The following is a 56,497-nucleotide window of genomic DNA, read 5'->3' on the forward strand; positions in this document are numbered from 1 at the left end:
CTAATTCTAGGTTTGGTATCTTGCGAGCGATCTTTTCTGACTCGACCATCACAATCACTTCACGTGATACTTCTGCCATCACCTTGCTTAAGCCAACCAACTCATTAAAGGTTGTGGTGCCTCGATCTAAGTCGACACCATCCGCACCAATAAATAACTGGTCAAAGTCATATGATCGTAGAACAGATTCAGCAACTTGCCCTTGAAACGACTCTGAATGCGCATCCCAAGTGCCACCAGTCATCAACAAAGTCGGCTCACTCTCTAATTCGTTAAGGGCATTAGCGACATTGAGCGAGTTGGTCATCACCACCAATCCATTCATGCCATCAAGCTGTTTAATCAATGCCCCTGTCGTGCTGCCACTATCGATAACAATTCGATTATGTTCACGGATCAATTTGGCAGCAGCTTGAGCCAGTTCATTCTTTCGAATCGAAACATTTTCATTCATTTCATCACTAACCACTTCTTTTGGTAGTGCAATAGCACCACCATAACGGCGCAGTAACTGACCATTTTTTTCTAGCGAGGCAAGATCCTTTCTAATCGTGACTTCCGATGTTTCAAACTGAGCAGATAGCGCTTCAACGCTCACCTCTCCTTTCTCGTTCACTAGATTAGATATTGCGTGTCTTCTTAGCTGAGTGTTTCGTTTCGACATTTAACTAACACTTTAAAGTTTCGAACTGAAAGAAATTATAGTCAAGTCGAAACTTTTAAGTCCATTTATTTCGATCCAAAAAATTAATAAATAGCGATAAAACCTTGTCCTAAGACAAATGTTAAGCAGTGATATTGAAATGATTCGGTGGTAGAATTCGCAACCGAAAAGAAAAAAAATTACAGAATTGACCGTTATTTTTTTGCAACCTAGCGCCTATATCCTAGTTTTGTCACATAAATACGGCACTAAATCCCAATAAGTTGGTCATAAAATGACTAAACTTATGAAAGACTTTCAGTTCTGGAGCTAACAACATAACTGGCTATTTTTATAAGTTGGCAGGCACAAAATGCCTAAAAATAGCTTTGGCTTCAGACCAATAACCGACTTTCAAATTGTAACTATATCGACCGGAGAGTATCTTCCATGAAAAAGACCAAAATCGTATGTACGATTGGCCCTAAAACTGAATCTGTAGAGAAGCTAACTGAACTAGTAAATGCAGGCATGAACGTAATGCGCCTGAACTTCTCTCACGGTGACTATGTAGAGCACGGCACTCGTATCGCGAACTTCCGTAAAGTTATGGAAGAGTCTGGTAAGCAACTAGCTATCCTACTAGATACTAAAGGTCCAGAAATCCGCACTATCAAACTAGAGAACGGCGACGACGTTGATCTAGTAGCGGGTCAAGAGTTCACTTTCACAACTGACACAACTGTTGTAGGTAACAAAGACAAAGTTGCAGTAACGTACGCTGGCTTCGCAGCTGACCTATCTGCTGGTAACACTATCCTTGTTGATGACGGCCTAATCGAAATGGAAGTTATCTCAACAACTGACGCTGAAGTTAAGTGTAAAGTACTTAACAACGGTGCTCTTGGTGAAAACAAAGGTGTTAACCTACCAGGCGTTTCTGTAAACCTACCTGCACTATCTGAAAAAGATAAGAACGACCTTAAATTTGGTTGTGAGCAAGGCGTTGACTTCGTAGCAGCATCTTTCATCCGTAAAGCATCTGACGTTCAAGAAATCCGTGAAGTTCTAACTGCAAACGGCGGCGAGAACATCCACATCATCTCTAAGATCGAAAACCAAGAAGGTGTTGATAACTTCGACGAGATTCTAGATCTGTCTGACGGCATCATGGTTGCTCGTGGTGACCTAGGTGTTGAAATCCCAGCTGAAGAAGTAATCTTCGCTCAGAAGATGATGATCGAGAAGTGTAACCGTGCACGTAAGATGGTTATCACTGCAACGCAAATGCTTGATTCAATGATCAACAACCCACGTCCTACTCGTGCGGAAGCGGGCGACGTTGCTAACGCAGTAATGGACGGTACTGACGCGGTAATGCTTTCTGGTGAAACGGCTAAAGGTAAGTACCCAGTTGAAGCGGTAACTATCATGGCTCAAATCGCGAACCGTACTGATTCAGCGCTTAAAGCTGAGCTAGGTTCTCGTCTAGACAGCCCACGTCTACGTATCACTGAAGCGGTATGTAAAGGTGCAGTAGACACAGCTGAAAAACTAGCTGCTCCACTGATTGTTGTTGCAACTGAAGGCGGTAAGTCTGCACGTTCAGTACGTAAGTACTTCCCAACTGCGAACATTATCGCTCTAACTACTAACACTAAGACTGCTGCACAGCTAGTTCTTACTAAAGGTGTTACACCAGTTGTTGTTGATTCAATCGAAAGCACTGACGCATTCTACGTAGCGGGTAAAGAAATCGCTCTAGAATCTGGCCTTGGTAACAAAGGCGACATCGTAGTAATGGTTTCTGGTGCACTAGTTGCTTCAGGCACAACAAACACTGCGTCTGTACACGTTCTATAATTAATTAGAGTAAATCACTCAATTAAATAAAAAGAGGGCTTATGCCCTCTTTTTTTGTATTTCTTTCTTGCTCAGCTATTCAGTACGCTGTATTATCGACACCAACCAACGGTACTGCATACCATTAAATTTATATCGATTTTATATAGCCCATCTCTGTGCGCAAATGAGGAACGCAACGTGTCAAGTCCAACGTTAACTGACAAAGTATCAAAAATGATCCACCAAGATATTTTGAATGGAGTACTTCTACCAGGTCAAAAGCTTGTTGTTGCCGACTTAAAGCAAAGATACGCGGTTGGCGCATCACCTATCCGCGAAGCCTTAGTGCAACTTTCTTGGACAAAATACGTTAACCTTGAGCCACAAAAAGGATGTTGGGTAGCTCCAGTCTCGATTAGCGAACTCACGGACCTGTACGACAGTTTAAGATTCGTCACATCAGTACTGATTAAGCAAGCCATTGAAGTAGGTGACGAAAGTTGGGAACTAGACGTACTCACCTCATTCCATAAATTGTCACGTATTAAGCTGTCTAAAGATGACTTTGACTGGACTGAGTGGGAAGAGCGTCAGCATCAATTCCATGTTGCCTTACTCGAAGGTGCAGTGTCGAAAAACATGCTGAATTTCTTTAGCGATCTTATCAACCAAGTAAAACGCTACCGTTACTACGCGGTCGTTAATGGCTTAGACAATAGTGCGATTAACTTAGATGAGTACGAGATAATCATGAAGCTAGTGCTGGCAAAGGATGCAGGACAAGCAGCAGAGAAATTTGATGCTCACCTCAATCGAACCAAAGAGCAGATCCAGCAGATAATCGAAGCTGCAGCCTAAAGTCAGCCAACAAAAAATCGAGCTATAAGCTCGATTTTTTAGTTTATACAGTGTTCAACTTAGATTTAGTCTAACTTGTAAATCACATCCACTCGGTCACGAATAACAATACTTGAGTCTTGGTAACTGTTTGACTCTGTTCTCGCATCCATCGCCATAGAACGCATCAAAATTGGCTGACTGCCCGACATGTTGTAGTCGATACGCCACACGCCGTTAATCTCTTTGCCAAACCCTTTGGCAAGAGACTCCGCTTTACTATTGGCATCTTTAATTGCTTCAAGACGCGCTTGCTGTTGGTATGTCGCCTGATCTTTTACCTTCAGTTGAATGTTATCAACCTGATTGATCCCTGAGTTCAGTGCCAAGTCTAAATATCGATTAAGATCAGCGAGTTCATCAACTGTCACCGTAATGCTGCGTGATGCACGATAACCCACTAACTCCGGCTTACCTTTCTTCGGATAGTGATATTGAGGCGTGATGTAAAGGTTAGAGCTAGCGATATCATCGCTTTCCACACCTTCGTCACTTAAAGCCTTCAAAAATGCCGTAACACTGCTGTCTACTGATTGCTTCGCTTGCTCAGCGGTCATGGTTGAATCAACCACTTTCACCGAGAATTGGGCCATGTCAGGCTTAGCGACAACTTCTCCGTACCCTGTCGTGGCAAGATGTGGGAAATCCGGGCTGGTCGCAAAAGAGGCGAAACTGATCACAGACAGCGACAGCGCTGCTGTAACTTTAGAAAACACGTTCATACTTCATCACCATTTTAAATGCAGTTCTTACATCATAGATAGCGATCAGATTTAGACCATAGTCCTGATCAAGTTCTGACAAAGAATTAACCTCGAAAAATCGTTGTTACTCTATTTGGGCAGCAACTCTTTGGTGTGATTGATGATCGCCTGAGTAATTTCACTCAATAACTGAGTCTCAAGATGCCAATGATGCCAATAGATACGAAAGCTCATAAAGAAATCAGGCATCAAATCAACCAACTCACCCGATGCTAGCTCCCTCTCAATCTGCAATTTAGGGATCAAGCAGTAGGCGCAGCCCATCAGAGCAAGATTAACAAAGGCTTCTGAGCTAGCGACATGGTGATGCGTCACTGCATCTGATGAGATATTAAAATGCTTTTTGAGGAAATCTCGATGGAGCTGATCGTACTGATCAAATGAGACGGCAGGCGCATCGAGTAGAGCCTCACGATCAACGCCATTTGGGAAATACCTGGCAGCAAACTCCGGATTAGCAACACACACATAATCCATTCGACCTAAGTAATTCGCTTCACAGCCAACCATAGCCTTAGGCTCCATGCTTAGTGCGCCAATCACTTCGCCATTTTTTAACTTATCTAACGTGCGACCTTCACCGTATACGGCTAAGCTGAGTTCAACCTCTCTCGACTTCATCACTGGTGCTAATGCTGGCAGCAACCAAGTCGCCAAACTATCTGCATTGGTTGCGATCGCAGCTCGCTGAACTTTGCCTACTTTATTGCCATCAAATTCAGGAATAAATTCCGTTTCTAACAATTGTACCTGCTGGTACAAGGCCAGTAGTTTTTGGCCAACGGGTGTCGGTTTGGGCGGCTGTTCTCTGACTAAAACCGGCTGAGCCAAAAACTTCTCTAGCTGCTTCACTCGTTGCGAAACCGCAGATTGGGATACGAACAAGGCTTCCGCTGCTCGTTCGAAATTACCATAACTCACCACAGCTTCTAACGCTTCTATCCAACGATAATCTAAGCCACGCATAACGCCCCCACCAACATTAGAGATACTTATAAAGTATAAATATTATTAAATATACTTATACCATGCACTTGCTTATCTTTGTCGCCATTAACAAATAATCTGGAGACTTAGCCATGAATCTTTGGCTTCTACTACAAGGTTTCGGCCTTGGTGCGAGCATGATCATTCCTATTGGTGCACAAAATGCCTATGTTTTTAATCAAGGCATCAAACGGCAGCATCACTTAACAACCGCAACTATATGCAGTGTGCTCGACATTGTGTTTATTTCATTAGGTATCTTTGGTGGCGGAGCGTTGCTCGCGCAAAATGACACGCTATTATTATTGGTCACCCTAGGGGGGATAGCATTCCTGTCCGTATATGGTTTGCTGTCACTAAAAAGTGCTTTCAGTACACAGAAAGATGAAGATGCAATCCAGCACACACAACGAGGAAAAAGAGCCGTCATCCTTGGTGCGCTGGCTGTTACGGTGCTGAATCCGCATCTTTATCTTGATACCGTGGTGATTCTCGGTTCGATAGGTGGTCAATTCGAAGGTGAAGATCGTATGGCATTTGCGGTGGGAACTATGCTGGCCTCGCTAGTCTGGTTCTTTGCACTTTCGATAGGGGCGGCAAAACTTGGTCCAGCATTGTCACAACCGCGAGTAAAGCAAGGAATTGATATCGCCGTTGCCGTTATGATGTTTGCCATTGCTGCCATGTTGGCAAATGAGCTACTTAACCAAATTATCTAGGTATCACATGGATAAACTCGAAACGATTTACCAATTCAACAAAGGGTTACTGCAAAGCTTGTCCATTGACTATCAAGAATGGCAGCACGAACCTATTCTCGACTTTGTCACTGATGAAAAGGTTGCCAAGGAACTTGGCTGGACGGGCACCCATAGTAAAAGCCTGTTTTTAAAGCTAAAAGGAGCGGGATATGCCCTGCTATTAACCGATAAAGATAGCCGATTAGACAGTAAGGGGATAAAGGCACTAACAGGCAAGCGACCATCGATTGTCGGTAATGATGAGATGACTAAGGCGATCGGCTGTGTTCCGGGCGCAGTGTGTCCATTTGGCTTGCCAAGTCATATTCCCATTATCGTTGACCGTAGCCTATTTAGCTCAAAGGAGCTGCTTTACACCCCAGGGAAACCTGACTTCACGATTGGTTTACCAAGTTCACGTTTAATGGATATCTTGCAGGCGTTAGAAAACCCTATAATTGAGATGTAAAAAAGCGAGGCTCTAGAGCCTCGCTTTTTAATCGTTAGTATCGCTTAGATTAAGCTTCTACTTTGTTCAAGTGAACATCCATTTGTGGGAATGGAATTTCAATACCCGCTTCATCAAGCGCTTCTTTAATTGCTTGAGTTGAGTCGAAATATACATCCCAGTAATCCGCTGTCTTACACCAAGGGCGAACAACAAAGTTCACTGAAGAGTCAGCAAGAGCCAGAACACCGATTTGGATATCAGGATCTTTCAGAATACGCTCATCTTTTTCTAGCGCTTCACGAATTACTTTCTTAGTCTGCTTAAGATCAGCACCGTATGAAACACCAATCACAAGGTCAACACGACGCGTTGCATGTCGCGAGTAGTTGGTGATTGGGCTACCAATAACGCCTGAGTTTGGTACTACTACCATTTTGTTATCAGGTGTTTTCAGTACCGTTTGGAAAATCTGAATTGCTTCTACACTACCAGCTACACCACCGATTTCCACATAGTCACCAGACTTAAATGGACGGAACGCAACGATAAGTACACCAGCAGCAAAGTTAGATAGTGAACCTTGTAGCGCAAGACCAACAGCAAGACCGGCTGCACCGATAACCGCTACGACAGAAGCCGTTTGAACGCCAACACGACCTAATGCTGCAATTAGAACGATAACGAATAGTAGGTAACGAACTAGACCATGCACAAACTCAACAACCGCTTTGTCCATGTCTTTCTTTTCTAATACTTTAGAAACACTGTTCGCTACTGCTTTTACGATAATATTACCGATAAACAGGATCAGAACCGCTGAGATGATATTCACACCGTACTGAACCAGTAAATCAGAATTATTTGTTAGCCATTTTTCTGCGTGGCTTAAACCATCAACTAGGGGAGTTTCAATTCCCGCTGATTCACCTGCCATATTTATATCCTCTAAAATCTATGAACCAAACTGCTTTCAATTACTAATTAACAACGACATCCCTATACATTCACTAAAGTAATGTCAGTTTTTTGGCACGATATCTCACTTTTGACCATTCTCAAAGTCAAGTTTTTGCAAAGAGAGCAAAAACAAAGGATTATCAGAAAACTCTGATATCGGCTTGTTACAGATTACGCAAAGCTTTTACATTTCACCAGACTTTTTCTTCGCACAGCCGTCTTTAAATCGTGATGTATCAGATATAAAAAAGCCCGCTCAAATGAGCGGACTTTTAAACAATCAGTTGAGACGAATTATAGTACGTCTACTGCGTTTAGGTCAGCGAATGCTTTCTCAAGACGAGTAACCATAGAAGCTTGACCAGCACGTAGCCATACGCGTGGATCGTAGTACTTCTTGTTTGGCGCAGCTTCGCCAGTTGGGTTACCGATTTGACCTTGTAGGAAATCGAAGTTGTCAGCAGAGTACTGACGGATACCGTCCCAAGTTGCCCACTGTGTATCAGTATCGATGTTCATTTTGATAACACCGTAGCCGATAGACTCTTGGATTTCTTCTTCAGAAGAACCAGAACCACCGTGGAATACGAAGTTTAGAGCGTTAGGTGCAATACCGAACTTCTCTGCACAGTATGCTTGAGAATCACGTAGGATAGTTGGAGTAAGTACAACGTTACCAGCTTGGTAAACACCGTGTACGTTACCGAAAGAAGCAGCGATTGTGAAACGTGGGCTAACAGCCATTAGTTTCTCGTAAGCGTACGCTACGTCTTCTGGAGAAGTGTAAAGCTCAGATGCGTCCATATCAGAGTTATCAACGCCGTCTTCTTCACCACCAGTACAACCAAGTTCGATCTCGATTGTCATGTTCATTTTAGCCATGCGCTCTAGGTACTTAGCACATGTTTCGATGTTCTCTTCTAGAGACTCTTCAGAAAGGTCTAGCATGTGAGAAGAGAATAGAGGCTTACCAGTTTGAGCGAAGAACTCTTCACCCGCGTCTAGTAGACCGTCGATCCATGGAAGAAGTTTCTTAGCAGCGTGGTCAGTGTGTAGGATAACTGGAACACCGTAAGCTTCAGCTACAGCGTGAACGTATTTAGCACCAGCTACAGCACCAAGGATTTGAGCACCTTGACCTTCAAGTTTAACGCCTTTACCAGCGAAGAAAGCTGCACCGCCGTTAGAGAACTGAACAACAACAGGAGATTTAACTTTCGCTGCTGCTTCTAGTACTGCGTTTACAGAGTCAGTACCAACAACGTTTACTGCTGGAAGTGCAAATTTGTTCTCTTTTGCTACTTCAAATACTTTCTGTACGTCGTCGCCAGAGATAACACCTGGTTTTACGAAATCGAAGATCTTAGACATGGATTTAATCCTATTTATCTGTCGTTTTAAAAATAAAACTTGTTAAGTTTAAATTCTTGCAAACGTTTGCTCACAACTCGCGCTATTCTAGCAAAAAAGTGTGATGTGCAGCAAACAAGAAAGCGGGAGATTAACTCTCCCGCTTTCACTTAATTACTTAGCGCGCTCTTCAAGCATTGCTACTGCAGGAAGTACTTTACCTTCTACGAACTCAAGGAATGCACCACCACCAGTAGAGATGTAAGATACGTCAGCTTTGATACCGAACTTGTCGATAGCTGCTAGCGTGTCACCACCACCTGCTACAGAGAAACCTGCAGATTCAGCGATTGCTTTAGAGATGCCAGCTGTACCCGCTTCGAAGTTCTTGAATTCGAATACGCCTACAGGGCCGTTCCAAAGGATAGTTTTTGCGTTAGCGATGATTTCAGCTAGTGCTGCAGTTGAATCTGGACCTAGGTCGAAGATCATGTCGTCATCAGCAACTTCAGATACGTGCTTGATTTCAGCTTCTGCGTTCTCGTCGAAAGCTTTTGCACATGCAACGTCAGTCGCAACTGGGATTGCACACTCTTTCATTAGCTTCTGAGCCGTTTCAACTAGGTCCGCTTCGTATAGAGACTTACCTACGTTGTGGCCTTCAGCAGCGATGAACGTGTTTGCAATACCACCACCAACAACAAGTTGGTCAGCAACTTTAGATAGAGATTCTAGAACGGTTAGTTTAGTAGAAACTTTAGAACCACCAACGATAGCAACTAGTGGACGCTCTGGGTTATCCATTGCTTTACCTAGTGCTTCAAGTTCAGCAGCTAGTAGAGGACCAGCACACGCAACAGGTGCGTTCATACCAACACCGTGAGTAGACGCTTGAGCACGGTGAGCCGTACCGAATGCATCCATTACGAAGATGTCACATAGTGCAGCGTACTTCTTAGATAGCTCTTCTTCGTTCTTCTTCTCGCCTTTGTTAAAGCGAACGTTTTCAAGAACAACAAGTTCACCTGTGTTTAGCTCTAGGCCATCTAGGTAATCTTTCGCTAGTTTAACTTCGCAATCTAGTGCGTCGTTTAGGTAGTTAACTACAGGTTGTAGAGAGAACTCTTCTGCGTATTCACCTTCAGTTGGACGACCTAGGTGAGAAGTAACCATAACTTTAGCGCCTGCTTCTAGACAGTGCTTGATCGTTGGTAGAGATGCTAGGATACGTGCATCAGAAGTCACTTTGCCTTCTTTTACTGGTACGTTTAGGTCCGCACGGATAAATACACGTTTACCTGCTAGTTCCAGGTCAGTCATCTTGATTACAGACATGATGTGTCCTCTCAAATATTCAATAAGTAAAGTTTTTCAGTAGCCCGGCAACCCTGCCAGACCTATAAATTCTTCAAACTGGTTTTGATATGGAGTCGTTGATTATTTATTTCAAGTATAAAAATAAATATTTCTCCAGCGCTGCGTTACGACTTATTTTGCAGCTTGCATTGCGAGCGCCGTATCCAGCATGCGGTTCGCAAAGCCCCATTCGTTGTCACACCAAACAAGCATTTTAACTAAGTGCCCGTTACTCACTCGTGTCTGTGTACCATCGACAATCGCGCTATGGGGATCATGATTAAAGTCGATAGAAACGAGCGGCGCTTCAGTATAGTCAACAATGCCCTGTAATGTACACTGAGATGCGTTAACAATGGTTTGATTTACGTCATTAACTTTCACATTTGTATTAATTGTGACACTTAAATCCATCGCTGTGACGTTAACAGTAGGCACTCGTACTGAAATTGCCTCAAATTTGTTAGAAAATTTCGGGAAGATTCTTTCAATACCCTTATGCAACTTAGTGTCCACCGGAATGATGGATTGGCTCGCTGCGCGAGTACGTCTTAAGTCGGAATGGTAAGCATCAATGACCTGCTGATCGTTCATTGATGAATGAATGGTAGTAATGGTGCCAGATTCGATTTCAAAAGCATCATCAAGGGCTTTGATAATAGGAACGATACAGTTAGTCGTACACGAACCGTTGGAGACAACCTTGTGTTCGGCTTTTAGCGTGTCGTGGTTCACACCATAGATAATGGTGTTGTCTAAATCACTCGCACCTGGATGCGAAAACAGCACTTTTTTAGCGCCAGCCTTGATATGCTCCTGACCATCAGCTTGAGAGCCAAATACGCCAGTACAATCTAGAACTAAATCGACTTCTAGATCTCGCCATGGCAAAAGCTCGATATCGCTTAAATGCAGAATGCGGATTGAGTCAAACTCCCCCGTCCCTTCATGCGGTGCATCATGGTGAACATAGATATGCTCTTGATCATTGGAAATCTTCTTACCAAAACGCCCATGGCTGGTGTCATATTGAAGTAGATGCGCCATGGCATCCGGCTGAGCCAGCTCATTCACCGCTACAACTTTGATTTTTTGATTCTTTCCACTTTCATATACTGCACGCAGTACATTACGACCGATACGTCCAAATCCATTGATCGCAACTTTTAGCATGATTCCATCGCCCTACATGATTTTCGTGTCACAAATAGTAACCGATAGCCATCCAAAGCGCATTAAATTCGTGATATGCACCGAAGCATTGATTTTATAAAACTTGATCAATATATAAACGATATGTTTTATTGGCAGATAGATAAGTGATTTTCTGTTGGCTGTTTCTTTTCTAGTTTCATCAACCAAAGGAAATGACTATGTCTGGTTACCCAGCTACCCACTTTTGTAAGCAATGCTCACAAGAAACGCCTCATAGCGAAATCTTAGTAAGAAAGACGAGCAGCTACGATACTGATCGTTCGTTGCTTGGAAGAGTTAAGCTGATGGCTCACACCTTTATCAACGGTGGACATTACTACGACATGGATCGATACGTGACGTGTAAAGTATGTGGTCGCAAATAAAAAGATAACTGGGGTAATGAGTTTGAATAAACTTTAAACTCACTGAAGCCAATATAAAAAAACCGAGCCAAATGGCTCGGTTTTCTATTTTTCGTCGACACGAACTAAATTAAGAAAGTAGCTCTTTCGCTGTCTTCACAACATTTTCAGTAGTGAAACCGAACATCTTGAACAGTTCGCCTGCTGGAGCAGATTCACCGAATGTAGTCATACCGATGATCTTGCCGCCAAAGCCAACGTACTTGTACCAGAAGTCAGCGATGCCAGCTTCAACAGCGATACGTGCCGTTACGTCTGATGGCAGTACAGACTCACGGTACTGCGCGTCTTGCTTGTCGAATGCATCTGTTGATGGCATTGAAACAACGCGTACTTGCTTACCTTCAGCTGTTAGCTGTGCTGCTGCTTCTACTGCTAGCTCAACTTCAGAACCTGTCGCGATAAGGATAAGCTCTGGTTTGCCTGCACAATCTTTCAGGATGTAAGCACCTTTAGCGATGTTAGCAACCTGCTCTGCATCACGCTCTTGCTGTGCAAGGTTTTGACGAGAGAAGATTAGCGACGTTGGGCCATCTTTACGCTCGATAGCCAGTTTCCAAGCCACTGCAGATTCAACTTGGTCACATGGGCGCCATGTGCTCATGTTTGGTGTTAGACGTAGAGATGCCATTTGCTCAACTGGTTGGTGAGTTGGACCATCTTCGCCAAGACCGATAGAGTCGTGCGTGTACACTTGGATGTTCTGAACTTTCATCAGAGCAGCCATACGCATTGCGTTACGTGCGTATTCCATGAACATTAGGAAAGTTGCACCGTATGGTACGAAACCACCGTGTAGTGCAATACCGTTCATGATAGCTGTCATACCGAATTCACGTACACCGTAGTGAATGTAGTTACCAGACGCATCTTCAGCAGATACTGACTTAGAACCAGACCACATAGTTAGGTTAGAAGGTGCAAGGTCAGCAGAGCCGCCTAGGAATTCAGGTAGCATAGCACCGAACGCTTCTAGTGCGTTTTGAGACGCTTTACGTGATGCGATGTTTGCAGGGTTTGCTTGAAGATCTGCAATGATTGCGTTTGCTTTCTCTTCCCACTGCGCTGGTAGCTCACCGTTTAGACGACGTTTAAGCTCTGCCGCTTCAGTTGGGTAAGCTGCCGCGTAGGCGTCAAACTTAGCATTCCAAGCCGCTTCTTTTGCTGCGCCTGCTTCTTTCGCATCCCACTCTGCGTATACGTCAGCAGGGATTTCAAATGGACCGTGCTCCCAACCAAGTTGCTTGCGAGTCGCTGCAATTTCTTCAGCGCCTAGTGGTGCACCGTGACAGTCGTGTGAACCAGACTTGTTAGGAGAACCGAAACCGATAATAGTTTTAGTACAAATTAGCGTTGGACGAGGATCCGCTTTCGCCGCAACAATTGCTGCGTTAATAGCTTCAGAATCGTGACCGTCTACTGCTGGAATTACATGCCAACCGTACGCTTTAAAACGCTTAGGCGTATCGTCAGAGAACCAACCTTCAACTTCACCGTCGATAGAGATGCCGTTGTCATCCCAGAAAGCGATTAGCTTACCAAGACCTAGCGTACCCGCTAGAGAACATGCTTCGTGAGAAATACCTTCCATCAGACAGCCATCACCCATGAATGCATAAGTGAAGTGGTCAACAATGTCGTGACCTTCTTTGTTGAACTGTGCTGCTAGAGTCTTCTCAGCTAGCGCCATACCCACAGCGTTAGTGATACCTTGACCTAGAGGACCCGTTGTTGTTTCGATACCTGGTGCGTAACCGTACTCTGGGTGACCTGGAGTCTTAGAGTGAAGCTGACGGAAGTTTTTCAGATCGTCAATCGATAGCTCGTAACCTGCAAGATGCAGTAGAGAGTAAATCAGCATTGAACCATGGCCGTTCGAAAGAACAAAACGGTCGCGGTCAGCCCACTCTGGGTTAGCTGGGTTGTGATTTAGGTGAGAACGCCAAAGAACTTCAGCGATGTCAGCCATACCCATAGGTGCACCTGGGTGACCAGAGTTAGCTTGTTGTACACCATCCATACTTAGAGCACGGATTGCGTTTGCGAGATGTTGACGAGAAGACATGTCAGCTCCTGAATGCATTAAGCGAATCAAATAAGTGTGTGAATAATAATTCTCTCAAAGCACTTGGGGCACTGCAAACGTTTTCCAAGCCAAAAGCTCACAATTTTCTGAGATTTCGCTCCCTTTACCATCAAGTTGTCTATATATAACCGCAGTAAAGCAAACGTTTAGTTATGATTGATGAAAAAAAAGAGCTTGTAATTCGAGCAATCAAAATTAGAATAGACGTCTAGATGTAGATACACCTACAATTACTAATATTATTTAATGGTGATGAGTTAATAAAACTGGTCACTCTCAATCGATAAAGTGGAGCTCACATGGCTAAGCACCTGTTCACTTCTGAGTCAGTATCAGAAGGTCATCCAGATAAAATTGCAGACCAAATTTCTGATGCAGTACTTGATGCGATTCTAGAACAAGACCCAAAGGCACGTGTTGCGTGTGAAACTTACGTAAAAACCGGCATGGTAATGGTTGGTGGTGAAGTAACAACGTCGGCATGGGTTGATATCGAAGAGATCACTCGTGAGACAGTACGTGAAATTGGTTACGTTCACTCAGACATGGGTTTTGATGCTGATTCTTGTGCAGTTCTAAACACTATCGGTAAGCAGTCTCCAGACATCAACCAAGGCGTTGATAAAGCAGACCCTAAAGATCAGGGCGCTGGCGACCAAGGCATCATGTTTGGTTACGCAACCAACGAAACTGAAATTCTAATGCCTGCACCAATTACTTACTCTCACCGTCTTGTAGAAAAGCAAGCTGAAGTACGTAAGAGCGGCAAGTTAGACTTCCTTCGTCCAGATGCGAAATCTCAGGTAACGTTCCAATACGACCAAGGTAAGATTGTTGGTATCGATGCGGTTGTTCTTTCAACTCAGCACTGTGATTCAATCTCAACTCCAGATCTACGTGAAGCGGTAATGGAAGAGATCATCAAGCCAGTACTGCCTTCTGAGTGGATCAACAAAGAGACTAACTTCTTCATCAACCCAACTGGCCGTTTCGTAATCGGTGGCCCAATGGGTGACTGTGGTCTAACTGGTCGTAAAATCATCGTAGATACCTACGGCGGCGCGGCTCGTCACGGTGGCGGTGCATTCTCTGGTAAAGATCCTTCAAAAGTAGACCGCTCTGCAGCATACGCAGCACGTTACGTAGCGAAAAACATCGTAGCGGCTGGCATGGCTGACCGTTGTGAAATCCAACTTTCTTACGCAATCGGTGTAGCAGATCCAACGTCTATCATGGTTGAAACGTTCGGTACTGAAAAAGTAGCTCACGAGATCATCATCGAAGCTGTTCGTCAGAACTTCGACCTACGTCCATACGGTCTACAAGAAATGCTGAACCTACTTCAGCCTATCTATAAGAAGACAGCGGCATACGGTCACTTCGGTCGTGAAGAGTTCCCATGGGAAGCAACAGACAAAGCAGCGATTCTTGCAGAGTTTGCTGGTCTTAAGTAATTAGAATTTAAGACTTAATAGAATTAAAAAGGGCTTTTGGGTAACCAAAGGCCCTTTTTCTTTAGGGATAAATTTATGGCGTAAATTTGTATTTTTTTGCCATGGGGTCAATAGTTAAAAATATGTTAACGAGTAATTTCTGCGATTGAAACCTCGTTAGCGTTAACTGATGCGCCGCTTACATCCCAGACGTCGCCAAGCCGGGCATCGAGTTTCCCACGCTAAATTTGCCAACGAATTTAGTCTACGTAGAGAATCGATCAAGGAGGATGTATGCCTCGTACGGTGAATCCAGACGACTTTAAAGATAAACAGAAAGAAGTCCCAGACTCGGAATACGCTCGCACGATTCCGTGTAATCAACTCAGTATCTCAGCACCATTCCACTGGCTGTCACTTGGCCTGCATGACTTTGTCAGAATGCCCTTAATCAGTGCATTCTACGGATTATGCTTTATGGCGGCAGCAATCGGCATTGTGCTACTCGTTCAATGGCAAGGCACTCACCTGGTGGTAATGCCAAGTCTAGTGGTCTACATGCTCATTGGGCCATTCCTCGCTTTAGGCTTATATGATGCCGCTTGGGAGCGAGAAAAAGGCCATAGCGCCAGCTTAATCCACTCAATGAAAGCCATTAGCCGCAACTCCACTTCCCAGTGGGCATTTGCGGTACTGTTGGCTGTGTGTATGATTTTCTGGATGCGTATTGCCGCGCTACTTCACGCCCTCTACCCTTCGGTACAAGGTGCGCCACTGACAGAATTTATGCCTTTCCTTGTGATAGGCTCGCTGGTTGGCTTAGTTCTAGCCTGTGTGGTGTTTAGTATTTCCGCGTTCTCTATTCCAGTAATGATGGAGCGCCGCGTCGATATGATGACCGCCGTGTTCACCAGTTTTAATGCGGTGAAATCCAACATCCCTGCAATGATTGTTTGGGCGGCGCTGATTTGTGGCGGTATTCTTGTCGGCTTTGCCACCTACGGTATCGGCATGCTGTTTACCATGCCAATCCTTGGCTATGGTACTTGGCACGCTTACCATGAAACCATCAAGAAGAAACATCACCCTTAACAAGCTAAGCCATTTCGATCTATGATGCGCCCCAGCCATTTGAGCTGGGGCTTTTATTTAGGAGTGGTTGTGGATTCAGAACTCAATTATCGTGCACATAAAGTGATTGCTGACTGCATCCAGCAGGCTCAGTTCGCTTTCAAACGCACATTCCCTCAGCCAAAGTTAAACTATAAACTGCGCGGTAAAGCAGCCGGTAAAGCCTACCTGCAGCTAAACGAAATTCGTCTTAACCCAACGCTATTTCAAGAAAACCAACAGGCTTTCCTTACTGACGTTATTCCTCATGAAATCGCCCACCTGATTACCTACCAAGTCTATGGCCGTGTTAGGCCACATGGGAAAGAGTGGCAAGGCGTGATGAAAGCGGTATTTAAGGTGCCAGCAAAAACAACCCACAGCTTCGAGGTGACTTCGGTACAAGGGAAAACCTTTGAATATCTTTGCGCTTGTACGAGCTACCCCCTTTCTATTCGCCGCCATAATAAAGTACTACGAAACCAAGCCAGTTACCGCTGCCAACAGTGCCAACAGACGTTAAGTTTCACTGGTAAACAACTGACTTAATTAAGACAATTCTCAGCAATACTAGCCATAGTTGCGTGTTAGACTGTAATTCATACTACTTCTCTAATACGGAATTCCATGAAAAGAATCCTTTTTTTCAGTCTATTATTTACGCTTTTCAGCCTTACTAGCCATGCTGCTCCACCCTCTTCTTTCTCCAAAGCAAAAAAAGAAGCAGTAAAGATTTACGCCGATCACCCAACCAGTTTTTACTGTGGTTGTGATATTGAATGGCAAGGGCGTAGAGGGACACCTGATTTAGAGTCGTGTGGTTACCAAGTCCGTAAGCAACAAAAGCGCGCTTCCCGAATCGAATGGGAACATGTCGTCCCAGCCTGGCAATTTGGCCACCAGCGTCAATGTTGGCAAACTGGCGGACGCAAAAACTGTACGAAGAACGATAAAACCTTCCGTCTGATGGAAGCGGATCTGCATAACCTGACTCCAGCAATTGGAGAAGTGAATGGCGACCGTTCTAACTACAACTTCAGCCAGTGGAACGGTGTTGATGGCGTTAGCTACGGACGCTGCGAAATGCAGGTTAACTTTAAGCAACGCAAGGTCATGCCACCGGATAGAGCAAAAGGCTCAATTGCGCGTACTTACCTCTACATGAGTCAAGAGTACGGCTTTAAATTGTCCAAACAGCAGAAGCAGTTGATGACAGCTTGGAACAAACAGTTCCCAGTAGATAAATGGGAATGCAAACGTGAAGAGCGCATCTTCAACATCCAAGGTAATCACAACCCATTTGTTTACCAAGCTTGCCAAGCGCTATAGCTCTCTCCATTATGAAATTAAGAGTTTCCAGTAATTAATTGGAAACTCTCTCTGCCCCTTGTTTTTTCGCATAAAAGCATCCATGTTAGAGGTTATCTCAAAACCTCTTGCTGGAAATCGAAACACAATGCGAATCCCACGAATCTATCACCCAGAAGCCATTAATCAGTTAGGCTCTCTTATGCTCAGCGATGATGCCGCAGGCCATATTGGCCGTGTATTGCGCATGAAAGAGGGACAAGAAGTACTGCTGTTTGACGGCAGTGGCGCTGAGTTCCCAGCAGAGATCGCTAGCGTTTCAAAGAAAAACGTTGAAGTGAATATTACTCAACGTGTCGAACGTAGCTCAGAATCACCACTCGACCTTCACTTAGGCCAAGTTATTTCACGTGGCGATAAGATGGAATTCACCATCCAGAAATCGGTGGAACTCGGTGTAAACACGATTACCCCACTGATTTCAGAGCGCTGCGGGGTCAAACTCGATCAAAAGCGTTTCGAGAAAAAACTCGCCCAATGGCAAAAAATCGCCATCAGTGCTTGTGAGCAATGTGGTCGCAACACAGTCCCAGAGATCCGCCCAATCATGCAATTAGAAGAGTGGTGTGGTGAGGAGTATGACGGTCTGAAACTGAACCTCCACCCACGTGCAAAATACTCGATTAACACCCTACCGACACCGGTAGAAAAAGTGCGTCTGTTGATTGGCCCCGAAGGTGGATTATCAGCGGAAGAGATCGGTATGACGGAAAACTACAAATTTGAAGAGACGCTACTCGGCCCACGTGTACTGCGTACCGAAACGGCGGCTCTTACTGCAATTACAGCCCTGCAAGTTCGTTTCGGCGATCTTGGTTAAACGGAGAACAATATGATCAAATTAGGTATCGTAATGGACCCTATCTCGTCCATTAACATCAAGAAAGACTCTAGCTTTGCCATGATGCTTGAAGCGCAGCGCCGCGGCTACGAAATCCACTACATGGAAATGGATGACCTTCATCTCGACCAAGGTGTTGCGGTTGCTGACACTAAAGTGGTTGAACTGAAAGAAGATCCAACGGGTTGGTATGAGTTCAAATCTGAGCAAACTATCGAGCTTTCAGAGCTAGATGCGGTACTAATGCGTAAAGATCCTCCGTTTGATACGGAATACATCTACGCGACTTACATCCTAGAGCGCGCTGAAAAACAAGGCACACTGATCGTCAACAAGCCGCAGAGCCTACGTGATTGTAACGAGAAGCTATTCACGGCTTGGTTCCCTGAACTAACACCGACCACTATCGTGACGCGTAAAGCAGAGAAGATTAAACAATTCCGTGAAAAACATGGTGACATAATCCTGAAGCCGCTTGATGGCATGGGTGGCGCGTCTATCTTCCGCGTTAAAGAAGGTGATCCAAACGTATCTGTGATTATCGAGATCCTGACTAACCATGGTCAAAACTACGCAATGGCACAAACTTTCGTCCCTGATATCAGTAACGGTGACAAGCGTATCTTGGTTGTTGACGGTGAACCAATGCCATATTGCCTAGCGCGTATTCCGGCCAAAGGTGAGACTCGTGGCAACCTTGCAGCTGGCGGTACCGGTGAAGCGCGCCCACTTAGCGAGACAGATAAAAAGATCGCAGAGGCAGTAGCGCCTACACTTAAAGAAAAAGGACTTATCTTTGTTGGTCTGGATGTGATTGGCGATAAGCTAACTGAGATCAACGTAACGAGCCCGACGTGTATTCGAGAAATCGAAGCCGCTTTTGATGTCTCTATTACTGGCAAACTTATGGACGCAATTGAGCGTCGCCTAAAAGAATCAAAATAATTTGCCATGCTAATCATAGGGCGGTCACTGATCGCCCCATTTTGAGTTGGAGTGACTATGAACTTAACCAACCATTTTTTAGTGGCAATGCCGGGGATGAAAGACCCATACTTTCAGCGCAGTGTTATTTACGTTTGTGAGCATAATGAAGATGGTGCAATGGGGCTGATGATCAATGCACCGATTGATATCACCATAGGTAAGATGCTCGAAAAAGTCGATGTCCAAGCCTCTCACCCTAAACTTCAAACAGAAAGCTTAGACAAACCCGTTCTTAATGGTGGGCCTGTTTCAGAAGACCGTGGCTTTATTCTCCACCAGCCGAAAGATAACTATGAGTCGAGCATCAAAATGAGTGACTACCTTTCGGTGACGACATCGAGAGACATCCTCAGTGTATTAGGCACCGAAGCAGAGCCGAATCATTATATCGTTGCTCTAGGCTATTCAGGTTGGGAAGCAGGGCAACTTGAGATTGAGCTATCTGAAAACTCATGGCTTACCGTAGAAGCTGACCCTAACGTGATGTTTGATACCCCAATTAACGAACGCTGGCAAAAAGCGGTGCAAATGTTAGGCATTGACGCTGCTCAGCTTTCAAGCGACATCGGCCACGCCTAACCCCATTCGTAAAGAGTAATTATGTCTAGAACTATTATGGCCTTTGATTTTGGCACTAAGAGTATTGGCTGTGCCATTGGCCAAGAAATCACTGGCACCGCTTCACCGCTCAAAGCATTCAAAGCCAATGATGGCATTCCAAACTGGGATGATATCGAAAAGCAAATCAAAGAGTGGCAACCTGACTTAGTGGTGGTGGGATTGCCAACCGACCTACATGGCCGCGATTTAGAAACCATTACCCCAAGAGCGAAAAAGTTTGCCAATCGACTTCATGGCCGCTTTGGCGTAGCTGTTGAGCTGCATGATGAGCGCCTATCGACTACCGAAGCGCGCGCAGACTTATTTGCGATGGGTGGCTACAAAGCACTAAGCAAAGGTAATGTCGATTGCCAATCAGCGGTAGTGATTCTTGAAAGCTGGTTTGAAGCCCAATACGGCGACTAGCGAGAAATTATAATTTAAAAAAGGTGATGCGCTAGCATCACCTTTTTTTGTCTTTAGACGTTTCCTCGTCATCCCCGAGAAGAAGGCACGACCGAGTTGGGGATCTCTTACAGCAAGTAGAAAACTATTAAAGATTCCCTACTCTCTCCTTCTTCGCTCTATGGAATGACGCAACACTCCCTCCGTCATCCCCGAGAGGAAGGCACGACCGAGTTGGGGGATCTCTTACAGCGAGTAGAAAACTATTAAAGATTCCCTACTCGCGACTGCGTCACTCTATGGAATGACACTACGGATTTACAAGACATACCCCAAACATAGCGAGTATGTTAGTCCATATCGATCTTAACGTTGGCCAAACTGCCACTACCAGAACTATCACCACGCTGAGTTTTTAGCATTAAACGCAAATCATTGGCCGAATCTGCACTGTGTAATGCATCTTCTTCATTGATCTTTTCATCGACAACCAGCTGATAAAAGGCTTGGTCAAAGGTCTGCATCCCCACTTGCTGTGACTTAGCCATGGTTGCTTTCAGCTCATGCAAATCACCACGACGGATCAAGTCCGACACTCGGGGACTATTCAGCAGCACCTCAAATACACCATGACGCCCTTTGCCATTTTTATCGCGAATCAATTGCTGGGCAATTACACCACGCAAGTTCATCGACAAATCAAACAGGAACTGATCTTTTTGCTCTTTTGGTACCAGATGCAAAATACGCTCTAGCGCTTGGTTGGCGTTGTTCGCGTGGAGTGTTGCCATACAAAGGTGACCAGTTTCAGCAAAGTTCATGGCATATTCCATGGTTTCGCGTGAACGGATTTCGCCAATCAAAATCATATCCGGCGCTTGGCGCAATGAGTTCTTTAGCGCAATCTCATAGCTTTCGGTATCAAGCCCGACTTCTCGCTGAGTAACGATACAACGCTGATGTTCATGAACAAACTCAATCGGATCTTCAACCGTCAAGATATGCCCTGTACGGTGAGTATTGCGATAACCAGTCATTGCGGCCATGGTGGTCGACTTACCAGAGCCTGTCGCACCCACGACCAGAACTAAACCACGCTTGGCAATCGAGAGATCTTGCAGTACATCTGGTAATTTAAGCTCTTCGAAGGTCGGAATTTTAGTTTCAATACGACGAATCACAGCCCCAGGCATCTCTCGTTGATAGAAGGCTGATACCCTAAATCGACCAAAGTGACGCACAATCGCGAAATTAGCTTCTTTACTGGTATGAAACTCGTGCAGGCGATCATGGTCCATCATAGTTTCAAGTAATGAAGTCACAACCGCACGTGAAAGCTTTTCACCATGTGCACGTAACTCACCATCGACACGATAAAGAATCGGCGCACCGACAGTGATGTAGAGATCAGAAGACTTCTGGTTGATCATCTCCTGCAAAAAAGCATCAATATCCATTATTCTGCTCCAGCCAATTAGAACATCGACATTTCAAGTTCGATTTTCTTTGCCACCTCAGCTTGGTCAACCAAACCTTGGGCAACCAGCTGCTTAGCGTTTTGCTCCATCGTCTGCATGCCATGAGCCGCACCGGTTTGAATTACCGAGGCCATCTGAGCCACCTTATCTTCACGGATTAAGTTACGAATTGCAGGTGTCGCCATCATGATCTCATGACAAGCAACGCGGCCTCCGCCAATACGCTTTAACAGCTTTTGTGCGATCACCGAGCGTAGTGACTCGGAAAGCATCGAGCGCACCATCTCTTTATCGCTACCAGGGAAAACATCAATAATACGGTCAATGGTTTTCGCTGCGCTGCTGGTGTGCAAGGTACCAAATACTAAGTGACCTGTTTCGGCTGCAGTCAGGGCTAAACTGATGGTCTCTTGGTCCCGTAACTCACCAACTAAGATCACATCCGGATCTTCACGTAGTGCGCTACGCAGTGCATTCTTAAAACTGTGAGTATCGCGGTGAACTTCACGCTGATTGATCAAACACTTGTTATTGTCATGGACAAACTCGATCGGGTCTTCGATGGTCAAGATATGCTTGTTATGGTTACGGTTAATATGATCAACCATCGCCGCTAGCGTGGTCGACTTACCCGAACCTGTTGGACCCGTAACGAGTACCAAGCCCTTTTCCATATCAGAGATGTTTTCAAAGATCTTCGGCGCAGATAATTGCTCTAAGGTTGGGATCTCTGTAGGGATAGTTCGAAACACTGCCGCACAGCCACGAGTTTGGTTAAAAGCATTAACACGAAAGCGACCAACGTTAGGTAGTTCAAATGAGAAATCGACTTCTAAGCGCTCTTCAAACTCACTGCGCTGTCCGTCATTCATAATTTCAAACACTAATTTATGCACATCAGCATGGCTAAACGCTGGGACACCAAGCTTTCTTACTTCACCATCAATCCTCACCATTGGAGATACTCCAGCAGAAAGATGTAGATCTGACGCATTATGCTTTACACTAAAATCCAGTAATTCAGCGATATCCATTTAAAATCCTTAAGTAAAATCGGCTATGACTAGTATTCAACAAAATATTGAACAGATCACCTCACAGATTGAGGCTGCACAACAAAAGTGTGGACGCAGTCGAGAGACAGTGCAACTTCTCGCAGTGAGTAAAACCAAGCCTAACGAAGCAATTCTCGAAGCAGCGCAAGCAGGACAGCGCGCCTTCGGCGAAAACTATGTGCAAGAAGGTGCAAACAAAGTAGCACATTTTTCAGAACACCATCCAGAGCTAGATCTAGAGTGGCACTTTATCGGCCCGATTCAATCGAATAAATCTCGCCATGTCGCAGAGAATTTTGCTTGGGTGCACACCATTGACCGCTCTAAGATCGCACAGCGTCTTAACGATCAAAGACCTGCGGGAAGCGAACCGATTCAAGTGCTCATGCAAGTCAACACCAGTGGCGAACAATCTAAGTCAGGGCTTAATGAGGACGAAATCTTTGAGCTTGCAGAGTTGATTTCTTCACTTCCAAACCTCACTTTAAGAGGATTGATGTCAATTCCGGCCAACGTTACTGACTACGCATCTCAACTTAGCGCCTTTACACAACTGGCAGAGCTGAAAGAGAAACTGGCACAACGTTATCCTGAGCAGAAAATTGATACCCTCTCTATGGGTATGAGTGGCGATATGGAAGCGGCGATTGAGGCTGGAACTACCATGGTGCGCATTGGCACTGCCATTTTTGGTGCACGTGATTACAGCAACAAAGCTTAAATCTTTAAAGGATCAAATAACCAATGGAACACAAGAAGATCGCCTTTATTGGCGCAGGCAACATGGTCAAAGCTATCGTATCGGGCTTGATTGCAGATGGATATCCAGCATCGTTGATTACTGCAACTGCTCCGTCTGAAACTCGTCGTCTGCCTCTAGAGCAAGCCTATGGTATTCGTACAACTAGTAATAACACCCAAGCAGCACAAAACGCTGACGTGGTGGTGTTGTCCGTCAAACCACAGATGATGGAAGAAGTATGTAAGCCTCTGCAAGCGATCGACTGGTGTGGAAAATTGGTTATCTCTATCGCGGCTGGTATTCAAAGTGCTCGATTTGATCAAATGCTAAATAGCGAGCTTAATTTAGTACGAGTGATGCCAAATACCCCATCACAGCTTGGTCTGGGTATGAGTGGTCTTTACGCGCCGTCCCATATATCTAAACAAGATAAAACCTTTGCCGCCGAGCTAATGCAATCCTGTGGCAAGGTGTGCTGGGTAGAACAAGAGTCTGGCATCAACAATATCATTGCAACTGCTGGCAGCGCGCCTGCCTACTTCTTCCTGTTTATGGAAGCAATGCAAACGGAAGCCATTGCACAAGGGTTCGATAAAGAGACCGCTCGACTGCTTATCCAACAATCTGCGCTGGGCGCTGCAAGCATGGTCACTGACAACCCTGATACAGAACTAGCAACCTTACGCGAGAACGTGACCTCTAAAGGCGGCACAACCGCAGAGGCGCTACGAACATTCAACGAACACCAACTTTCAGATATAGTAGCCAAAGCTATGCAAGCAGCGGTTTCGCGTGCTGAAGAGATGGAAAAATTATTTTAATGACTTTGAGCTGATGGCTCTACTATTAAGGGTAACCTATGAATTCAATGAGTTTTCTGATTTCCACCCTGTTTGATCTCTACATCATGGTGGTGATCTTACGTATTTGGTTGCAAGCTGCCCGCGCAGACTTCTACAACCCGTTTTCGCAATTTATTGTTAAAGCCACGCAGCCTGTAATTGCGCCATTGCGCCGCATTGTTCCTTCCGTAGGTGGTTTAGATTTAGCAACGGTTCTGTTTGCCTACGTGCTATGTGTATTGAAATTTGTCGCACTTATCTTGGTGGCTTCAAATGGTTCAGTAAGCTTTAGTGCTGATTTCCTATTCTTAGGTTTATTATCATTGGCCAAAGCGGCTGGCGGGCTACTATTCTGGGTTCTGCTTATTCGCGCTATCCTAAGCTGGGTTAGCCAAGGTCGTAGCCCAATCGAATACGTATTCCATCAACTAACTGAACCAATGCTGGCGCCAATTCGCCGTATCATTCCTGCGATGGGTGGCTTTGATTTAAGCGTGTTGGTGCTATTTATTGCGTTGCAATTCGCTAACTTCTTAATGGGCGATCTGATCGGCCCGATTTGGTATCAACTATAATGTCACAAGCAGCTTGGTTTGATGGCGAGGATCTACTGCTTAGACTCTACATTCAACCAAAAGCCAGCCGTGATAAAATTGTTGGCCAACATGGTGAGGAGGTGAAAATTGCCATTACCGCTCCTCCTGTTGATGGCAAAGCCAATGCACATTTAAGTAAGTATCTCGCCAAGCAATTTAAAGTGGCGAAGGGATTAATAACCATAGAAAAAGGCGAACTCGGACGGCATAAACAGGTTCGTATCCAATCGCCAGTGCAAATCCCACAAGAAATTAAAGCCATCATTTGATGGCTTTTTGTTTAAATCCAAATAGTAAAAACATCAGGACGCACAATGAAAAAATGGATCACTCTATTACTGGTAAGCCTGTTCGCGGTTCCTAGCTTTGCTGGGCAGTTTAAGAACATCAAAGATATTGAAGTCCACTACTCGGCTTTCAACTCAACCTTTCTTACTCCACAGGTAGCACGTAGTTATAAACTTAAGCGTAACGGCTACTCGGCAATTTTGAATATCAGTGTGCTAGACAACTCTCAAGCGGGTAAACCTGCCATCACTGCACTGCTTTCAGGTCATAGTAAAAACCTGATTGGCCAAATGCGCGAACTGACGTTCAAAGAAGTGAAAGAAGGCGATGCAATCTACTATCTTGCAGAGTTTCCAATCTCAGAAGAGGAGCGGTTAACGTTCAATATTGATGTTAACGCTGGAATTAAAGGCACAGGCGCATTAAAGTTCAGCCAGAAATTTTATGTCGAAGAGTAATTGGGTTGTGATGATCTAAACGCTTTTTGACACCCTAAAACCAAAACCTATTTAAAGGGAGAGCGGCTAGCTCTCCTTTGCTGCAATAAAAGAGGCCAAGATGAAAAAGATAGTGCTAGCAACAGGTAACCAAGGCAAAGTTCGTGAAATGGCAGACCTGCTGTCTGATTTTGGCTTCGACGTTGTGGCTCAGAGCGAATTCAACGTATCAGAAGTCGCTGAAACAGGGACCACTTTTATTGAAAATGCCATCATCAAGGCACGTCACGCTGCAAAAGAAACTGGCCTTGCTGCTATTGCGGACGATTCAGGTCTTGAAGTCGATGCACTAAAAGGCGCTCCGGGAATCTACTCAGCGCGTTACGCTGGCGAAGACGCAACAGACCAACAGAACCTTGAGAAACTGCTTGAAGCGATAAAAGAGGTTCCAGAAGCTGAGCGTACTGCTCGCTTCCACTGTGTACTTGTACTTATGCGCTACGAGAACGACCCAACACCGATTGTTTGTCACGGTAAGTGGGAAGGCCGCATTCTAACTGAGGCACACGGCGAAAATGGCTTTGGCTACGACCCTATCTTCTTTGTACCTGAAGATAACTGCGCATCAGCAGAGCTAGAGCCAGCACGTAAGAAGCAACTTTCTCACCGTGGTAAAGCACTTAAGACACTGTTTGCAACGCTTTCTGAGCAACCTTTGTAATTGTAATGAATCAACTAATTCCACCAGCGTTAAGCCTTTATGTACACATCCCATGGTGTGTACAAAAATGCCCTTACTGCGACTTTAACTCTCACGCCCTAAAAGCGGAGATCCCTGAGCAAGAATATATTGCTGCGCTGCTGCAAGATCTTGAAGCGGATATCGAGCGTTATCAGCTCAACGCTAACCCACGCTTACTGCATTCAATTTTTATTGGCGGCGGAACGCCGAGCTTAATCTCAGCCGAAGGTATTGATAACTTGCTAGCCGGGATTGAAGCAAAGCTGCCGTTTAAGCCAGATATTGAAATCACCATGGAAGCTAACCCTGGCACCATTGAAGCTGAACGTTTTGCTGGTTATCACAAAGCTGGGGTAACGCGAATTTCAGTTGGGGTACAAAGCTTTGAGCAACAAAAGCTTGAAAGGTTAGGCCGTATCCATGGTCAAGATGAGGCGGTTAACGCGGCTAAGCTTGCGCATAAAATTGGCCTCAAGAGTTTTAATCTCGATCTCATGCATGGCTTACCAGATCAATCCGTTGATCAAGCCCTAGCGGATCTTGAGAAGGCGATCGAGCTCGATCCTCCTCATCTCTCATGGTACCAATTGACGATCGAACCCAACACCATGTTCTACTACAAGCAGCCGACTCTGCCAGATGATGATGACTTGTGGGATATCTTCGAGCTAGGACATAAGAAACTTGCGCAAGCTGGTTACGTGCAATACGAAATCTCTGGTTACAGCAAACCGGGTTATCAATGCCAACACAACCTCAACTATTGGCGCTTCGGCGACTACCTAGGTATTGGCTGTGGTTCACATGGCAAACTCAGCTTTAGTGATGGGCGCATCATCCGAACCACTAAGATCAAGCACCCGAAAGGCTACCTCGCGGCTTACGATAATATGGTCAAACCGTATTTAAACAGTGAAGAACAAGTTGCTGATGAAGACCGTCCTTTCGAGTTCTTTATGAACCGCTTCCGCCTTATCGAAGCATGTCCTAAGCAGGACTTTCTTGATACTACAGGGCTTGGTTTTGAGGCGATTCAAGAGACGATTGATTGGTCTATTGAAATGGGCTATATCGATGAAAGTGATACCCACTGGCAAATCACCGAGAAAGGTAAACTGTTCCTCAATGACTTGTTAGAAGCCTTTATGGCCGAAGAGTAAAAATCAAAAACTAAAAAGGGTTGATGTGGAAGCATCAACCCTTTGTTTTAAAGTCATCCCCGAGAGCGAGGGACGAGTGAATTGGGGATCTCTTCAAGCGAGTCGAATGCTAATTGAGATTCCCTACTCCTTCCTTCGTCAGTCTATGGAATGACAAATACGCTCTAATGCACTAAAAAATCGAACGACCAATACGCTCGGCAAGTAGCTCTAGTGCCTTTGTTCCTGCTAGCGAGTTACCTGAAGGGTCTAGCTCGGGTGACCACACCGCGATTGTCATCTCACCCGGTACCACAGCCATAATGCCACCACCAACGCCCGATTTGCCCGGCATACCGACGCGATAGGCAAACTCACCTGCACCATCATACAAACCACAAGTCGCTAATAACGCATTTAACTGCTTAGTTTGAGTTGGTGTAATAACGGTTTTTTCAGTCTGTACTGAAGTACCTTTATTAGCCAAATAACTGAAAGTTTTCGCCAAATCGACACAACTCATTTTAAGCGCACAGGCATGGAAGTAGTTATTCAGTACTGGAATAACATCATTCTCGAAATTGCCAAATGAACGCATTAGATAAGCAATGGCAGCGTTACGGTCACTATGCATCATCTCTGAAGCAGCAACGATCTTGTCATAGCAAATGTGCGTATCGCCTGATAGCTGACGAACAAACTCTAGCAAACGCTGACGCGGCGCGGATAAACGGCTATTGAGCAGATCAGCCACCACAATTGCTCCAGCATTGATAAATGGATTACGCGGAATGCCCTGCTCCATTTCCAACTGAATAAGCGAGTTAAATGCTTGGCCTGATGGTTCTTTACCGACGCGCGCCCAGATCTCTTCCGGCTTATACAGACACATCGCTAAGGTTAAGCTCAGCGCCTTGGAAATCGACTGAATAGAAAAAGGCTCGTCTGCATCACCCGCTTTAATCACTTCCCCTTGGTTAGTAAAAACCGCCAGCCCCAACTTAGATGCCGGCACTTTTGCTAACGCAGGAATATAATCAGCCACCTTACCTTGACCAATTAATGGGCGAACCTCTTCGAGAATCTCATTTAAAATTTCTTGTGTCGGTTTCATCAGCAACCTTAAAAATCAATTAGTTATTATAATTTTCTTGTAGGGTCAAAAAAGCCAACACATCAATGTTGGCTTTAATCATCTCGTTACCTTGTGGCTCTTTTGCTGCAAGCAACCAAGGTATAAGCAATAACGGTTATTTTACGCGCTTGTACTTAATATCCCAAACGCCGTGACCTAAACGGTGACCACGTGCTTCAAATTTTGTTAGCGGGCGCTCATCTGGACGAGGAATGTAATCACCATCCTCTGCGATGTTTTCGAAACCAGGCGCTTCGTTCATCACTTCGATCATGTGCTCTGCGTAGTTTTCCCAGTCAGTTGCCATGTGGAAAATGCCTTCACCATCAATCAGCTTCTCGCGCACCATTTCAGCAAAACCTAACTGAACGATACGACGCTTGTGATGACGCTTCTTATGCCATGGGTCAGGGAAGAACAGTTGTAGCGTTGCAAGGCTGCTATCAGGGATCATGTGTTCGAACACTTCTACCGCATCGTGACACATAACACGTAGGTTAGTGATGCCTGCTTCACGAGCATCTGATAAACACGCACCAACGCCTGGGCTGTGTACTTCGATACCGATAAAGTTTTTCTCAGGAGCGTTCTTCGCCATTTCAACCAGCGACGCACCCATACCAAAACCAATTTCTAGAACAACAGGGTTGTCGTTACCAAATACTTCTTTCCAATCTAGAAGCGTATCTTGGTAATCAATACCCATGGTTGGCCAACACTCATTCATCGCGTTTTCTTGACCTTTGGTCAAACGACCTTCGCGGCGAACAAAGCTGCGAATTTTGCGTATCAGTTTACCGTCTTCGTTGTACTCGTTAGTGGTCACTTCACTCATGATTTTGCCTGTTTAAAAATTGGTCTCGACTCAAAGGGATTGTGATTATCCAAAGAATTGCCACTGGTGCAAGTCTTTTAGGATATTTCACCGATATTATAACCCTACTCTTTATCGGTTGTACTTTAGCCACCGAATGTGGTGCAATTTTAGCAAATCAAATTATAAATAGAGCAAGTCGTGACTCCATTCGCCAATGCCATTCTTGAATGGTACGAAAACTATGGCCGAAAAAGCCTACCTTGGCAGCAAAATAAAACCGCATATAGCGTTTGGCTGTCAGAAATCATGTTGCAACAAACCCAAGTCGCGACAGTGATTCCCTACTATCAGCGTTTCCTTGAGCGTTTTCCAACCGTGATTGACTTAGCCAATGCTGAGCAAGATGAAGTATTGCACCTATGGACCGGGCTTGGTTACTACGCCCGCGCGCGAAATCTGCACAAAGCGGCCAAAGTCGTTGCCGAGCAATATGAGGGCGAGTTTCCGCTTAACATCGAAGAGATGAACGCCCTGCCGGGTATTGGCCGCTCAACGGCTGCAGCGATTTTATCTTCGGTATATAAACAGCCTCATGCGATTTTGGACGGTAACGTTAAACGCACCCTAGCGCGCAGCTTTGCTGTCGAAGGTTGGCCGGGGCAGAAAAAAGTTGAGAACCAACTGTGGCAGTTCGCCGAAGAGCACACGCCAGCAGTAGATGTCGACAAATACAATCAAGCGATGATGGATATGGGCGCGATGGTTTGTACACGCAGCAAACCTAAATGTACTCTGTGCCCAGTTGAATCATTTTGTGTCGCCAATAAGCAAGGTAATCCACTCGACTACCCAGGCAAAAAGCCTAAGAAAGAGAAGCCCGTTAAAGAAGCTTGGTTTGTCATGTTGCATCATGACGGCAAAGTATGGCTAGAGCAGCGCCCACAATCGGGTATTTGGGGCGGACTATTCTGCTTCCCAGAAAATAGCGACGCTGACCTTGCTCATCAAATCGATATCCGTGGCGTGTCAGAGGCTGATATTAATGCTCAAACACAATTGATCGCCTTTCGTCATACCTTTAGCCACTACCATCTCGATATCACACCAATTTTGGTAGACCTATCAAAGCAACCTAACGTGATCATGGAAGCGGGCAAAGGTCTTTGGTATAACTTATCGCAACCTGAAGAAATCGGTTTAGCCGCTCCAGTCAAACAACTACTGGAAAGCTTGCCGTTCGAACTTCAAAACTAATATTTAAAGGAGTCGTTATGAGCCGCACTGTATTTTGTGCTCGACTACAAAAAGAAGCTGATGGCCTAGACTTTCAGCTTTATCCAGGTGAGCTGGGTAAACGTATTTTTGACAACATTTCAAAAGAAGCATGGGCAATGTGGCAGCACAAACAGACCATGCTGATCAATGAAAAGAAATTGAATATGATGGATCCTGAGCATCGTAAGTTGATCGAAACTGAAATGGTTAACTTCCTATTTGAAGGTAAAGAAGTTCATATCGAAGGTTACACTCCACCAAGCGAATAATCGCAAGCAGAGTTGAAATTGAAAAGAAATGACATCATTGTCCGCAGTGATGTCATTTTTTTAGGAGTATTATGAAGAAGTTAGCGTATTTTCTGTTCGCATTAACACTAACGGGTTGTAGCCGTGAATTTGTAGAAAGTTTCTATGATGTCAACTACGAACCAACTAACCGCTTTGCGAAAAACCTAGCTCAGCTACCCGGTCAGTTTGAAAAAGATACCGGCGCATTAGACGCCTTAATCAATAGCTTCTCAGGCAACATCGAAAAACGCTGGGGACGCAGTGAAATCAAGTTCGCGGGCAAAAACAACTACGTTAAATACATCGATAATTACTTAAGTCGCTCTGAAGTGAACTTTGATAAAGGCTTAATTACTATCGAAACGGTTTCGCCAACTGATCCTAAGCAACATCTTAAAAATGCCATTATCACCACTCTGCTAACCCCTGACGATCCGGCTAATGTCGATCTTTTCTCTTCCAAAGAGATCGTACTTGAAGGCCAACCTTTTCTTTATCGTCAGGTTGTTGACCAAGATAAAAAGCCAATCCAGTGGTCTTGGCGTGCCAATCGCTTTGCCGACTACCTGATTGCCAACAAGCTCAAAGTCAAAGATGTCGACTTTAAGAAAGCTTACTACGTTGAAATTCCAATGGTTGAAGATCAATTTGAGATCCGCAGCTACAAGTATGCAGATATTGTTCAGCGCGCTTCACGCAAATATGACATCCCAGAAGACCTGATTTACGCCATCATCAAAACAGAAAGTAGCTTCAACCCATATGCGGTGAGCTGGGCCAATGCCTACGGCTTGATGCAAGTTGTACCTAAAACAGCCGGTAAAGATGTATTTAAACTAGTGAAGAAGAAATCAGGCCAGCCGACACCTGAGTATCTATTCAACCCAGAAAACAATATTGATACAGGTACCGCGTATTTCTACATCTTAAAAAATCGCTATTTGAAAGATGTGAACCATCCACTGTCGCTTGAGTACAGTATGATTTCTGCCTACAACGGTGGCACTGGTGGTGTTTTGAACACCTTTAACCGCAATGACCGTAAACGAGCGATGAGAGACTTAAATTCTTTGCAACCCAATCAAGTTTATTGGGCACTGACGAAAAAGCATCCCAACGCAGAAGCGCGTCGTTATCTAGAAAAAGTTACTAAATTCAAAAAAGATTTTAACTCTGGTAAAACATAATCAGTTAAAACGACTAAATAATCGACACTTAAGCACTTTTTTGATTTTTTTTCTAAAAACATGTTGACGGCAAGACCGAAAATCCGTTTAATAGCGCTCCGTTGCCCGGATAGCTCAGTCGGTAGAGCAGAGGATTGAAAATCCTCGTGTCGGTGGTTCGATTCCGCCTCCGGGCACCACAATTTGATTGTTGGTGTCTTAGACGTCAACAGAGATGCAAAGAAATTTGCAGCAAAAAGAATACAGTGTGCCGACTTAGCTCAGTAGGTAGAGCAACTGACTTGTAATCAGTAGGTCACCAGTTCGACTCCGGTAGTCGGCACCATTCTTTTGCCTCGATAGCTCAGTCGGTAGAGCAGAGGATTGAAAATCCTCGTGTCGGTGGTTCGATTCCGCCTCGAGGCACCATATTTGGTGCGCTTGCCTAATTTGAAAAGATTGGTAAGACACAAACAGAATAGTTCCTCCTTAGCTCAGTTGGTAGAGCGACGGACTGTTAATCCGCAGGTCGCTGGTTCGAGCCCAGCAGGAGGAGCCACTTTAAGAAGCCAAGTCGAAAGACTTGGCTTTTTTCATTTCTGATTTCTCCTAATCTCTTTTAGAACCCCCTTACATTCACCGCTTTCTAAGCTTAGTAGCACTTACACTGACTCTAATAGCTAGATTGCTATGCGCTACCTTTCTTAAAAAGAACTTATTTCACTCCAGAAATTTAATCCAAATCATAGTTTAACGCCTGTCCCCTACTCGATTTTCCTGAATTACAATAAGATGACAGCCATGTTACAGATCGATATGTAACTGCAATAAATATAAGAATGACTTATTTGTGAGCTAATTTTATGAAACTGAAGACACAAGCTTATTTATTATCGGGAATTATCCTAATAGCTTTGCTTGCTTTAACTGCTACAGGCTTATGGACACTACGTGTCGCCAGCAACTTGGATAACAAGGCACGTGTAACTGAACTATTCAATAGTGCGTACAGCATCCTAACCGAAGTCGAAAAGATGTCGGTTGAAGGAACGCTGGAAGAAGGTGAAGCCAAAGCACTGGCAACTCGATTGCTACGTAACAATATCTACAAAGATAATGAATACGTTTATGTTGCAGATGAGAATATGACATTCATTGCGACTCCATTAGATCCTGAGCTACATGGCACTAGCTTTAATGACTTTAAAGATGGCGATGGCAACAGTGTCGGCCAACTGATTCTCAATGTACTAGGCCAACGTACTGGCCAAATTGTCGAATACACCTGGACACAAAAACAAGCTGACGGCTCAATCGAAGAAAAACTCTCTATTGCAGAAAGAACTCCTCATTGGGGCTGGGTTGTGGGTACTGGTATCGGCTTTAATGAAGTCAATGCGCGTTTCTGGTCAACAGCTCAATGGCAGCTTGTGCTTTGTTTAGCCATTGCAGGCGGCATCCTAGCGGCGCTGATTATCTCTATTCGTCGCATGCTGACCCTATTGGGTGGTGAACCACAAGATGTACGCAAAGCGGTGCAAGATGTGGCAAACGGTCATATCCAAAGCTCTTTCAGCGAGCAAGCGCCTAGTGGCAGTATCTACGAAGCTGTGCAACAAATGAGTCAATCACTTGCTCAGTTAGTCGGTAACTTAGACAACTCAATGCACGCCCTGCGTGACGAATTAGGTAATGTGGAAGGTCGAGCGGCATCTATTGCAGATCTAACCGGCTCACAACAACAATCGACAGCGATGATTGCAACGGCAATGACGGAAATGGCTTCCTCTGCAAACAATGTCGCAGACTCAGCTAGCGACACTGCACGTAATACTGAAGAAGCAGATAAACAGAGTCAGCACACCCAGCAATTGATTCATAACACCGTCGACAACATTCAAGGCCTTGCCTCTCAATTGGGAACCGCGAGTCAAGCCGTGGCTGACCTAGATAGTGACGTCAACAATATCGTCAAAGTCCTCGATGTTATCGGTGATATCGCTGAACAGACCAATTTATTGGCACTCAATGCCGCCATCGAGGCTGCACGTGCAGGTGAGCAAGGCCGTGGTTTTGCTGTGGTCGCGGATGAAGTTCGTAACCTAGCAGGTCGAACGCAAGATAGCACCAAAGAGATCCAGCAAATGATCACCAACCTGCAAGAAGGTTCTCGTAACGCCATTCAAACCATGGAAGTGTGTGCCGAAACCAGCCAAAGTACGGTAGAAGAGTCACAAAATGCCTCAGAAGCACTTCAACAAATCGTAGTGGCCCTAGAATCCATTACGCAAATGAGTCATCAAATCGCGACTGCAGCGGCAGAACAAACCCAGGTCAGCGATGATATCTCTCAGCGCATTAATATGATTGAAGAGAGTGGCAATCAGTTAAGTAGTGTCGTTACTGAGAGTCATAACAGCACTCAGAGTCTGACTCAGCTTTCAAATGAGCTAGAAAACTGGGTAAGCAAGTTTACCGTTAAACACTAATCGAACTCAGACTAGTAAAAGCACGCCTCTTTGCGTGCTTTTTTATTGTCTTAGCTAGACTATTACGCCTTTTCTATCGCATATCCCCTGTTGCCCTCTATACATTTCTTACTCAAAATGGATAAAAACAGCCCATTAAGTATAGAAAAACAACAAACGATATTTTTTTTGCATTTTAATGTTGACCTAAAGAACGAAAAGCCTTTTAATACACCTCGTCGCCCGGATAGCTCAGTCGGTAGAGCAGAGGATTGAAAATCCTCGTGTCGGTGGTTCGATTCCGCCTCCGGGCACCACAATTTATTTGTTGGTGTCTGAATAAGACAACAACATGAAAAGAAATAACGTGCGCCGACTTAGCTCAGTAGGTAGAGCAACTGACTTGTAATCAGTAGGTCACCAGTTCGATTCCGGTAGTCGGCACCATTTCTTTTCTCAATGGACAATTCCTCCTTAGCTCAGTTGGTAGAGCGACGGACTGTTAATCCGCAGGTCGCTGGTTCGAGCCCAGCAGGAGGAGCCACATTTAGTGTGCCGACTTAGCTCAGTAGGTAGAGCAACTGACTTGTAATCAGTAGGTCACCAGTTCGACTCCGGTAGTCGGCACCATTCTTTCTTCTTTTAGAAAGAACATAAAAAGAATAATTCCTCCTTAGCTCAGTTGGTAGAGCGACGGACTGTTAATCCGCAGGTCGCTGGTTCGAGCCCAGCAGGAGGAGCCACTTTTTGAAGCCAAGTCGAAAGACTTGGCTTTTTTTATATCTAAATATTTTTCACCTTCCCTCTCCTAGCCAAGCACCTTGCCTTCTTTTCAATTTGCTAAAAGCGCAACCTGTTTCCTATATTTAATCCATAACTTTAATAAGGATACCTACATGGCTAGGAAGCAATTGTTCGTCGTGACTGCCGAAGTCGCGGCAGAGCTCAATCGTGGGGTTATTGTCGCTAAACAACTTAAGTTAGTTGCAAGCAATGCTAGGGCTCTCGCTCTACGCGCCGGTGGGAGTGCAGCTGGCTTTCACCCAATCACTGACTCGATTGACGAATTAGTCAGCCTCACTCTAGAAGTCTCAAACTCGATCAATACCAAAGCGCAGCACCTCAGTCATATTGCAACCTCTAGCGTTCGCTCCTACTCGGTGTTGAAGCATTTTGAAGCTGTCTATCAACGTTCACAAGACGCCGAGTTTATCCATAGCTTAGATGCAGCCCACAGCCGTTGTCAGCAAGAAACTCTGCGCCTAGACCAATCTTTTTCTCAAGGTAGTGAAGAGCTCAGCAGCATGCTAAACAGCCTGTATGATGAGCTTCGAGTGGCACTGATCATCTCAACGTTACTTAGCGTGGAAGCCTCTCAGGTTGAAGAGCAGTTTAAAGGTCAACTCAACACGATTGCACAGAATGTTCAGCAAGCCGCAGAGTCTATACGTGAACACGTGCTCCAATCACTCCAATTATTTTCACTCTTTGATAAGGAACGTCATGAAATCAAAAGTGCTATTTAGCCAAGGGGAGCATCGCTGGGTCATGTTTGCTCGCGATCCTCTCAAACCAGAAAAAATCATCGATACCAATCAATATATGATCGTCAATCGCCAGCAAGCCATCTTACTCGATCCAGGCGGTATCGAAATATTCTCCTCAATGCTGAGTAGTGTGGTCAAAGAGGTCCCTATAGAACACATAAAGTACTTATTTGCCTCTCACCAAGACCCTGACATCATTTCTTCACTTGGGCTATGGGATAAGGCATTACCAAGTGCCACACTCTACTCTCCGTGGCTCTGGGAAGGCTTTATACGTCACTTTGGCATGGACTCGATTACCTTCTCCCCGATTAAAGATGAAGGAGGAACGCTTTCTCTAGCAGGTGATGATATCGAGTTTATTCCTGCCCACTATATGCACTCATCAGGTAACTTTTCAGTCTATGATGGTAAAGCCAAAATACTCATGTCTGGTGATATTGGGGCCGCCTTAGATGCCCCCGATGCGCCATTGTTCGTCGAAGACTTTGAACAGCATATTCCGAAAATGGAATATTTCCATCGGCGCTGGATGCCGTCAAATGCGGCGAAGAAGGTTTGGATAGAGCGAGTGAGAAGATTAGACATCGACATGATATGCCCTCAGCATGGAGGCATATTTAAAGGTGAAGACGTTACTCGCTTCTTGGATTGGTTAGATGATCTCGATGTAGGCATCGCGGTATCCTAACCACTTAGCCATGGTATAAAAAAAGCCAGTAGACATAAGACTACTGGCTTAACTTTATCATTTTTAATGTTGAGGCTACGCCTTAACACCTTCTTGCTGATTCAGCATAGCAACCTCATGGTCTAACGCTTCTAGCTTCGCTTTCATTTGCTCGCGACACTCATTTGCTAGTTCACGAACGTTTTCTTTAGCGTAACCTTCCGTGCTCACTGCAGGAAGCATTTCAACAATCACATGACCGTTATTCCATCGATTGAGCTTAATACCAGCCGTAGAGCTACATACAATTGGAGCTACCGGTAGCTGAGCTGCGATAGCGGCGTGGAACGCCCCGGTCTTAAACGGCAGTAAGCCACGGCCACGTGAACGTGTACCTTCTGGGAACATCCATACCGATACGTCACTTTGCTTCATTTGATCAACGACCTGATCGATCGTGCCTTTTGCTTTAGAGCGGTTAGCGCGGTCAATCAAAATATTACCTGTCAGCCAGTAAAGCTGGCCAAATAGCGGCATCCAAGCTAAGCTTTTTTTGCCGACAGTAACCACTTTAGGCGTTACTGCAGAAGAAACCGTAAACAGGTCCCAGTTGTTTTGGTGGTTAGCAATATAGATGTGCTGACCACGCTGATATGCGTCCTCTGGTAGACGGAGTTCCAGTTTAATACCAAACACTCGAGACATCTTGCCGAACAGGCGGCCAAAGGTAAAAACATGCTTAGGGTTACGTGGGCTCAGCAAACAGTAGCCACAGCCAAACACAAACATTACGACTGCAAAAATAGCAACTGCTAATACACGTAATAGTGCAATCATTGTATTCTCCAAGAGTTCTGGGAGTAAAAATAAGTTGACCAGACTCTAACTGATCTATCGCTCATAAAAAAGCCGAAACTTACGTTTCGGCTTACAAATGTTAGCTCAAAGCTAAATTAGTCTTGAAAACGTTCGATATTCGCACCTAGCGCCGATAGCTTGTCTTCAATTTTGTCGTAACCGCGGTCGATATGGTAAATGCGGTCAACAATAGTTTCGCCTTGAGCGATACAGCCAGCAATAACCAGACTTGCTGAAGCACGAAGGTCTGTTGCCATTACTTGTGCGCCACTCAGCTCATCGACATCACCACAGATAACCGTGTTACCTTCAATCTCTGCTTTAGCGCCCATACGCATCAGCTCTGGCACGTGCATAAAGCGGTTTTCAAAGATAGTTTCGGTAATGACACCGCCACCTTTAGCCATCAGGTTAAGTAGCGTGAATTGCGCCTGCATATCGGTTGGGAAGCCAGGGTGCGGCGCTGTACGCACTGTCACTGCTTTTAGCTCACGACCTGTCATATCAAGAGAAATCCAGTCTTCACCTGTCTCTACTTTCGCGCCTGCTTCTTCAAGCTTAGCGAGAACCGCTTCTAGCAAGTGAGCTTTAGTATTACGACAGGTTACTTTACCGCCAGAAACTGCAGCAGCAACTAGGAAAGTACCGGTTTCAATGCGGTCAGCAACCACAGCATGAGTACCGCCACTTAGACGCTCAACACCTTCAATCGTGATGGTGTCTGTACCAGCACCTGAGATCTTCGCACCAAGCTTGTTCAGGAACTCAGCAGTATCAACAATCTCTGGTTCGCGCGCTGCGTTATCCAGTACTGTTGTGCCTTCTGCTAACGTTGCTGCGCACATGATAGTGATCGTTGCGCCAACACTTACTTTGTCCATAACAATGTGAGCGCCTTTCAGACGGCCATCAACATTGGCTTTAACGTAACCATCTTCAAGGGTAATTGTCGCGCCTAGCTGCTCAAGACCGTGAATATGTAAATCCACTGGACGTGCACCGATCGCACAACCACCTGGCAGTGATACTTGCCCGTGACCAAAACGAGCGACTAGTGGACCAAGAGCCCAAATAGATGCACGCATCGTCTTCACTAGGTCATATGGCGCACAGTACTCATTAATACTGCTTGGGTCGACATGAACAGAACCATTACGCTCTACTTTTGCACCTAAGCGCTCTAGCAATTCCATCGTAGTATCGATGTCGCGCAAGCGTGGTACGTTTGTCACCTCTACTGGCTCTTCAGCCAGAATCGATGCAAATAAAATTGGTAGTGCAGCATTCTTTGCACCTGAGATAGTGACTTCACCAACTAATGGCTGATCAGAACCTGTTACTCGAAACTTTTCCATTATTAAACCTTACAGCGACATCAGTTTCTTATCACGCGCCCACTCATCAGGAGTGTAAGCTTTAATTGAAACTGCATGGATGTCATTTCTTTGGATGTATTCCATTAGTGGTGCGTAGATTAGTTGTTGTTTTTTAACGCGACTCATTCCATCGAAACAAGCATCAACAGCAACTACTTCGTAATGGCTACCTTCACCTTTAACGTGTAGTTCTTCTAATTTCAAAGCGTCGTTTAAAATCTGTTGTACTTTTGCGCTATCCACAATTCACCCCTGTATTATTCTTTAAATGTTGAGCAATAAACTCATCGACATTGCTTAACTGAAATAGTGTGCGCAGTTCATCCGGCACGAAACTGAGCATTATATGACAGTTTTGTTTTTTTGCATGCTCTATTAGGTGAATTAACATCACCATTCCTGCTGAGTCGATTTTTTTTAGCTGCTCAAGCGAAACCTCAACCTCACTGCCCGGCCATTGCTGCTGTTTTAACGAGCTCCACAATTTAGGCACTGTCTCTCGGTTTAGCTCGCCACTCAATGCAAACTCAGCTGCGCTGTTAGAACGCCACTCTGGGCTTATCATTGTGCTTTGCTCTCAAAGCGAATCGGTTGCTGGGCAAGCCCTTCAAGCTCTTTAGCTACTGCCAAAATACCCTCTTGGCGCAGTTTACCGTTCCACTCAGATTGTTTACTCGACAATAAGCTAATGCCTTCAGCAATCATGTCGAATACTTGCCATTCGCCAGTTTTCTTATCTTTGCGCAGCTTAAACTCTAATTTGATATTCGGTCTAGGCGCATCAACAATGTCTACTTTAACCCCAGTAATGCTTTTTTTAGGGTTAAGTTTTGTCTCTGGACCAAATTCAATCGTCTGATCAGTATATTGAGTCAGAACCTGCGCGTATGAGCTAATCAAATACGATCGAAACGCGACAATGAATATTGCGACATCTTCACGCTTGGCACCTTTTAAGTTAGGGCCAAGCAGCTTGAGCGCAGCATACTTTTCATTGATGTACGGCATTAGCTCTTCATCAACAATCACTTTTAAGTGTTCAGGATCTTGATGAATTTGTTCCTGTTCAGCCTTTAATCTTGCAAACGCCACTTCAGACACTTGCTTCATCATCTGATATGGCTGTGTTTTGTCGATTTCATTGGCTGCGACTTGAAACGTCAACATCAATGAGCACAGAGTAAGTACTAACTTTTTAAACATATTGCTGCTCCTTACTCGCTCTCTGAATCACCACCAACGCTATACAAGACCTGACCAATCAAATCTTCTAGCACCAGTGCCGATTTTGTATCTTCAATGTAATCACCTTCCACCAGCATTTGCTCATCTTCATACACAAAGCCTGGTGTTAAGCCGATGTACTGCTCACCAATTAGGCCTGACGTCAGGATCTTTACACTAGAGGTCTCTGGAAACTGGTTATAAGTGCTATTGATTGCCATGCTCACAACCGGTAGTAAGGACTCACTATCTAAGCCTATATTGGTCACGCGTCCAATCACGACGCCACCAACTTTGACCGGTGAGCGAACTTTTAGGCTACCGATATTGTCAAATTCCGCTTTGAGCGTGTAAGTATCGTTGGAACCCAGTCCTTTCACGTCAGCAACTTGAAAAATCATCACCAGAATTGCGCAAATTCCTGCGATAACAAAGCTACCAACCCATAATTCAATCTTTCGAGTTTGTTGCATGATTAATTCCCAAACATCATTTAATTACCAAACATCAAGGCGGTTAGTACGAAGTCTAGCCCAAGTACAGCCAGTGAAGAGTGGACAACAGTACGTGTTGTCGCTCGGCTGATCCCTTCCGAAGTCGGAATCGCATCGTAACCGTTGAATAACGCAATCCAAGTCACCGTAATCGCAAACACTAGGCTCTTGATCATACTGTTACCAATGTCTTGCCCAAGCTCCACTGAAGCCTGCATCGCCGACCAGAAGCTGCCGTGGTCGATTCCTTTCCAATCCACACCAACCAATTGTCCGCCCCAAATACCGACGGCCATAAAAATCATCGCCAGCATCGGCATAGAAATAACACCGGCCCAAAAACGTGGTGCAATCACTCTTTTAAGTGGATCAACCGCCATCATTTCCATGCTAGACAGCTGCTCTGTCGCTTTCATTAGGCCAATCTCAGCGGTTAACGCAGAGCCCGCTCGGCCAGCAAATAGCAGTGCGGTCACCACAGGTCCAAGCTCACGCAGTAGGGAAAGCGCGACCATTTGGCCCAAGGCACCTTCTGCACCAAAGTCAACCAAGATGACATAGCCTTGCAGACTCAGCACCATGCCGATAAATAAGCCAGATAGCACAATGATGATCAGAGACTGAACACCGACACTGTATAGCTGCTTTATCAATAAGGGCAGATTCTTAACTGGCTGAGGTCGGCTGACGATAGCGCCAAACAACATCAAGCTCGCGCGGCCAAATGATTCACAGATAGCCATGCTTCTTTGACCTACAGAAGCAACGAAATTAACAAAACCTGCCATTATGAGAAAAGCTCCTTGGCTAAAGGCTGAGATGGGTAGCTAAATGGCACTGGGCCGTCCGCTTCCCCTTTAAGAAATTGTTGTACTTGAGGATCTGGGTTGTCACGCAGTTCCTCTGGGGTGCCGCAAGCGACAACTTTGCCATTCGCCAGGATGTAGCACCAATCGGCAATGCTCATCACTTCAGGCACATCATGAGAAACCACAATAGAGGTGACACCTAACGCTTGGTTTAGATTGCGTATTAGCTCCACCAGCACTCCCATAGTAATGGGGTCTTGGCCAACAAAAGGCTCATCAAACATAATTAGGTCAGGGTCAAGGGCGATCGCTCTTGCCAGCGCCGCACGCCTTGCCATACCGCCAGACAATTCACTTGGCATCAGCTCAGCGGCGCCACGTAGACCAACAGCCTCAAGTTTAAGTAGCACTAAGGTTCGGATTAAGGATTCTTCAAGTTGCGTGTGCTCACGCAGAGGGAAAGCAACGTTATCAAACACATTAAGATCCGTGAACAGCGCGCCTGACTGGAATAGCATGCTCATTTTTTTGCGCTCTTGATAGAGCTTGGAGCGACTCAAGGTAGGGATATTGTGGCCATCGAACCAAATCTCACCCGACTCAGGGTAAATCTGGCCACCGATAAGACGTAGCAAGGTTGTTTTACCTATCCCTGACGGACCCATAATGGCCGTCACCTTGCCTTTAGGTACGTGTAAGTTCACATCATCAAAGATCTTACGCTCGCCACGAGAGAAGGTTAGCTGTTTTACGGTTACTAAATCTTCGAATTCCATGTTCAACTCTACGTCACTCCTTTAAGAATGGGCAATCATAAGCACATTCATACATAATTTAAAGCACTGTTCGATTAAATGTGAGTGAGTTTAATATTAGTAACAGTGATAGCTGCTCACACATAAACTCTTCTAATCCTAGTTATAGTTAACAATTAATTTGAAGGTAGCGCTTCCCTTTTATAAACCAAACCGTCAAAATTAACGGTTAAATTCTCTCGTTGTATATTGATTAGGAATCATCATGTTCGAAGCCGTTGCGTTTCTCATTATTGGATTAGTTTTTTTGGTTTGGAGTGCAGATAAATTGGTGTTTGGCGCTGCTGCTCTAGCCCGAAATGTAGGTATTTCACCGCTAGTCATCGGTATGACAATTCTTGCAATGGGTTCTTCTGCTCCAGAAATGATGGTTTCAGCTACCGCAGCCTTAGACGGCAAAACGGATACCGCAGTCGGCAACGTGTTAGGTTCAAACATCGCCAACATTGCTCTAATTCTTGGTATCACCGCGATGATAAAGCCATTATCGATTAGCTCGGCAGTACTGCGTCGTGAGCTACCACTGATGATTGGTGTGACGATTCTTGCTGGGGTGCTACTTTGGGACAGCCACTTAGGTTTCTACGAAGGTGTGCTGCTGTTTGTCCTATTTGCTGCCTTTATTCTTGCCATGCTTCGCATTAGCCGCAACGAGAAGAAAAACGGCGATGTATTAATTGAAGAACAAGAGTCCGAAGTGCCAGAAGGCGTGAGCAACGGCAAAGCCGCAATGTGGGTGGTGATTGGTCTTATCGTCCTGCCTTTAGCCGCTGACGTTCTGGTCGATAACGCAGTAATCATCGCTCAGCACTTCGGTATGAGCGATCTGGTGATTGGCTTAACCATTATCGCCGTAGGTACTAGCCTGCCTGAACTTGCAGCGTCACTAGCCGGTGTGATGAAAGGCGAAGACGATATGGCGGTAGGTAACATTATCGGCTCCAACGTATTCAACATTCTCGCGGTAATGGGTATCCCTGGCATTCTTAACCCATCAATCCTAAGCGAATACGCAATGGGACGTGATTTCTGGGTTATGTTAGGCGTGTCGTTACTGCTGGTTGCGATGGCACTAGGCAAATCACGTAGCATTAACCGTTACGAAGGCGCCGCCCTATTCTGCTGTTTTATCGGCTACCAAGCTTACCTAATCATGAACATGACCGCTTAAGATTCTCGGGAGTTCTCTATGTTTGATTATCGTTCTGCCGCATTAGAAGTTCTAGAAACAGAAATTGAGGCTTTAGAGCAGTTAGACCAATACCTAAACCAAGACTTTGTTAAAGCATGTGAGTCAATCATTGCCAATAAAGATGGCAAAGTTGTGGTGATGGGAATGGGTAAATCGGGCCATATCGGCAATAAGATTGCAGCAACCTTGGCCAGTACGGGCACTTCATCGTTTTTCGTTCATCCAGGTGAGGCCGCACATGGCGATCTCGGCATGATTGAACCTGGAGATATTGTTCTCGCCATTTCTAACTCTGGCGAGTCAGGAGAAATCTTAGCTCTGTTCCCAGTATTGAAACGCCTCAATATCAAGATCATCAGCATGACAGGTAAACCAAATTCAAACATGGCGAAACTGTCAGATATACATCTGCAAATTACCGTGCCGAAAGAGGCCTGCCCGATTCAGTTAGCACCGACTTCTAGCACAACCGCAACACTGGTAATGGGTGATGCTCTGGCTATGGCACTAATGCAAGCGCGCGGTTTTACCTCTGAAGATTTTGCCCTATCGCATCCAGGTGGCGCATTAGGGCGTAAACTGCTGCTGAAACTTGCTGACATCATGCACACCGGCAGTGCACTGCCATTAGTGACACCAACAACTGTGGTGCGTGACGCCTTACTTGAAATCAGTCAAAAAGGGCTTGGCATGACTGCCGTTGTCGATGACCACCAGCAACTGGTTGGTATCTTCACTGATGGTGATTTAAGGCGTATCCTTGACAAGAGAATCGATATTCATAGCGCACTGATTGGCGATGTGATGACAGTGAATCCAACGGTTGCTGAGCCAAAGATGCTCGCAGCTGAAGGCCTTAATTTAATGCAAGACAAAAGCATCAATGGCCTAATTCTATGTGAACAAGGCAAAGTGGTTGGTGCGCTGAACATGCATGACTTATTAAAAGCTGGAGTGATGTAATGCCAGAAATGATTGAAACGCTGTATCAACCAGTGGAACCTTCTACCCTCGCGATTGCCAAACAGATTAAACTGCTTATTTGCGATGTTGATGGCGTTTTCTCTGACGGCCTAATCTACATGGGTAACCAAGGTGAAGAGCTGAAAACTTTCCACACCCGTGATGGTTATGGTGTTAAGTCACTAATGAATGCTGGTATTGAGATTGCTATTATCACTGGTCGTCGTTCGCAAATTGTTGAGAATCGCATGAAAGCACTTGGCATTTCGCTGATCTACCAAGGCCAAGACGATAAAATCAAAGCGTACCAAGACATCTGTAGCAAATTAAATATTGCTCCTGAGCAAACAGGCTACATTGGCGATGATCTGATCGATTGGCCAGTAATGGAGAAAGTGGCACTAAAAGTCTGCGTTGCAGATGGTCACCCTCTCCTCGCTAAAAGAGCAAATTACGTCACTTCAATTCGAGGTGGCCACGGAGCAGTTAGGGAAGTCTGCGACCTTATTCTTCAAGCACGAAACGAACTCGACGTTCATAAAGGTTTAAGCATATGAGTCTTTCTCGTATTGGCTATATCATCGTGAGTTTCATAATATGCTGGTCTGCTTACTATCTTTTAGACAAGCAGCAGAGTTATGATATTCAGGTTGAACCAGATACAGAACTCCCAATGTTTAGTGGCGAAGGGCTTGAGAACACCTCTTACACTGAAGACGGTATTCGTAGCTACGTCATTACGTCAGTCACGCTCGACCACTACGCAAAGAGCGGTGACACCATATTCCAACAGCCGGTCCTTAAAGTGTATAAGGAAGGCACAACCCAAGAGTGGGAAATCACAGCAGTTCGCGGCGTATTAACCCAAGAGCATGTTTTGACCCTATATGAGGATGTCCTTGCAACAAACTTATTACGCGACTCTGGGTTTGACACTATGTCAACTGAGGTGATGAACATCCAGTTGGACAGCAGAGATTTTTGGGCAGATAACCAAGTAACCTTGGTTGGCCCACAATTTGAAACGGTAGGGCAAGCGATGAACGGTAACTTTGCCGATAATCACGCCACCCTATACAAACATGTACAAGGTAGATATGAAACTCTCACACCTTAGTCTGATTTCTTGTTTATTTATCTCTAGCCAAGCGCTAGCGCTATCAACAGACCAGGATCAACCTGTCTATATTGACTCTGATAGCCAGCAGCTAGATATGCAAAGCAATAAAGTGACCTTTCTTGGTGACGTTAAGCTTAAGCAAGGCAGTATCAATATTAACGCAGACAAAGTCATCGTAACTCGCGATCCAAAAGATGGATCTATCCAAGAAATTGAAGGTTATGGTGATTTGGCAACGTTTTCTCAGCTAACGGATGATGGTAAAACTCTTTACGGTGAAGCGAAAGAGCTTTACTACGTGATGGCTGACGATCAGTTAACGATGATCGACAAAGCTATGCTGTCGCAAGACGACAGTGTGATCCGCGGTACCAAAATTCGCTACAAGATTTCATCTCAAAAGCTGATTGCTGACGGTAAAGAGAAAGGCGATCGCGTTTCTACCGTTCTTCAGCCACAAGCAGTACAAGAATAATTATGGCCATACTCAAAGCTGAGCATTTAGCGAAAACCTATGGTAATCGCACTGTGGTTACCGATGTAAGCCTTCAGGTAGAATCTGGGCAGATCGTTGGACTCCTTGGTCCTAACGGTGCGGGTAAGACGACTTCTTTCTATATGATTGTCGGCCTTGTCGCTCGTGATCAAGGTGCCATTACCATTGACGATAAAGATATCAGCATCTTACCTATGCACAGCCGCTCTCGTATGGGTATTGGCTACCTGCCTCAAGAAGCGTCGATCTTCCGTAAGCTATCGGTTGAAGACAACATCATGGCAGTGCTAGAAACACGCGAAGAAATGACCCGTGAAGAGCGCCAAGATAAGCTGGAAGATTTGTTGGAAGAATTCCACATTCAGCACATTCGCGCTAGTGCGGGTATGGCATTATCTGGTGGTGAAAGGCGTCGTGTTGAAATTGCTCGCGCACTAGCAGCGAATCCACAGTTCATCCTCCTCGATGAACCATTTGCTGGCGTTGACCCAATTTCGGTTATCGATATCAAGAAGATCATCGAACATTTAAGAGACCGAGGCCTGGGCGTTCTTATCACTGATCACAACGTTCGCGAAACACTCGATGTGTGTGAAAAAGCTTACATCGTGAGCCAAGGACACCTGATTGCAGAAGGTACACCAGACCAAGTACTAAATAACGAGCAAGTAAAACAAGTTTATCTAGGCGAACAATTCCGTCTATGATTAAAGGGAAGAACGGTAAGATTCTCCAGCATTAAGGCAAACAATACTGAATGAAACCCTCATTACAACTCAAGCTAGGACAGCAGTTAGCGATGACTCCTCAATTGCAGCAAGCGATTCGTTTGTTGCAACTGTCAACGCTAGATCTTCAACAAGAAATTCAAGAAGCTTTGGATTCAAATCCTCTATTAGAGGTTGAAGAAACCAGTGATGAGCCCTCTTCAGAAGACAGCAGCCACAATGAGGAAAAAGAACCAACCGTTGAAGTTGCTGAACCTGAGGTAAAAGACAGCTCAGAACTGATTGAAAAATCAGAAATCAGTAACGACTTAGAGATCGACACTACTTGGGATGATGTATACAGCGCCAATACAGGCAGTACCGGCATTGCCCTCGATGATGACATACCCGTTTATCAAGGTGAAACGACTCAATCTCTGTATGATTACCTTATCTGGCAGCTCGATCTGACCCCATTCAGTGAGACAGATCGAACCATTGCACTGACTCTGATTGATGCGATCGATGACTACGGTTACCTAACCATTTCAACGCAAGATATCCTTGAAAGCTTTGATAACGAAGAGATTGAGATCGAAGAAATCGAAGCGGTTCGTAAACGTATTCAGCAGTTTGACCCACTTGGTGTGGCATCCATCAACTTGCAAGATTGCTTGTTGCTACAGCTTGCCACCTACCCTGAAGATACGCCTTGGCTAGTAGAGGCCAAGTTAGTACTTACCAACCATATTGACCAACTTGGTAATCGCGACTACAAACTGATTATCAAGGAAACTAAGCTCAAAGAAGCTGAGTTACGCGAAGTTCTAAAACTGATTCAGCAACTTGACCCTAGACCAGGAAGCCGCATTGCTTCAGAGCATGCAGAGTATGTTATTCCTGATGTGTCAGTGTTTAAAGATCACGGTAAATGGGTCGTTACGATTAACCCAGACTCCATTCCAAGACTTAAAGTGAACCAGCAGTATGCCGCACTAGGTAAAGGCAGTAGTCCAGACAGCCAGTACATCCGCAGCAATTTGCAAGAAGCAAAATGGTTAATTAAGAGCCTGGAAAGTAGAAACGAGACACTGCTCAAAGTTGCAAAGTGTATTGTTGAACATCAGCGTGATTTCTTTGAGTATGGTGAAGAAGCGATGAAGCCTATGGTGCTCAATGACGTTGCATTAGCCGTCGATATGCATGAGTCAACCATATCAAGGGTTACCACTCAGAAGTATATGCATACTCCACGTGGTATTTTTGAACTGAAGTACTTCTTTTCTAGCCACGTCAGTACTGACAATGGCGGGGAGTGCTCATCTACTGCAATTCGCGCACTGATTAAGAAGCTCGTCGCCGCAGAGAATAGCGCTAAGCCTCTGAGTGATAGCAAAATTGCAGCTCTACTTGCTGACCAAGGAATTCAGGTCGCTAGAAGAACAATAGCGAAGTACCGTGAATCATTAGGTATCGCTCCTTCAAGTCAGCGCAAACGCCTGCTTTAGGCCAACAACCGAGAAGGAAAGTCTATGCTAATTAATCTTACTGGCCATCACGTTGATCTAACCGATTCAATGCAAGACTACGTAAACGATAAGTTTCAAAAGCTTGAGCGATTTTTCGATCATATCAACAGTATCCATGTGGTATTAAAAGTTGAAAAACTTAACCAAATCGCAGAAGCTACCCTTCATGTAAACCAAGCTGAGATTCATGCGTCATCTGATGATGAAAGTATGTATGCAGCAATAGATTCCCTCGTCGACAAACTTGTTCGACAGCTCAATAAGCACAAAGAAAAGCTAAACGCCCACTAACACCATGCAACTAAGCGAAATCCTCACATTGGACTGCACTAAAAGTGCAGTCCAATGTACTAGTAAAAAGAGAGCCCTTGAAATGATCAGTGAACTAGTTGCTGAGCAAACTGGGCAGAATTCTACCGAACTGTTTGAGTGTATGATCAGTCGTGAAAAAATGGGCAGTACTGGCATTGGAAATGGGATTGCCATTCCCCATGCTCGTATGCACTCAAGTGACAAAGCAGTCGCTGTTTTGCTGCAATGCGAATCTCCTGTAGAGTTTGATGCTATCGATAACCGTCCTGTTGACCTACTTTTTGCTTTGCTAGTGCCTGATACGCAATGCAAAGAACACTTAAAAACTCTTTCGAGTATGGCAGAACGTCTTAACAATAAGCAGATCTTAAAACAATTGCGTAAAGCTCAGTCCGATCAAGAACTTTACGACATCATGGTTAGCCAATAATGCGCCTTATCGTAGTAAGTGGTTACTCAGGAGCAGGAAAAAGCGTCGCGCTGCGAGTGCTCGAAGACTTGGGTTACTACTGTGTCGATAATCTTCCTGTCGATATGCTTGAGGCCTTCGTCCAGTCGGTGCAATCCAGTAAGCAGAATGTCGCGGTAAGCATCGATATTCGTAACCTGCCAGCCGAGCCGAACTTAGTTGAAGATGTTCTCACCAAACTGAAACAGGGCTCTGATGTCAGCGCGCTGTTTTTAGACGCTAACAAAGAGACACTGCTAAAACGCTATAGCGAAACGCGCCGTATTCACCCACTGACACTCAGTCTTGAAAATACCTCTCTTGAACAAGCGATTGAAAAAGAGCGATGTATCCTTTCACCTCTTAAAGAAAATGCGGACTTGGTGATTGATAGTAGCCACCAATCGCTGCATGACCTAAGTGAAACGGTTCGCATGCGTATCGAAGGCCGAGAGCGTAAAGATCTGGTGATGGTATTCCAATCATTTGGTTTTAAATATGGCTTGCCGAGTGATGCCGATTACGTCTTTGACGTGCGCTTTTTACCCAACCCTCACTGGGAACCTGATTTACGTCCACTGACTGGGCTCGATGCTCCGATCAAATCCTTCTTGGAAAGTCACCAAGAAGTGATGGACCTAAAACAGCAAATTCAAAAATTCATTGAAAATTGGTTACCGTTACTTGAGAAAAACAACCGCAGCTACCTGACTGTAGCGATTGGCTGTACAGGTGGAAAGCACCGCTCAGTTTATCTCACTCAGCAAATTGGCGAGTACTTTGCACAGATGGGTCACCAAGTACAAATTCGCCACGCATCATTAGAGAAAAATCATAAGGAATAGTTTATGCAGCAGCAAAGTCGTACAGTTCTAATCCAAAACCGTTTAGGGCTTCATGCTCGTGCTGCTGTAAAACTTGTTGAATTAGCTCAATCATTCGATGCAATCCTCACCATTCAGAATCACGAAGGTAAAGAAGCAACCGCCGACAGTGTCATGGGTTTATTAATGCTTGAATCTGCTCAAGGTGAACACGTTACCATCAGCGCTGAAGGCAGTGATGCTCACCCGGCATTAGAAGCAGTTTGCCACCTGATTGAAGATAAATTCGACGAAGATGAGTAAGCGCCTCTTCTCTACTGATAAAATTACCTTCCTTAACATTAACTTATTAAATCCGCTCTAAAATTAAGTTACTATCCATAGCATTGTAAGCTTATAGAGTCAGGGGGAACCAATGGCAGAGCAAATAGAATTCGACCAAGCTCACCAAGCCCTCCAAGAAGTCACAGAAGCATTAGAAAATGGCCGTTTTGTCCATGTCCGTCGCCAATTGCAGGACATGGAGCCAGAAGATATTGCCCACCTGTTAGAAGCCTCACCGCGAAAAAGCCGTGAAGTACTTTGGCAACTTACCGACCCCGAAGATTACGGTGAGATCCTCGACGAATTGAATGAGGATGTGAAAGACGATCTGGTGTCTAAAATGGCACCAGAGATGCTTGCTGAAGCGACAGAAGGCATGGAGACCGATGATGTCGCCTACGTACTGCGTAGTCTGCCTGATGACGTTTCCCGCGAAGTTCTATCGCAGATGGATGCGGCAGAGCGCTTACTGGTCGAAACCGCCCTTTCCTACCCAGAAGATACTGCTGGTAGCTTGATGAACACCGACGTCATCACCATTCGTGGTGATGTCGATGTCGATGTTGTATTGCGTTATTTGCGTATGAAAGGCGAGCTGCCAGAAGCGACAGATGCTTTGTACGTGATTGATGAAGAAAGCCGCTTAATCGGTGAATTACCAATCACAACGCTGATCACGACTCAGCCAGACGTCAAAGTCAGCGATGTCATGGAAGATGCAGATGAAGCGATCGACGTGACAATGAGTGATTCTGATATCGCTAGCCTGTTTGAGCGCCGTAACTGGGTTTCTGCACCTGTTATTGATGAGAACCAGCATCTTGTTGGTCGTATCACCATCGATGACGTGGTTGATGTAATCCGTGAAGATGCCGAGCACTCGATGATGAGTATGGCGGGTATGGATGATGACGAAGATACCTTCGCACCTGTGGTGAAATCTGCACGTAAACGTAGTGTCTGGTTAGGCGCTAACGTACTTGCAGCATTGGCGGCGGCTTCTGTATCCAATATGTTCGAAGCCACCTTAGATCAAATGGCAGCAATCGCTGTATTGATGACGATAGTCCCTTCCATGGGTGGTGTTGCAGGTAACCAAACCGTTGCACTTGTGATTCGCGGTTTAGCACTAGGTCATATCGGTGACTCCAACAAGCGCGAACTACTGATGAAAGAAGCAGCCATCGGCTTACTCAACGGCATCATGTGGGCCTTGATCATTGGCGGTATTGTTGTGGCTTGGAAAGGAAATTGGATGCTAGGTGGGATTATCTCCGCAGCCATGCTAACCAACCTACTCGTCGCGGGCATCGCTGGGGTAACCATCCCGATTCTGTTAAAGAAGATGAATATCGATCCTGCCCTTGCTGGCGGTATGGCGCTAACCACAGTGACCGATGTGATTGGTCTATCGGTGTTCTTAGGTTTAGCAACCATTCTAATCTAACGCTAGTTAGCTGATACAAAAAAGCGCAGTCGTAATAACTGCGCTTTTATTTTATCCATAAGCTAGTAACTAGCCGTTAATGTTTGGCCCTAACCACTTCTCAGCCTCAAGCATATCCCAACCTTTACGATCAGCGTAACTCTCAACTTGATCCTGTTGGATCTGAGCGATCGCAAAGTAACGTGAATCAGGGTGTGAGAAGTACCAACCCGATACAGACGCACCTGGATACATTGCATAGCTCGACGTGAGTGTCATCCCAATCGTCTCTTCAACCTTCATCAGCTCCCACAAAGGACCTTTCTCTGTGTGCTCTGGGCAAGCAGGGTAACCCGGAGCTGGGCGAATACCTTGGTATTTTTCTCGAATCAGCTCTTCATTCGACAAGTTCTCATCAGCAGCATAGCCCCAGATTTCTTTACGCACACGCTCATGTAAACATTCAGCAAATGCTTCCGCTAGTCGGTCAGCAACCGCCTGAATCATAATCGCGTTATAGTCATCACCTTGGGCTTTGTACTCATCGGCCAATTCACGTTCATTGATACCACCAGTGACGGCAAAGGCACCAATCCAATCCTTCTTACCTGACTCTTTCGGCGCAATGTAATCAGACAGACAGTAGTTGAACCCTTTCGGCTTTTCCGTTTGCTGACGCAGATTGCACAATACTTTAGCTACTTCAGTGCGTGACTCATCGGTGTAGACTTCAATATCATCACCAACACTTGCAGCTGGGAATAATGCACACATACCACGCGCTTGCATTAAGCCTTCTTTCTCAACTCGGTCTAGCAACTCATTGGCATCTTTAAACAAGCGCTGAGCTTCTTCACCCACTTCCTCATGTTCAAAGATCTTTGGATATTTACCCACCAGCGACCAAGTCATAAAGAATGGCGTCCAATCGATGTAGTTGCGCAGTGTCGCGATATCAAAATCATCAAATACATGTACGCCCGGCTTAAGTGGAACTGGTGGAGTATAGTTACCCCAATCAATATCAACCTTGTTGGCACGAGCTTGCTCTAATGTCACCGGCTTGGTACGCGGCTTCTTGCGGTTATGCTGATCACGAACGCGTTCATAGTCTGCATCGAGCTTCTCGACAAATGCAGGGCGCCGCTCGTCAGATAACAACGAAGTACACACGCCTACCGCTCGCGAAGCATTGTTTACATACACAACGGGTTTACTGTAATTCTGCTCAATTTTTACCGCAGTATGCGCTTTCGATGTTGTTGCACCACCAATCAGCAGTGGCAGATCAAACTCAAGGCGCTCCATCTCTTTAGCAACATGTACCATTTCATCCAGTGATGGGGTAATTAAGCCAGACAGACCAATGATGTCGACGTTCTCTTCTTTGGCAACTTTCAGGATCTTCTCACATGGCACCATTACGCCAAGATCGATGATCTCGTAGTTGTTACATTGCAGAACAACACCAACGATATTTTTACCAATATCGTGCACATCACCTTTCACTGTCGCCAACAAGATTTTTCCGTTTGAAGATCCGGCTTGCTTCTCTTTGTTGATATAAGGTTCTAGGTGAGCAACCGCCTGCTTCATTACGCGCGCAGATTTCACAACCTGTGGTAAGAACATCTTACCTTCACCAAACAGATCACCAACAACGTTCATGCCATCCATTAGAGGCCCTTCAATCACCTCTAGTGGCTTAGATGCATTAACACGAGCCTCTTCCGTATCATCAACTATGAACTCGGTGATACCTTTCACCAATGCATGTTCAAGGCGCTTCTCTACTGGCCATGTACGCCACTCAAGTGCAGAAGCATCCTCTTCTTTACCGACACCTTTACCTGCATATTCCGCAGCGATATCAAGCAGTCGCTCAGTCGCATCATCACGACGGTTAAGAACCACGTCTTCTACCGCTTCACGTAGCTTATCTGGCACGTTGTCGTAAATTTCAAGCTGACCTGCGTTAACGATACCCATGTCCATACCGTTCTTGAAACAGTGGTATAAGAACACCGCATGAATCGCTTCACGAACGTAGTTATTGCCTCGGAATGAGAACGAAACGTTCGAGACACCACCTGAAATCATCGCATATGGTAAATCGCGTTTGATATCAGCAACCGCTTCAATGAAATCAACAGCGTAGTTGTTGTGTTCTTCAATACCCGTCGCGACGGCAAAGATATTCGGGTCAAAGATAATATCTTCAGGTGGGAAGCCCACTTCATCAACTAAGATTCGATAAGCCTTGGTACAGATTTCTAACTTACGCTCACGCGTTTCAGCCTGACCGACTTCGTCAAATGCCATTACGATAACCGCGGCACCATAACGGCGGATCAGTTTCGCTTGTTCGACAAACTTCTCGTTCCCCTCTTTTAACGAGATAGAGTTAACGATGCCTTTGCCTTGAATACATTTGAGGCCAGCTTCGATAACTTCCCACTTAGAAGAGTCGACCATGATTGGAACTTTCGAAATCTCTGGCTCTGACGCACATAGATTGAGGAAGCGCACCATACAGGCTTCCGCATCAAGCATGCCTTCATCCATGTTGATATCGATGATCTGAGCACCGTTTTCAACTTGCTGACGAGCAACTTCTAGCGCTTCATCATAAAGCTCTTCTTTAATCAGACGCTTAAAGCGAGCAGAACCCGTCACATTGGTACGCTCACCAACGTTAATAAATAGCGTTTCTTTTTCGATGGCCAGTGGCTCTAAACCGGATAAGCGACAGGCTGTCACTAGGTTAGGCAATGGTCTAGGAGTGACCTCAGCCACAGCTTGGGCCATTTGGCGAATATGCTCTGGGGTAGTACCACAACAACCACCAATAAGGTTTAAGAAGCCGCTTTGTGCCCACTCTTTAACGTGAATAGCCATATCTTCAGGAGACAAGTCATATTCACCAAATGCATTCGGTAAACCAGCATTAGGGTGCGCTGAGACAAACGACTCGGAAATACGGGATAGTTCTTCGACATAAGGACGAAGCTCATCTGGGCCAAGAGCACAGTTAAGGCCAAATGAAATTGGCTGTACGTGACGAAGAGAGTTATAGAAAGCCTCTGTCGTTTGACCTGATAGTGTACGACCCGATGCGTCGGTAATCGTACCGGAAATCATTACCGGAAGAGCAATACCTAACTCTTCGAATACCGAGTCAACAGCAAAGGCACATGCCTTAGCGTTAAGCGTATCGAAGATAGTTTCGATTAGGATAAGGTCTGAGCCACCTTTGATCAGTGCTCGGGTTGACTCAGAATAAGCCGTCACAAGCTCATCAAAGCTGACGTTACGATAGCCAGGATCGTTTACATCAGGCGAGATAGAACAAGTGCGGTTAGTAGGGCCAAGCACGCCAGCAACGTAACGAGGCTTAGCTGGTGTTTTCGCCGTCCACTCATCAGCAGCTTCACGAGCTAACTTAGCTGCTGCAAAGTTAATCTCTTCACTGAGGCTTTCCATGTCATAGTCAGCCATCGCGATAGTGGTCGCGTTAAATGTGTTGGTTTCAAGAATATCTGCGCCAGCTTCTAGATATTCATGGTGGATATCTTTAATCAGCTTTGGTTGAGACAGTACTAAAAGGTCATTGTTACCTTTCAAATCGCAATGCCAATCAGCAAAGCGCTCACCACGATAATCATGCTCTTCAAGCTTATAGTCTTGGATCATGGTGCCCATACCACCGTCGATCAAAAGAATACGTTGCTTTAATTGAGCTTCAATCTGTTGCCTTACATTACTTCCCACAGTACAGCCTCATTCCTTTAGTTATCATTCCATCCTATCACACATTAAAAAGGAGTCTAGACGTCTAAATAAGGAAATTGATGACTTTAAACTGACAAATAATGTTTGCTATTTAAGCGAACTAGGCAGAAAATTCCTATTCACATTTTGTTACATGGTAAGAGTCTAATGTCAGTCTATTACACGCTTTGCTTTCTATCTGCAGCGGCAATGTTGATTGCGTTTGTAAACAGTAAGATAGGTAAGATGCAAACCACCATTGCAATTACCGCTGGGTCGATGATGCTTTCCCTACTGATTCTAATTGCAGGCCAGAATGATTGGTTTCAATTAACAGAGATAGCTTCCAACACAGTTGCAAGCATCAATTTCGAAGACTTTTTGCTCAAAGGTATTTTAGGCTTCTTACTATTTGCCGGTGGTTTAGGCATTAAACTGCCAAACTTAAAAGATCAAAAATGGGAAATCACTGTTTTGGCATTAGCTGCGACGCTGTTTTCTACATTCTTTATTGGCTTCGTGCTCTACGGGTTCTGCCAACTTATCGGCATCCAATTTGACTTAGTTTACTGCTTGCTGTTTGGTGCGCTTATTTCACCAACTGACCCAATTGCAGTTCTCGCCATTGTTAAAAAGCTCGATGCACCTAAACGCATCTCTACCCAGATTGAAGGCGAGTCGTT

General features: G+C 45.1%; 60 protein-coding genes and 9 tRNA genes (2 of these 69 only partly in view). 48 read left to right on the forward strand and 21 right to left on the reverse strand.

Annotation, left to right across the window (positions count from 1 at the left end; all coding sequences use genetic code 11):
* A protein-coding gene (locus ELS82_RS11450) for a DeoR/GlpR family DNA-binding transcription regulator (RefSeq protein WP_134835602.1) crosses the window boundary here: on the reverse strand, window positions 1–664 show its 5' portion. It extends 98 nt beyond the left edge of the window; the window shows 664 of its 762 coding nt (coding positions 1–664); the start codon lies at window positions 662–664; its stop codon lies off the left edge, out of view.
* A gap of 429 nt (window positions 665–1,093) precedes the next feature.
* Between ELS82_RS11450 and pykF the strand changes: the two genes are divergently transcribed.
* Together pykF and ELS82_RS11460 are read left to right on the forward strand one after the other, a co-directional pair.
* Complete coding sequence (gene pykF / locus ELS82_RS11455) at window positions 1,094–2,506, forward strand: pyruvate kinase PykF (protein WP_134835603.1); 1,413 nt, start codon at window positions 1,094–1,096, stop codon at window positions 2,504–2,506.
* 216 nt (window positions 2,507–2,722) lie between these two features.
* Entirely contained in the window at window positions 2,723–3,346 is a 624-nt protein-coding gene (locus tag ELS82_RS11460) for a GntR family transcriptional regulator (RefSeq protein WP_244230782.1), read from the forward strand.
* A 65-nt stretch (window positions 3,347–3,411) separates the two neighbouring features.
* Here the strand turns inward: ELS82_RS11460 and ELS82_RS11465 are convergent, their stop codons facing one another.
* Window positions 3,412–4,107, reverse strand: coding sequence for an oxidative stress defense protein (locus tag ELS82_RS11465; RefSeq protein ID WP_134835605.1), 696 nt, complete (start codon window positions 4,105–4,107; stop codon window positions 3,412–3,414).
* Window positions 4,108–4,218: 111 nt separating this feature from the next.
* Window positions 4,219–5,115 carry a LysR family transcriptional regulator ArgP gene (locus ELS82_RS11470; protein ID WP_134835606.1) on the reverse strand — a complete coding sequence of 299 codons (897 nt, stop codon included), beginning with the start codon at window positions 5,113–5,115 and terminating at the stop codon, window positions 4,219–4,221.
* Between the two features lie 113 nt (window positions 5,116–5,228).
* Between ELS82_RS11470 and ELS82_RS11475 the strand changes: the two genes are divergently transcribed.
* Together ELS82_RS11475 and ELS82_RS11480 are read left to right on the forward strand one after the other, a co-directional pair.
* Complete coding sequence (locus ELS82_RS11475) at window positions 5,229–5,855, forward strand: LysE/ArgO family amino acid transporter (RefSeq protein ID WP_134835607.1); 627 nt, start codon at window positions 5,229–5,231, stop codon at window positions 5,853–5,855.
* 7 nt (window positions 5,856–5,862) lie between these two features.
* The gene (locus ELS82_RS11480) at window positions 5,863–6,345 is read left to right on the forward strand and encodes a YbaK/EbsC family protein (RefSeq protein ID WP_134835608.1); all 483 of its coding nucleotides are present in this window, start codon (window positions 5,863–5,865) and stop codon (window positions 6,343–6,345) included.
* 49 nt (window positions 6,346–6,394) lie between these two features.
* On the opposite strand, the gene mscS is transcribed toward ELS82_RS11480, so the two are convergent.
* The 4 genes from mscS to epd form a co-directional block, all read right to left on the reverse strand.
* The gene (gene mscS, locus ELS82_RS11485) at window positions 6,395–7,261 is read right to left on the reverse strand and encodes a small-conductance mechanosensitive channel MscS (RefSeq protein WP_053441066.1); all 867 of its coding nucleotides are present in this window, start codon (window positions 7,259–7,261) and stop codon (window positions 6,395–6,397) included.
* 317 nt (window positions 7,262–7,578) lie between these two features.
* A complete protein-coding gene (gene fbaA, locus ELS82_RS11490; RefSeq protein ID WP_061032423.1) occupies window positions 7,579–8,655 on the reverse strand; it encodes a class II fructose-bisphosphate aldolase in 1,077 nt (358 codons plus the stop codon).
* A gap of 153 nt (window positions 8,656–8,808) precedes the next feature.
* Window positions 8,809–9,969 (reverse strand): phosphoglycerate kinase, encoded by a 1,161-nt coding sequence (locus tag ELS82_RS11495; protein ID WP_134835609.1) that lies wholly within the window; start codon window positions 9,967–9,969, stop codon window positions 8,809–8,811.
* A gap of 153 nt (window positions 9,970–10,122) precedes the next feature.
* Window positions 10,123–11,163, reverse strand: a complete 1,041-nt coding sequence (gene epd / locus ELS82_RS11500; protein WP_134835610.1) for an erythrose-4-phosphate dehydrogenase — start codon at window positions 11,161–11,163, stop codon at window positions 10,123–10,125.
* 200 nt (window positions 11,164–11,363) lie between these two features.
* Here epd and ELS82_RS11505 point away from each other — a divergent pair, with 200 nt between their 5' ends.
* Window positions 11,364–11,570 carry a hypothetical protein gene (locus tag ELS82_RS11505; RefSeq protein WP_134835611.1) on the forward strand — a complete coding sequence of 69 codons (207 nt, stop codon included), beginning with the start codon at window positions 11,364–11,366 and terminating at the stop codon, window positions 11,568–11,570.
* Between the two features lie 109 nt (window positions 11,571–11,679).
* Here the strand turns inward: ELS82_RS11505 and tkt are convergent, their stop codons facing one another.
* The gene (gene tkt / locus ELS82_RS11510) at window positions 11,680–13,674 is read right to left on the reverse strand and encodes a transketolase (RefSeq protein WP_134835612.1); all 1,995 of its coding nucleotides are present in this window, start codon (window positions 13,672–13,674) and stop codon (window positions 11,680–11,682) included.
* 320 nt (window positions 13,675–13,994) lie between these two features.
* On the opposite strand from tkt, the gene metK reads away from it, so the two are divergent.
* The 8 genes from metK (at window position 13,995) to ruvX (ending at window position 20,460) form a co-directional block, all read left to right on the forward strand.
* Window positions 13,995–15,149, forward strand: a complete 1,155-nt coding sequence (gene metK, locus ELS82_RS11520; RefSeq protein ID WP_134835613.1) for a methionine adenosyltransferase — start codon at window positions 13,995–13,997, stop codon at window positions 15,147–15,149.
* Window positions 15,150–15,422: 273 nt separating this feature from the next.
* Window positions 15,423–16,220, forward strand: coding sequence for a DUF2189 domain-containing protein (locus ELS82_RS11525; protein ID WP_134835614.1), 798 nt, complete (start codon window positions 15,423–15,425; stop codon window positions 16,218–16,220).
* 69 nt (window positions 16,221–16,289) lie between these two features.
* Window positions 16,290–16,787, forward strand: a complete 498-nt coding sequence (locus ELS82_RS11530) for a SprT family zinc-dependent metalloprotease (RefSeq protein ID WP_134835615.1) — start codon at window positions 16,290–16,292, stop codon at window positions 16,785–16,787.
* Between the two features lie 78 nt (window positions 16,788–16,865).
* The gene (locus ELS82_RS11535) at window positions 16,866–17,567 is read left to right on the forward strand and encodes an endonuclease (protein ID WP_134835616.1); all 702 of its coding nucleotides are present in this window, start codon (window positions 16,866–16,868) and stop codon (window positions 17,565–17,567) included.
* A 127-nt stretch (window positions 17,568–17,694) separates the two neighbouring features.
* A complete protein-coding gene (rsmE, locus tag ELS82_RS11540; RefSeq protein WP_134835617.1) occupies window positions 17,695–18,426 on the forward strand; it encodes a 16S rRNA (uracil(1498)-N(3))-methyltransferase in 732 nt (243 codons plus the stop codon).
* Between the two features lie 12 nt (window positions 18,427–18,438).
* Window positions 18,439–19,392 carry a glutathione synthase gene (gene gshB, locus ELS82_RS11545; protein WP_134835618.1) on the forward strand — a complete coding sequence of 318 codons (954 nt, stop codon included), beginning with the start codon at window positions 18,439–18,441 and terminating at the stop codon, window positions 19,390–19,392.
* Window positions 19,393–19,449: 57 nt separating this feature from the next.
* A complete protein-coding gene (locus tag ELS82_RS11550) occupies window positions 19,450–20,013 on the forward strand; it encodes a YqgE/AlgH family protein (RefSeq protein ID WP_134835619.1) in 564 nt (187 codons plus the stop codon).
* Window positions 20,014–20,034: 21 nt separating this feature from the next.
* Window positions 20,035–20,460 carry a Holliday junction resolvase RuvX gene (ruvX, locus tag ELS82_RS11555; RefSeq protein ID WP_134835620.1) on the forward strand — a complete coding sequence of 142 codons (426 nt, stop codon included), beginning with the start codon at window positions 20,035–20,037 and terminating at the stop codon, window positions 20,458–20,460.
* A 329-nt stretch (window positions 20,461–20,789) separates the two neighbouring features.
* Here the strand turns inward: ruvX and ELS82_RS11560 are convergent, their stop codons facing one another.
* Together ELS82_RS11560 and ELS82_RS11565 are read right to left on the reverse strand one after the other, a co-directional pair.
* Window positions 20,790–21,896, reverse strand: coding sequence for a PilT/PilU family type 4a pilus ATPase (locus ELS82_RS11560; RefSeq protein ID WP_134835621.1), 1,107 nt, complete (start codon window positions 21,894–21,896; stop codon window positions 20,790–20,792).
* A 17-nt stretch (window positions 21,897–21,913) separates the two neighbouring features.
* On the reverse strand, window positions 21,914–22,951 hold the full coding sequence (locus ELS82_RS11565; RefSeq protein ID WP_134835622.1) for a type IV pilus twitching motility protein PilT: 1,038 nt from the start codon (window positions 22,949–22,951) through the stop codon (window positions 21,914–21,916).
* 25 nt (window positions 22,952–22,976) lie between these two features.
* Between ELS82_RS11565 and ELS82_RS11570 the strand changes: the two genes are divergently transcribed.
* The 7 genes from ELS82_RS11570 to hemW all read left to right on the forward strand — a co-directional run bounded on the left by ELS82_RS11570 (window position 22,977) and on the right by hemW (window position 27,779).
* Complete coding sequence (locus tag ELS82_RS11570) at window positions 22,977–23,693, forward strand: YggS family pyridoxal phosphate-dependent enzyme (protein WP_134835623.1); 717 nt, start codon at window positions 22,977–22,979, stop codon at window positions 23,691–23,693.
* 23 nt (window positions 23,694–23,716) lie between these two features.
* The gene (proC, locus tag ELS82_RS11575) at window positions 23,717–24,535 is read left to right on the forward strand and encodes a pyrroline-5-carboxylate reductase (protein WP_134835624.1); all 819 of its coding nucleotides are present in this window, start codon (window positions 23,717–23,719) and stop codon (window positions 24,533–24,535) included.
* Between the two features lie 38 nt (window positions 24,536–24,573).
* Window positions 24,574–25,131: a YggT family protein gene (locus tag ELS82_RS11580; protein WP_134835625.1), complete on the forward strand. Its 558-nt coding sequence runs from the start codon at window positions 24,574–24,576 to the stop codon at window positions 25,129–25,131.
* Complete coding sequence (gene yggU, locus ELS82_RS11585) at window positions 25,131–25,421, forward strand: DUF167 family protein YggU (protein ID WP_134835626.1); 291 nt, start codon at window positions 25,131–25,133, stop codon at window positions 25,419–25,421. Before ELS82_RS11580 ends, yggU begins: the two co-directional genes overlap by 1 nt.
* A gap of 45 nt (window positions 25,422–25,466) precedes the next feature.
* On the forward strand, window positions 25,467–25,898 hold the full coding sequence (locus ELS82_RS11590; protein WP_134835627.1) for a DUF4426 domain-containing protein: 432 nt from the start codon (window positions 25,467–25,469) through the stop codon (window positions 25,896–25,898).
* A 100-nt stretch (window positions 25,899–25,998) separates the two neighbouring features.
* The gene (locus ELS82_RS11595) at window positions 25,999–26,598 is read left to right on the forward strand and encodes an XTP/dITP diphosphatase (RefSeq protein ID WP_134835628.1); all 600 of its coding nucleotides are present in this window, start codon (window positions 25,999–26,001) and stop codon (window positions 26,596–26,598) included.
* Window positions 26,599–26,603: 5 nt separating this feature from the next.
* Entirely contained in the window at window positions 26,604–27,779 is a 1,176-nt protein-coding gene (gene hemW, locus ELS82_RS11600) for a radical SAM family heme chaperone HemW (protein ID WP_134835629.1), read from the forward strand.
* Between the two features lie 172 nt (window positions 27,780–27,951).
* Here hemW and glsB read toward each other — a convergent pair whose 3' ends face one another.
* Together glsB and trmB are read right to left on the reverse strand one after the other, a co-directional pair.
* The gene (gene glsB / locus ELS82_RS11605; protein WP_053441046.1) at window positions 27,952–28,872 is read right to left on the reverse strand and encodes a glutaminase B; all 921 of its coding nucleotides are present in this window, start codon (window positions 28,870–28,872) and stop codon (window positions 27,952–27,954) included.
* A 136-nt stretch (window positions 28,873–29,008) separates the two neighbouring features.
* On the reverse strand, window positions 29,009–29,728 hold the full coding sequence (trmB, locus tag ELS82_RS11610; protein WP_134835630.1) for a tRNA (guanosine(46)-N7)-methyltransferase TrmB: 720 nt from the start codon (window positions 29,726–29,728) through the stop codon (window positions 29,009–29,011).
* Window positions 29,729–29,908: 180 nt separating this feature from the next.
* On the opposite strand from trmB, the gene mutY reads away from it, so the two are divergent.
* The 15 genes from mutY to ELS82_RS11685 all read left to right on the forward strand — a co-directional run bounded on the left by mutY (window position 29,909) and on the right by ELS82_RS11685 (window position 37,147).
* Complete coding sequence (gene mutY, locus ELS82_RS11615) at window positions 29,909–30,964, forward strand: A/G-specific adenine glycosylase (protein WP_134835631.1); 1,056 nt, start codon at window positions 29,909–29,911, stop codon at window positions 30,962–30,964.
* Window positions 30,965–30,981: 17 nt separating this feature from the next.
* A complete protein-coding gene (locus ELS82_RS11620) occupies window positions 30,982–31,254 on the forward strand; it encodes an oxidative damage protection protein (protein ID WP_053441043.1) in 273 nt (90 codons plus the stop codon).
* A 71-nt stretch (window positions 31,255–31,325) separates the two neighbouring features.
* Window positions 31,326–32,462, forward strand: coding sequence for a membrane-bound lytic murein transglycosylase MltC (gene mltC / locus ELS82_RS11625; RefSeq protein WP_134835632.1), 1,137 nt, complete (start codon window positions 31,326–31,328; stop codon window positions 32,460–32,462).
* Window positions 32,463–32,565: 103 nt separating this feature from the next.
* Window positions 32,566–32,641: transfer RNA gene (locus ELS82_RS11630), tRNA-Phe, on the forward strand.
* Between the two features lie 70 nt (window positions 32,642–32,711).
* A tRNA-Thr gene (locus ELS82_RS11635) sits at window positions 32,712–32,787 on the forward strand.
* 7 nt (window positions 32,788–32,794) lie between these two features.
* Window positions 32,795–32,870, forward strand: a tRNA-Phe gene (locus ELS82_RS11640).
* 54 nt (window positions 32,871–32,924) lie between these two features.
* Window positions 32,925–33,000 (forward strand) — tRNA-Asn (locus ELS82_RS11645).
* A gap of 304 nt (window positions 33,001–33,304) precedes the next feature.
* Window positions 33,305–34,930 carry a methyl-accepting chemotaxis protein gene (locus tag ELS82_RS11650; RefSeq protein ID WP_134835633.1) on the forward strand — a complete coding sequence of 542 codons (1,626 nt, stop codon included), beginning with the start codon at window positions 33,305–33,307 and terminating at the stop codon, window positions 34,928–34,930.
* Window positions 34,931–35,150: 220 nt separating this feature from the next.
* Window positions 35,151–35,226 (forward strand) — tRNA-Phe (locus tag ELS82_RS11655).
* Between the two features lie 54 nt (window positions 35,227–35,280).
* Window positions 35,281–35,356: transfer RNA gene (locus tag ELS82_RS11660), tRNA-Thr, on the forward strand.
* 21 nt (window positions 35,357–35,377) lie between these two features.
* Window positions 35,378–35,453, forward strand: a tRNA-Asn gene (locus ELS82_RS11665).
* A 10-nt stretch (window positions 35,454–35,463) separates the two neighbouring features.
* Window positions 35,464–35,539: transfer RNA gene (locus ELS82_RS11670), tRNA-Thr, on the forward strand.
* Between the two features lie 37 nt (window positions 35,540–35,576).
* Window positions 35,577–35,652 (forward strand) — tRNA-Asn (locus tag ELS82_RS11675).
* Between the two features lie 153 nt (window positions 35,653–35,805).
* Entirely contained in the window at window positions 35,806–36,435 is a 630-nt protein-coding gene (locus ELS82_RS11680) for a chemotaxis protein (protein WP_134835634.1), read from the forward strand.
* Window positions 36,413–37,147 (forward strand): oxygen-binding di-iron domain-containing protein, encoded by a 735-nt coding sequence (locus ELS82_RS11685; protein ID WP_134835635.1) that lies wholly within the window; start codon window positions 36,413–36,415, stop codon window positions 37,145–37,147. The genes ELS82_RS11680 and ELS82_RS11685 overlap by 23 nt, the downstream gene beginning before the upstream one ends.
* A 75-nt stretch (window positions 37,148–37,222) precedes the next feature.
* Here the strand turns inward: ELS82_RS11685 and ELS82_RS11690 are convergent, their stop codons facing one another.
* The 8 genes from ELS82_RS11690 to mlaF form a co-directional block, all read right to left on the reverse strand.
* Window positions 37,223–37,963: a 1-acylglycerol-3-phosphate O-acyltransferase gene (locus tag ELS82_RS11690; RefSeq protein WP_134835636.1), complete on the reverse strand. Its 741-nt coding sequence runs from the start codon at window positions 37,961–37,963 to the stop codon at window positions 37,223–37,225.
* A 116-nt stretch (window positions 37,964–38,079) separates the two neighbouring features.
* Window positions 38,080–39,339 carry a UDP-N-acetylglucosamine 1-carboxyvinyltransferase gene (gene murA, locus ELS82_RS11695; RefSeq protein ID WP_134835637.1) on the reverse strand — a complete coding sequence of 420 codons (1,260 nt, stop codon included), beginning with the start codon at window positions 39,337–39,339 and terminating at the stop codon, window positions 38,080–38,082.
* Between the two features lie 9 nt (window positions 39,340–39,348).
* Window positions 39,349–39,603 carry a BolA family iron metabolism protein IbaG gene (gene ibaG, locus ELS82_RS11700; RefSeq protein WP_004409843.1) on the reverse strand — a complete coding sequence of 85 codons (255 nt, stop codon included), beginning with the start codon at window positions 39,601–39,603 and terminating at the stop codon, window positions 39,349–39,351.
* A complete protein-coding gene (locus ELS82_RS11705) occupies window positions 39,596–39,925 on the reverse strand; it encodes an STAS domain-containing protein (protein ID WP_134835638.1) in 330 nt (109 codons plus the stop codon). The genes ibaG and ELS82_RS11705 overlap by 8 nt, the downstream gene beginning before the upstream one ends.
* A complete protein-coding gene (mlaC, locus tag ELS82_RS11710; RefSeq protein ID WP_134835639.1) occupies window positions 39,922–40,563 on the reverse strand; it encodes a phospholipid-binding protein MlaC in 642 nt (213 codons plus the stop codon). The genes ELS82_RS11705 and mlaC overlap by 4 nt, the downstream gene beginning before the upstream one ends.
* An 11-nt stretch (window positions 40,564–40,574) precedes the next feature.
* On the reverse strand, window positions 40,575–41,057 hold the full coding sequence (mlaD, locus tag ELS82_RS11715) for an outer membrane lipid asymmetry maintenance protein MlaD (RefSeq protein WP_134835640.1): 483 nt from the start codon (window positions 41,055–41,057) through the stop codon (window positions 40,575–40,577).
* A gap of 20 nt (window positions 41,058–41,077) precedes the next feature.
* Window positions 41,078–41,866: a lipid asymmetry maintenance ABC transporter permease subunit MlaE gene (mlaE, locus tag ELS82_RS11720; RefSeq protein WP_134835641.1), complete on the reverse strand. Its 789-nt coding sequence runs from the start codon at window positions 41,864–41,866 to the stop codon at window positions 41,078–41,080.
* The gene (mlaF, locus tag ELS82_RS11725; protein WP_134835642.1) at window positions 41,866–42,663 is read right to left on the reverse strand and encodes a phospholipid ABC transporter ATP-binding protein MlaF; all 798 of its coding nucleotides are present in this window, start codon (window positions 42,661–42,663) and stop codon (window positions 41,866–41,868) included. The genes mlaE and mlaF overlap by 1 nt, the downstream gene beginning before the upstream one ends.
* Window positions 42,664–42,907: 244 nt before the next feature.
* Here mlaF and ELS82_RS11730 point away from each other — a divergent pair, with 244 nt between their 5' ends.
* From ELS82_RS11730 to mgtE, 12 genes are all read left to right on the forward strand, one after another.
* A complete protein-coding gene (locus tag ELS82_RS11730) occupies window positions 42,908–43,873 on the forward strand; it encodes a calcium/sodium antiporter (protein ID WP_134835643.1) in 966 nt (321 codons plus the stop codon).
* 18 nt (window positions 43,874–43,891) lie between these two features.
* Window positions 43,892–44,857 carry a KpsF/GutQ family sugar-phosphate isomerase gene (locus ELS82_RS11735; protein ID WP_134835644.1) on the forward strand — a complete coding sequence of 322 codons (966 nt, stop codon included), beginning with the start codon at window positions 43,892–43,894 and terminating at the stop codon, window positions 44,855–44,857.
* A complete protein-coding gene (gene kdsC, locus ELS82_RS11740) occupies window positions 44,857–45,414 on the forward strand; it encodes a 3-deoxy-manno-octulosonate-8-phosphatase KdsC (protein ID WP_053441031.1) in 558 nt (185 codons plus the stop codon). The genes ELS82_RS11735 and kdsC overlap by 1 nt, the downstream gene beginning before the upstream one ends.
* Window positions 45,411–45,974: an LPS export ABC transporter periplasmic protein LptC gene (lptC, locus tag ELS82_RS11745; RefSeq protein ID WP_134835645.1), complete on the forward strand. Its 564-nt coding sequence runs from the start codon at window positions 45,411–45,413 to the stop codon at window positions 45,972–45,974. Before kdsC ends, lptC begins: the two co-directional genes overlap by 4 nt.
* Window positions 45,955–46,452 (forward strand): lipopolysaccharide transport periplasmic protein LptA, encoded by a 498-nt coding sequence (gene lptA, locus ELS82_RS11750; protein ID WP_053441029.1) that lies wholly within the window; start codon window positions 45,955–45,957, stop codon window positions 46,450–46,452. Before lptC ends, lptA begins: the two co-directional genes overlap by 20 nt.
* A gap of 2 nt (window positions 46,453–46,454) precedes the next feature.
* A complete protein-coding gene (gene lptB, locus ELS82_RS11755; protein WP_053441028.1) occupies window positions 46,455–47,180 on the forward strand; it encodes an LPS export ABC transporter ATP-binding protein in 726 nt (241 codons plus the stop codon).
* A 50-nt stretch (window positions 47,181–47,230) separates the two neighbouring features.
* Complete coding sequence (locus ELS82_RS11760; protein WP_134835646.1) at window positions 47,231–48,688, forward strand: RNA polymerase factor sigma-54; 1,458 nt, start codon at window positions 47,231–47,233, stop codon at window positions 48,686–48,688.
* Window positions 48,689–48,712: 24 nt separating this feature from the next.
* Complete coding sequence (hpf, locus tag ELS82_RS11765) at window positions 48,713–49,000, forward strand: ribosome hibernation promoting factor (RefSeq protein WP_134835647.1); 288 nt, start codon at window positions 48,713–48,715, stop codon at window positions 48,998–49,000.
* A 4-nt stretch (window positions 49,001–49,004) separates the two neighbouring features.
* Window positions 49,005–49,451 carry a PTS IIA-like nitrogen regulatory protein PtsN gene (gene ptsN / locus ELS82_RS11770; RefSeq protein WP_134835648.1) on the forward strand — a complete coding sequence of 149 codons (447 nt, stop codon included), beginning with the start codon at window positions 49,005–49,007 and terminating at the stop codon, window positions 49,449–49,451.
* Window positions 49,451–50,314, forward strand: a complete 864-nt coding sequence (rapZ, locus tag ELS82_RS11775; protein ID WP_053441024.1) for an RNase adapter RapZ — start codon at window positions 49,451–49,453, stop codon at window positions 50,312–50,314. The genes ptsN and rapZ overlap by 1 nt, the downstream gene beginning before the upstream one ends.
* Window positions 50,315–50,317: 3 nt before the next feature.
* A complete protein-coding gene (locus ELS82_RS11780; RefSeq protein ID WP_004409805.1) occupies window positions 50,318–50,596 on the forward strand; it encodes an HPr family phosphocarrier protein in 279 nt (92 codons plus the stop codon).
* A 112-nt stretch (window positions 50,597–50,708) separates the two neighbouring features.
* A complete protein-coding gene (gene mgtE / locus ELS82_RS11785) occupies window positions 50,709–52,064 on the forward strand; it encodes a magnesium transporter (RefSeq protein WP_134835649.1) in 1,356 nt (451 codons plus the stop codon).
* 69 nt (window positions 52,065–52,133) lie between these two features.
* Here mgtE and metH read toward each other — a convergent pair whose 3' ends face one another.
* Window positions 52,134–55,814: a methionine synthase gene (gene metH, locus ELS82_RS11790; RefSeq protein ID WP_134835650.1), complete on the reverse strand. Its 3,681-nt coding sequence runs from the start codon at window positions 55,812–55,814 to the stop codon at window positions 52,134–52,136.
* A 168-nt stretch (window positions 55,815–55,982) separates the two neighbouring features.
* Between metH and ELS82_RS11795 the strand changes: the two genes are divergently transcribed.
* Window positions 55,983–56,497, forward strand: the 5' portion of a protein-coding gene (locus tag ELS82_RS11795; protein ID WP_134835651.1) for a cation:proton antiporter. It continues 796 nt past the right edge of the window; 515 of the gene's 1,311 nt are visible here — the first part of the coding sequence; the start codon lies at window positions 55,983–55,985; the stop codon falls past the right edge of the window.

Source organism: Vibrio ouci (assembly GCF_004551525.1).
Lineage (GTDB): Bacteria > Pseudomonadota > Gammaproteobacteria > Enterobacterales > Vibrionaceae > Vibrio > Vibrio ouci.

Coding starts and splice junctions, on each gene's coding strand:
- tkt (WP_134835612.1), bottom strand. CDS start 13,674: ATGTCTTCTCGTCAACATCTCGCAAACGCAATCCGTGCTCTAAGTATG.
- ELS82_RS11565 (WP_134835622.1), bottom strand. CDS start 22,951: ATGGATATCGCTGAATTACTGGATTTTAGTGTAAAGCATAATGCGTCA.
- ELS82_RS11495 (WP_134835609.1), bottom strand. CDS start 9,969: ATGTCTGTAATCAAGATGACTGACCTGGAACTAGCAGGTAAACGTGTA.
- proC (WP_134835624.1), top strand. CDS start 23,717: ATGGAACACAAGAAGATCGCCTTTATTGGCGCAGGCAACATGGTCAAA.
- fbaA (WP_061032423.1), bottom strand. CDS start 8,655: ATGTCTAAGATCTTCGATTTCGTAAAACCAGGTGTTATCTCTGGCGAC.
- ELS82_RS11680 (WP_134835634.1), top strand. CDS start 35,806: ATGGCTAGGAAGCAATTGTTCGTCGTGACTGCCGAAGTCGCGGCAGAG.
- lptC (WP_134835645.1), top strand. CDS start 45,411: ATGAGTCTTTCTCGTATTGGCTATATCATCGTGAGTTTCATAATATGC.
- rapZ (WP_053441024.1), top strand. CDS start 49,451: ATGCGCCTTATCGTAGTAAGTGGTTACTCAGGAGCAGGAAAAAGCGTC.
- hemW (WP_134835629.1), top strand. CDS start 26,604: ATGAATCAACTAATTCCACCAGCGTTAAGCCTTTATGTACACATCCCA.
- ELS82_RS11460 (WP_244230782.1), top strand. CDS start 2,723: ATGATCCACCAAGATATTTTGAATGGAGTACTTCTACCAGGTCAAAAG.
- ELS82_RS11470 (WP_134835606.1), bottom strand. CDS start 5,115: ATGCGTGGCTTAGATTATCGTTGGATAGAAGCGTTAGAAGCTGTGGTG.
- lptB (WP_053441028.1), top strand. CDS start 46,455: ATGGCCATACTCAAAGCTGAGCATTTAGCGAAAACCTATGGTAATCGC.
- lptA (WP_053441029.1), top strand. CDS start 45,955: ATGAAACTCTCACACCTTAGTCTGATTTCTTGTTTATTTATCTCTAGC.
- ELS82_RS11735 (WP_134835644.1), top strand. CDS start 43,892: ATGTTTGATTATCGTTCTGCCGCATTAGAAGTTCTAGAAACAGAAATT.
- ELS82_RS11480 (WP_134835608.1), top strand. CDS start 5,863: ATGGATAAACTCGAAACGATTTACCAATTCAACAAAGGGTTACTGCAA.
- ELS82_RS11730 (WP_134835643.1), top strand. CDS start 42,908: ATGTTCGAAGCCGTTGCGTTTCTCATTATTGGATTAGTTTTTTTGGTT.
- ELS82_RS11780 (WP_004409805.1), top strand. CDS start 50,318: ATGCAGCAGCAAAGTCGTACAGTTCTAATCCAAAACCGTTTAGGGCTT.
- murA (WP_134835637.1), bottom strand. CDS start 39,339: ATGGAAAAGTTTCGAGTAACAGGTTCTGATCAGCCATTAGTTGGTGAA.
- mlaE (WP_134835641.1), bottom strand. CDS start 41,866: ATGGCAGGTTTTGTTAATTTCGTTGCTTCTGTAGGTCAAAGAAGCATG.
- ELS82_RS11650 (WP_134835633.1), top strand. CDS start 33,305: ATGAAACTGAAGACACAAGCTTATTTATTATCGGGAATTATCCTAATA.
- mlaF (WP_134835642.1), bottom strand. CDS start 42,663: ATGGAATTCGAAGATTTAGTAACCGTAAAACAGCTAACCTTCTCTCGT.
- ruvX (WP_134835620.1), top strand. CDS start 20,035: ATGTCTAGAACTATTATGGCCTTTGATTTTGGCACTAAGAGTATTGGC.
- ELS82_RS11560 (WP_134835621.1), bottom strand. CDS start 21,896: ATGGATATTGATGCTTTTTTGCAGGAGATGATCAACCAGAAGTCTTCT.
- ELS82_RS11465 (WP_134835605.1), bottom strand. CDS start 4,107: ATGAACGTGTTTTCTAAAGTTACAGCAGCGCTGTCGCTGTCTGTGATC.
- ELS82_RS11690 (WP_134835636.1), bottom strand. CDS start 37,963: ATGATTGCACTATTACGTGTATTAGCAGTTGCTATTTTTGCAGTCGTA.
- ELS82_RS11535 (WP_134835616.1), top strand. CDS start 16,866: ATGAAAAGAATCCTTTTTTTCAGTCTATTATTTACGCTTTTCAGCCTT.
- kdsC (WP_053441031.1), top strand. CDS start 44,857: ATGCCAGAAATGATTGAAACGCTGTATCAACCAGTGGAACCTTCTACC.
- ELS82_RS11705 (WP_134835638.1), bottom strand. CDS start 39,925: ATGATAAGCCCAGAGTGGCGTTCTAACAGCGCAGCTGAGTTTGCATTG.
- ELS82_RS11475 (WP_134835607.1), top strand. CDS start 5,229: ATGAATCTTTGGCTTCTACTACAAGGTTTCGGCCTTGGTGCGAGCATG.
- ELS82_RS11580 (WP_134835625.1), top strand. CDS start 24,574: ATGAATTCAATGAGTTTTCTGATTTCCACCCTGTTTGATCTCTACATC.
- gshB (WP_134835618.1), top strand. CDS start 18,439: ATGATCAAATTAGGTATCGTAATGGACCCTATCTCGTCCATTAACATC.
- ELS82_RS11760 (WP_134835646.1), top strand. CDS start 47,231: ATGAAACCCTCATTACAACTCAAGCTAGGACAGCAGTTAGCGATGACT.
- yggU (WP_134835626.1), top strand. CDS start 25,131: ATGTCACAAGCAGCTTGGTTTGATGGCGAGGATCTACTGCTTAGACTC.
- ELS82_RS11595 (WP_134835628.1), top strand. CDS start 25,999: ATGAAAAAGATAGTGCTAGCAACAGGTAACCAAGGCAAAGTTCGTGAA.
- ptsN (WP_134835648.1), top strand. CDS start 49,005: ATGCAACTAAGCGAAATCCTCACATTGGACTGCACTAAAAGTGCAGTC.
- mlaD (WP_134835640.1), bottom strand. CDS start 41,057: ATGCAACAAACTCGAAAGATTGAATTATGGGTTGGTAGCTTTGTTATC.
- ELS82_RS11620 (WP_053441043.1), top strand. CDS start 30,982: ATGAGCCGCACTGTATTTTGTGCTCGACTACAAAAAGAAGCTGATGGC.
- metK (WP_134835613.1), top strand. CDS start 13,995: ATGGCTAAGCACCTGTTCACTTCTGAGTCAGTATCAGAAGGTCATCCA.
- rsmE (WP_134835617.1), top strand. CDS start 17,695: ATGCGAATCCCACGAATCTATCACCCAGAAGCCATTAATCAGTTAGGC.
- mlaC (WP_134835639.1), bottom strand. CDS start 40,563: ATGTTTAAAAAGTTAGTACTTACTCTGTGCTCATTGATGTTGACGTTT.
- ELS82_RS11550 (WP_134835619.1), top strand. CDS start 19,450: ATGAACTTAACCAACCATTTTTTAGTGGCAATGCCGGGGATGAAAGAC.
- glsB (WP_053441046.1), bottom strand. CDS start 28,872: ATGAAACCGACACAAGAAATTTTAAATGAGATTCTCGAAGAGGTTCGC.
- mgtE (WP_134835649.1), top strand. CDS start 50,709: ATGGCAGAGCAAATAGAATTCGACCAAGCTCACCAAGCCCTCCAAGAA.
- hpf (WP_134835647.1), top strand. CDS start 48,713: ATGCTAATTAATCTTACTGGCCATCACGTTGATCTAACCGATTCAATG.
- ELS82_RS11685 (WP_134835635.1), top strand. CDS start 36,413: ATGAAATCAAAAGTGCTATTTAGCCAAGGGGAGCATCGCTGGGTCATG.
- trmB (WP_134835630.1), bottom strand. CDS start 29,728: ATGAGTGAAGTGACCACTAACGAGTACAACGAAGACGGTAAACTGATA.
- ELS82_RS11590 (WP_134835627.1), top strand. CDS start 25,467: ATGAAAAAATGGATCACTCTATTACTGGTAAGCCTGTTCGCGGTTCCT.
- ELS82_RS11570 (WP_134835623.1), top strand. CDS start 22,977: ATGACTAGTATTCAACAAAATATTGAACAGATCACCTCACAGATTGAG.
- mltC (WP_134835632.1), top strand. CDS start 31,326: ATGAAGAAGTTAGCGTATTTTCTGTTCGCATTAACACTAACGGGTTGT.
- mscS (WP_053441066.1), bottom strand. CDS start 7,261: ATGGCAGGTGAATCAGCGGGAATTGAAACTCCCCTAGTTGATGGTTTA.
- epd (WP_134835610.1), bottom strand. CDS start 11,163: ATGCTAAAAGTTGCGATCAATGGATTTGGACGTATCGGTCGTAATGTA.
- ELS82_RS11525 (WP_134835614.1), top strand. CDS start 15,423: ATGCCTCGTACGGTGAATCCAGACGACTTTAAAGATAAACAGAAAGAA.
- ELS82_RS11505 (WP_134835611.1), top strand. CDS start 11,364: ATGTCTGGTTACCCAGCTACCCACTTTTGTAAGCAATGCTCACAAGAA.
- pykF (WP_134835603.1), top strand. CDS start 1,094: ATGAAAAAGACCAAAATCGTATGTACGATTGGCCCTAAAACTGAATCT.